The organism is Poriferisphaera corsica (assembly GCF_007747445.1).
Lineage (GTDB): Bacteria > Planctomycetota > Phycisphaerae > Phycisphaerales > Phycisphaeraceae > Poriferisphaera > Poriferisphaera corsica.
Map to the genome: position 1 here is coordinate 2998093 of NZ_CP036425.1, position 57671 is coordinate 3055763.

Genomic DNA, 57671 nt, shown 5'->3' on the forward strand with positions numbered 1-57671 from the left:
TTGGATCTGTTTGTGCTAACTGCGCTACGATAGCGTCTGATGCCATTGTTCCTTCATCAGGCAATTGATCATCTTTATCTTCTGCATCAACATCATAGCTCGGAACAAATGACTTAATTTTTGCTTGTAACTCACGTAACTCATCTTTGATCGTTTGAATGTTCTTTCTTAAGTTGTCATGTTCGACGATAAGAGTCGTTTCAGTTCCGTACTCACTGATCAGGAAACTTTTTTCCTGTTGTAATCGTGAAATACGATTTTGCTGAGTTTGACGAATATTACGGATTTGGCTGATCTTATCTGAATCTCGTCGTTCATCTCTTCTCTGTGTATATGCTAAATATGCATCAAGAACTGATTGAACACCTGCTTGCGCTTTTTCTGGCGTACCGGCAACAAAACTAAAGTTGATCACTTCCTGCTTGCGTGGATGCAGAACCAAAAGGTCTTTATCAAAAACTTGCAGTGCCTGCTGTCGCGGGAGTTTGCCAAATTGTCGTTCGAATCTAGGATCGACTAATGCCTCATTCAAAACCTGTGGAGATTGGATGAGCTGCACTTGAGCTTCCATGTAAGCATCGAATGTACTGATTTGAAATGGTGTATCTACGTCGTTATATAGTAAAACATCTCGTGATTGAGGAATCTGAATCTGTGCACGTGATTGAAATTCATGCCCCTTACGAAAATATCCTGCCATACCGCCAGCTATACCGAAAATCGCAGCCAATACGATAGCCCAATGATATCTCCCTCGTAATAACATGAATATACGGTTGGTTTGCCGAGGCTCATCTTTCGCATCCATACCGTCCCATGCGGTCATTCCAAATTGTGCTAAATCATCATTCTTTTGAACCATGGTGATCTTTCAATTGATCAAAAAACGTTCAGAAATTTCGTATGGATCAAGGCATTCAAATCGGATGGTATCTATTGTCTAAATTGCTATACATCAATTTAACGCACGTAGATGACATCTGGCCCATCTCATATGATAGTATTGTCACTTACACGTTATCCCATTTTATAGAAATATTAGTAAATACATTTATAATGGGAAGCACACATACCTATCCCTCTAATCTATTTATCGTCCATATTCACCCCTATGCTTGCTCGTATACATTGAAACACCCGAACATATAAAAAGTTCTGATATTATAGTGTAAATTGATCGTATCTATTTGTTTTGTACATGCTTAAGAAGATGCATACTATAGGGTTTATACTGATTTCCGCTAATCGTTTGTCACTCAAATAATCAGTCGATCTAAGTATCTTTTGGTATGGAAAAGCGATTTAAGGGTATCGATGTCCAAAGAAGCAATCTAATTACCATATATAAAACTAATACAGTTAAAATCAATGTGCCCCATGCTATATATGCCATGAAATGATAAACACTAATTGGATCGTATACGTTATACATCCATGTCGTCGCTAGAGACCTAATGATATTAACAAATAAAGCGATGAACGGACTGCTTCCAATGACTATTAGCCTAACAATTGGCCGAAGCGGCATTCCAAAAGCAAAGGCATATGACATCAAAAGAAAAGTCATAAAGAGAGCAACAACTCTGCCAGTATGAGCGATAGAAATTGGAATTCCATCATCATTGAAAAGAAGCATACCCTCTCGTTGTATCTCTACACCCATGAGGCCATAAATGACTTGAGTAACATCTGTCGTAGCAATTTGAACCGGAAGCGATACAACAGAGGCAACTGGAGTAGGTACTGGGATGAGAAAAACCAATACTACAAAAGCTGGCACAAATTTTGAAAGTACATCTGTACCTACAACTGACACCCCACATCCAAATACAATTAGAAGCGCTCCTATCATCCAAATCGTTGCAACATTCAAATTTTGCCCATATGCATAGATAAACCAACCGGCCAAAACTATTAATGGACCAACCCATGTTGAAACGGGTGCACAAAATCTCATTCGATGCCTTCGAACATAAAACAACCAAATTGAGATGAAAGGAATTAAGATTACATACAATGCGTGTTGATAATAAACCGCGGTCAACCAAATTGTCTGCCATGCAAGTCTTGTAAAAAAGCATCCTATCACAAGCATAATCACAAGAAAAGCTAGGTGCATCATTGTCCATCCATTACGTGACAGTACCCTTGGAACAATGTATATTTTCTGACTCATACCTTACATACTCTTCACACAATGATCGTATCAACAACAGATTGTTTAGGCTTCACGATCCCAGTTGAGGTAATTAGTGAGCGAACAATAACTGCATGCTCGCTTACATTTGCACCCCGCAAAATAACCGAATCATGAATTTGTGCAGTCGAATGAACATTCGCACCTGACTCTATAATAGAAAATAGCGGCATCCAATCTTCATCATTTAGTTTCGTTCCTGTAACAATATGACCATTTAATAATTTAATGGCGTCAATATAGTTATTTAGTGTGCGTACTGGATACGTACGTAAACAATCCGACCGATGTACTTTAACATCACGTTTTAAAACAATTTTCGGTAAAGCTTGTTCCTTGAAATCTACAAAACCAACTTTATTAATATCCTTAAGAACCTTTGCACGTATAAGTATTACATCCAAAGGAGTATCATCTTTTTGAGAAGCAATAACAACATCGGAATTGGCTACAATCATTTCCGAAATCAGATCTTTAACAGATCCAACCATGATTTGTGATGCATTCATTATCAGCAACAAATCTTCGTCATCGTATTCTTCTGAAATATCTCTCAATATTCCACCAGTACCACGAAACTCATTTGGATCAAAATCAAATTGAATCGCAAAATTTGCCACACTAGTCAAATCCGATTTAATTCTAGGCGATCCTCTATCTAATATAAATCGAAGTATAGCATCCGGCTGACCTAAACTATCAAACGCATTACTTAACATTAACACAAATCGAGTAATAATTGTCTCATCTTCTGAAACAGGTAAATCTAAAAAATTCTTAGTTGTTTTTTTACGTAAATCTGTCGCACGTACAGAACCAGCCAAAACAATGGCCGCTTTTATACATTCATTTTTGGAGGTACATTTACTCATACTAATAATCACGATCGCTGAGTACCAGAATATCGTTTTAACAATGACGCTCCCAAAAGACTCATGCCGAAAGGTATCCCACGAATTAGATATCTACCGGCTAAACGTCTAGGTTCCTGGACAAACCGGTGTATCCACTCTAAACCAATTTTCTGAATCCATGACGGAGCTCTCTTGACATCACCAGCAATAAACGAGAATGAAATTCCAACTCCAATAAACCAAACAGATGGGAAACGTACTCTTAGCTTTGCAATTAACCTTTCCTGCTTAGGCGACCCCAAAGCAACATACACAATATCTGGCTTTGCAACATCTAATTGCTGAACAATCATTTGAAGAACGTTATCACTCAAATTATTGACAATAATAGGTGAAAACACACCAACTATTTCAATATGATCTATTGTACGTTGAAGATTAGCCGCTGCCTTTTCAGCGGTATTATTTGCGCCACCTAATAGGAAAATTTTTTTGTTTCTGATTGCGGCATTACTTGATAAACTAATCGTTAGTGTTGACCCAGCAATTCGTTCCGGTAATGGTGTTCTTTGCAATCTACTTGCCCAAACTAATGGCATACCATCTGCCACAGTAAGATCTGCATTAGCACATAAATTAAAAAAATCTTGATCATGAACGAGTCGATACAGATGATCTAAATTCGGCGTTACTATCCACCCGCCTCTGTTATCATCCAGTGAGTTCAAGACGTAATTAATACAATCCTTCTCCGAGATTGCGTGAATAGTAATGCCATAAAGCCTAATGGTTGGCAAATCACTATCTCTCCCATTGAATTGTTTCTGTGTAATATAATTCATAAATACTATCTACGACGTTCGTTTTGTTTTATTCCATCCTGAATAATTACCCAGCATTGCACGCAAGTATATTGGTACTTTGCGTATCATATACTTTGGTAGACGCCACCATAGACTCTTTAACACTCTGTCCTGATCATGCCACCAGATTGCATAGAAGAATATAATGACAAAAATTATATTAGTAACAAAAAGCAATAATACTGGAAGATAATAGTCAAATACTATCGATAGTATGATCGTAATAAATTCTATTACGAACAAAAGCATAAAATAAAGTGCTAATGGAGGGAATACTAAATCAATACAAAATAGTAGCAAAGACAGTTTGGGGGACTTATACATTTTTTTAATAAATTGAGGAACAAATTCGGCAATAATTTGGATATGCCCATGCTCCCAACGTTGTCTCTGAAGATGAATATCTACATCATTGCGAGGCAAATCCGAATTTATAAAACTACAATCAAGAATAGGTGCTTTATCAATTAACATAAAGTCAATACCCATCTTCATGTCTTCAACAATATGTCCATGATCAAAATTATAATCTAGAAAAAGATTGTTAGGCAAAGCAAATCCAGATCCTGTAACATTAGCCATTCCAGTTATATTATATAGTCCTATAGCCCGCATTTTATTTTTAATATAAAAAGCCAAAGCCGACATACTGGCATAATCTGAATCAATGTTAGGAAAATTCAATGTATATATTGATTGAACAGGTCGTTGCTGCTGCACTGCTTTAGTCGTAACTTGTTTGATTAAGCCGGAGGATATTTCACAATCTGCATCAATGATAACAACTGCATCAAATGTTTTATCCTTCAAGTAATTTTGAGCAGCGGCAATAGCATAACTTTTACCTATTTGGGAAGAATCATCTACAGTAATAATTTCATCGGTATAAACGCTTGAGAGTTCCACAGTATGATCATTACAATTGTGAGCTACCACAACAAGAATGTCATTTTCGTCAATTTGATTGCATATATTCTTCAACGTCCTTGAAATACAGGCTTCTTCATTATGCGCAGGTACAACGACAGCAATTTGATTTCTCAAATCTAATTTTGAGTCATCACAATTCAAAGATACTACTGAATTATTGATATTCTTTAATGATAGTAATAGCTCTAAAATTAGAAACCATAACGAACCAGCTGTAAGTACAACTGCAAACCAAATTATGACGTATGCAATATCCAAACTCATGACTTTCTAGTGCTTTTATAGTCAATAATTTCATTATTCTTATACTTGTATAAGTAAAATTTCAACTGACCCAACATTGCTGGCAATTTGCCTATTGTGAGATAGAAAGCATTAATTATACGTAGTTTTTTCGAGTATTTTCCGCCACTTTCAATACGATATAGTTTTATAAAATGCCAAACATAAATAATTAGAATAATCAAACTATAAGGCAGATATACAAACGATATAATGGGTATCAGCAAGCCGTATATCCATATATTAAGTGTTTCTCGAACCCAATGCCTTTCGGGTTTGTTCCCATGCATCGCTGCGCCCTGCGCAAAACCCCAGCCAGATCGAACTGTACGCATCCACCATTGCGAAAAACTGTGTATATCAGCATCATGAAATGTCATATCAGCATCAATTCGGTATATTTTCCAGCCATTCTTACGAATACGAATACACATCTCCGGCTCTTCACCACAAATCATTGTCGTATTAAATCCACCTACCTGAAATAGAGCATCTAACCTGCAAAAAGCATCTCCGTGGCAATATTTAGCCTCGCCAACAGGGGTATCCCATTCAAGATCAATCATTTGGTTGTATATTGAAGCTTTCGGATACTTTTCATTTCTTCGACCACTAACAATTGCTACTTCTGTGTGATTCTCCATATAATGATATGCCTTATCTAACCAACCATCATGCAACTCACAATCACCATCGATGAACTGTATATACTTAATATTAGAGTAATTTTCTTTCAAGTAGGTAAAACCGGCGTTACGTCCCCTAGCCATATTCATTGGCTGACTTTCATCTAAAACAACAACATCAACATTATGCTGCCTGGCATATTCGCAACTACCATCTGTTGAACAGGAATCGACGTAAACAATATAGTTTGCTTGATTCAAAACTGATTCAATCGATTTTTTTAAACGTTCGCCTTCATTCCTGCCAATAATGACCACACCAATATGGTCACTTGCTGACGCGTACTCAACACACATTAATTTATGATTCGTCCATGTAAAATGTCTTAACTTCTTACTTTCATCTGAAAAATTGCAACAATTTAATTCTAGATCGAACCATTTATTAATTAATTCCAGATCATTATTAAATATAAGTTCTAACCTATCTAAGCGATCTGGTGAAATTTCCGGCCGGCCTTTCATCTGCCAAAATTGTTTGATTTTATTTCGGTATGATGCTGAAATGTAATGATGCCTTATATACGTAAACAACTTAGAATATACAATTAAATCACGAAATGATGAAACACGTTCTCTTTTCTTCGAAACATTACTATGAGCATTTTGATAAGCTATTGCCTTATCATGATATCCTATAAAATCACACACATCATGAAGTACGTTCTCTTGGTTACGAATGAAATACTCAAATGATAGTAACTGTATATTGCTAGTACCAAATAGTTCAATATATGGCGTAAGCTGATATGCAAATCTAGAATACGATATCAATCTTGGATATCTATCGATTGCGGTATTGATATCTTCTTTTATCGTTTTCTCAGTCCATTCATGAATGTACTGAGAAATTAGTCGCTCTATCGGGTGCCTAATAATGTAAATAATTTTCACATCGTTCTTATAATCGAATAACCTTTTTGTTGTTATTGGATAGGTTGGTAATTTTGTATAATGTGTACTTGACTCACCTGTTAAATCATAAGGATTTGCATTCTCATAAAGAGATTCATACCAATCTACACCATTAATATAAACATCATCATCACTGAAATAATTAGGTTCTTTTGGCTCAGTCATGAAAACACCATTTTGTAGTGCAAGCAAATCATGCAAAGATGTTGTTGCACACTTCATAGCGCCAATGATTATGAAATCCGGGTACTTATTCATTTACCGGGAACACCTGATGTTTTAGAAATTCGTAAAGGATGAGACCAATTCGTCCAAATATCTTTAGCTTGTTCATCACAGATATGCGGAGTTTTATGGCCAAATATTTCCCTAATCAATGAAAGAATACGCCCAATTGACCATAGTATGTTCGTCAGCCACAGCCCTGGTACTGAGTAAAATTTTGCAAAGTACCTTGCTCGTGAAGCATAGAAATAAGATGGTCTTTTCTTCAGTTCCTTCGTCAAAGTTTTAACGGGATTACTTTGCCCACGCAAATGAATCACCCGAGCTGCAGGCCAATTTAAAACTGACCAACCATGCTGGCGTGCGCGGCGGCAAAAATCGGGGTCATCAAAATATAAAAAATATCCCGGATCTAGTAAGCCGATCTCTTGAAAAACTGAGCACTTTATTAGCGCACAAGCGAAAGTTGTCCATTCCGGTTCAGTTGGAGAATCCGAGATTTCAACCGGAACATCATACGATTTAAGTATTCTAGTAATGAATCCAGTATGTGCTGCATCAATAAATTCACTTAATGGATTAATGAAATTAAAACAACTAATTTGCGGTGTTTCATCAGGCCATTCAAGACGTGGACTAACAATACCAGCTTTTGGATTAGATTCTACAGCCGCCATTAATTCTCGAATTGCATCGACACGCAAAATAGTATCCGCATTTAGAAGCAAAAAATTCTCTGGCGGCTTATCCCATTTCAATGCATCCTGTAAAATGACATTATTTCCACCTGAAAAGCCCCGATTTGGCATGACCGCTTTTAACCAGCACCAACTGTTCCATCGATTCTCTTCAATAAATTGATTGATCCTGCATGCATCAGTTTCACTTGTACCATTCTCACATATAGCAACACGTACGCCTGACACATCATCGATTTGAGTACTAATAGACTTAAGGCAATTTAATGTAAGATCTGTGGCTCTATAATTAACTATTACAATTAATAATTTTATTGTCTCTGACATGTTCCGAACTCCACATCAGTTATTGCTAAGCTGATATTTATAATCGTAGTAGTTAGCTAATTCATCCCATGCATCAGATTCATTCCAAGATGGAACGTATGACATTGCAGGCGATGTATTAAATCTTAACCTTGGTTCGCCAAAGACATCTTGAAATGCAAATCGACATTGTAGATGTACGTCTAATCTACGACCAATCTCATATGCAAATCGCGTTGCGAAAGCTCCTTGCGTTTCAACATATCCGCTCGGATTTATATTTATGCACCGCCCGGAAGATGATGCAAACTCAACTGATTTTACGTACGCATTCGCCAACAATGATATGTGAATATTATCTCTAACGTAATCAGGCGTATTAATTATAGGTACCGTATTTTCTGCCCATGATTTACAAAGATAATTTGTAAAGCGAGGTTCTTCAAGCATACCAAAAGGATTTGGAATAACGAACTTACTCACATTTATGTTCAACATATTCCCTAAATATTCTGCAATCTGAAATGACATTCCTTTTGAAAATCCATATGGATTAAATGCCTCTAATACAGAATCTCCCATACCTTCGTTTTGTTCAAAAACACTTCCTGTCATAACTAAATGATTGCACGACTTCGACTTTAATTCTGACATAACCGTGTACATGTTATAGCAATTATGATGAACTGCGGAAGCGATATCAAACGACAATGTTTTGTAACCCTCCACATCTGCCGCATGATGACATAGCACGTCCCAATATTGTGATTTCTGTATCAATTTTATGAATCGTTCATTGCCGAAGGAAGTATTAAAAACACATTCGACTTTATTCTCAAATACATCTATACGTTTTTTTCTAAGATCAATATAATCTGACTCTGATTGCCGAAATATAGCTGTAACCTCATGACCTTGCTCCACAAGTTGCTTTACAAACCAGCAGCCAGTAAATGAGCTTGCTCCAGTAAACAGAATTTTCATTTTAAATTCTCCTGTTCATACCGAATGGTGGAGCGTTCTATCAAAATCCGGATGATTTAAATCTTTCTCTGAAAGAACAGTAGGTTGTATTGGCCACTTAATATCGAATTCCGAATCGTTATATCGAATCCCTCTTTCATGTTCAGGGGCATAAAATTCATCAACAAAGTAAAATGCCTCAGTATCATTTTCGAGAGTAATGAACCCGTGCGCGAAACCTTTAGGTACGTACATCATTTTTCTGTTGTTGGCTGATAGTTCCTGCCCAAAGCTTTTGCCAAACGTTGGAGAATCTGTACGTAAATCTAGAATCACATCATAAAGCGAGCCTCGAATTGTTCGAACAATTTTCGTTTCAGCATATGGCGCAAGTTGATAGTGCATCCCCCGAAGTGTTCCTACTTCTGCACTTAATGAATTATTAATTTGAACAAAGCCAGTTACTAAACCATGCTCTTCAAATTCACGCTGGCAAAAAGCGCGAGCAAAAAAGCCTCGTTCATCACCGCGTTTCTCTAGCTCAATGATATATGCACCAGATAATGGTGTTTCTGTAAAAATCATATTACAAACCTTATCTAATTTGAAAAGCATCAAGCTTATTCAATCGCTTTTGTAATGTTCGAAGACGTACAAACTGACTTCCATTAAAATCATGCTCATTAAAACCATGATCAATCATTGCTTTATGCAATTCATCCATTCCTAACTTCAAATCATATTCCAATTTAAATTCCGGCAATACATCATTTAGCTTATCAAACTTAACGCGATAATTTCTTGGATCGTGCCCGACTTCACCTGTAAAAACAATATCTGCATTAGGCATAAGATGCTCAACGTAATCAGCAACATCTTTCACCTGATAATTTTCTGAGTTGCCACCGATGTTAATCGCCTGATTATGGATTACCTCTTTTGGTGCATGCAAAAAAGCATAAAACGCGTTTGCAATATCTTTGCAATGAATAAGTGGCCTCCAGGGTGAGCCGTCACTTTGAATTCTGATTTGATTAAAAGCTATCGCTGAACCTAATAAACTATTTACCACTAAATCAATACGCAGCATTGGAGAGTAGCCATATGCCGTTGCATTCCTCAGAAAGGAAGGAGTGAAACCATCATCAGCCAACTTGGATACTTCTAGTTCTGTATCAATCTTTGATTTTGCATAAGCAGTCAACGGATTGAGTGGGTCGGTCTCTTCTAGATCTAGCTTTTCACCCTGCCCATATACAGAACATGAACCTGAAAAAAGGTATCGTCCCACGCCTGCAGTCTTTGCTAGCTGCGCAATGCGAATAGACGCGTCGCGATTTATACTGTGTGTAATCTCCGGGTTAATATCGCCCATTGGATCATTTGATATGGCTGCTAAGTGCATAACACAGTCATGCGTTTCGAGATCTTTTGCCGTAATTGCTCTAACGTCTTTGACCAAATCAACGTCAGGCATCACGCATTGATCCCACTCGCATCCTTCATATAAACCAATGTCACAACCAGTAACATGGTGTCCAGCTTGTTTGAGAATGTCCACCAAATGAGCACCGATATACCCTTTATGTCCCGTTACAAATACTCTCATACTCTATTACCTTACGTTGAGCTTATAATTAAACATTCCAGGGTGCTTTTCCCTGCTCCCACATCCGATTGAGTGCATCACGATCTCTTTGCGTATCCATACATTGCCAGAATCCATGGTGTTTTTGTATTGCCAATTCACCATCGCTAGCTAATTGAATAAGCGGTTGTTTTTCGAGCACAAGATCCTCTGCATGATCCAGATACTTTAAGAATTTCCGTTGAAAGAAAAAATAGCCGCCGTTAATCCAGTTTTCTGAAAACTCCGGCTTTTCTTCGAAATTTTTCACAATGTGTCCATCCAGTTGAAGCTCACCAAAACGAGATGGCGGGTTCACCCCTAAGACCGTACCGATGCACCCATGTTTTTTGTGAAACCTCAACTCTTCTGCTAGATCAATATCACATACACCATCGCCATATGTCACAGCAAAATCTTCTGCCTCACCCAAATACTTACTCGCCGCACGTGACAATCTCCCACCAGTCATCGTTAATTCACCAGTATCCGCTAGCGTCACATCCCAATCTTGATCATGATCCACAGAATGAACTGTGACATTATTTGATTGTAATTCCACTGTAAAATCACTATTCATAGATGTATAGTTTAGAAAGTATGACTTTATCACATCAGCTTTATAGCCCAAACACAGAACAAACTTCTTAAAGCCATAATGCGAATAAGATCGCATGATGTGCCACAGTATCGGGTGTGACCCAATCGGAACCATCGGCTTTGGAATACGTATCGTCTCTTCTCTAAGTCTTGTGCCTAAACCGCCACACAAAACGAAAACGGGCGTATCCTCGGGTTTCGACATAACAAACAGCCTTTTTGTTAAGTTATTAACTAATTAACTAAGGGTTATCTTGTAGTTCCGCAGATACAAAGCGATCTTTTTGCTTTTGGGCCATCATGCTTTGCATCCTAATCATTGCGAAAATTTGCCGCCATGGCATGACCGTTAAACCTCCAGCGATCATCAAAGGTATCGGGTTGATCTGCGCGTTGAGTAAACGGTCAATCATAAAAATGCCAAGAATCATTGCAAGGGCAATCGAAGCTGCGAATGCGGGATGCCTCCAGAATAGTGGTGGCACACGGTATGCAAGCCGAACGAGCGGCAACATCAATATCGCAAAAAAGCTCAACAGCCCGAACATGCCAAACTGACCCAATACAATAATCCATGCTGAATCGGTTGTAGATATATCTTGCCCTTCATCATTGTACAAACGTGATCGACCGAACCCACCCCATCCAAACAATGGACGTTCCATCGCCTTATCACGAAGTAAATTTTCGTTATAAATACGGTATTCAAGTGATCCAACTCGATCTGATGGAAAAACAGATTTTGCTGCCTCAATGACGGGTGCAGCATCCCAGTCAAACACTACACGAGATGCAAGATAAATTGGCAGTGCGATTAAAACCAAGCTGATGAGAATTCTCGATTTTACATAAAATGTACTGAAATACATACCAATCCCAGCCACACCCAACACCAATGCGCCCGATGATCGACTAAACACTAAAGTTAAAAACTGTATCGCAACAAGCCACGCGATCGGCATGCCCCACATTGTTTTTAACTGTTTTGATTGCCACAAAATGACACCGCATATCGACGCTCCAGCCATCCATAACGCAAGCGTCAAGCCATTCTTCATAAACACGCGTGGCCTATACCCGCCATCACGGATCGAATGAATAAATTGATGTGCATGCTGACCGTACAATTTTAAATGTAATTGCGGGCTAATCAGCATCTCCAGCCAAATTAATGGCAAGTACAACACTGTTGCAGTAAAAATAATCACAGCCATGTCTTTGGCTTGGACTGGATTCGTCAGATACAATCGTCCTATCAAATATGGCACACCCCAAGGCAATACCGCATTCAACATACTCGACAAACCGTCGTAAACACCATCACCATTTACAATCGAACTGATAAATGGCGCTATGCACCATAGAATGATGGGCAGGTCCCACAGGCGAAGACGCAATGCAAATAGCCGCTGCTGATCATAAAAAAGAACACCTAGCATGATCGCAATGGCTGAAGCCGAAACCTTTGTATAGTCCGGCAAACCGCTCAGCCCAATCCCCAACTCCGGCAAATACATCCAACCCAACACAAAGCTCCACATCGCGGCACGATGTGGCTTCATCACTGCGAACATCACAATGACGGTTGGAATCCAAAGGACTAATGTTACCGGCACCAATATATACATTCGTCAAGCGTCCAAACGCGATACCGTCACAATCCTCACAGCATCAAACCTTTTATTGGGTATCCGAACTTCTTATTCAAAACATCTACGACATCACGACTGAAAAATCATGCTCCCCCAAAAAATCACCACACCTGAAAGTCCAAGTGCGCCAAAATCTAATACAGGTAACCAAACTTTATGTGGCCTGATCGCCCATGCAATGACCGGATATTCACTTAGCGAAGCGACTATCGCCCCAACAAGCAACCCATACAGCCCGCCGTACCATGCTCCAATCAATATCGCGACTAAAAATATCACTGCACGAATCCCCTGCATCACCATATAACGCTTAGAGTTTCGAATTGCTAGCAATATCCCCGTCGATGTCTGGTTAATAATCGTCGCGATAGAGGCCACAGCCATCAACCGCAACATCCAGCCACCTGCGTAGTACTCAGGCCTATATAACAATTCAATAATCTTATCGCCGAATATGGCAATCGCCCATATCCCCGGCAAAGCTAGCGCTAATAGCCCTGCCCGAATTCGAAACGTATTCTTACGCAAATGGTCTGACCCCTGCTCTGCCAACCTTGAATACACCGGAAACAGCGTATTGTTTGCCAAATGATTAATTGCTAGCACAATCATCGAAGCGAGCGCAAAAGCAATACTATAAATACCCAATTCTTCTTTTGTTGTAATACGACCTAATATTACCTTATCCGAATATCTCAGAACAAACATTGTTCCTGTACTAATAAAGATCGGCCACCCATAATGCAATATATCACGCACACCCTCACGCTCTAAGGTAAACCAACAACGATGCCCAGGAAGCAATAGATAAGACAGCACAACTTTTATAGACGCCTGGATCAAACTCGCAATCACCAACACCCAAACAGATCGCCAATAAAATGCGAGCCACACCAACAGCACCGTCGATATGATCTGCGTTAAGACATTCCAAATCTCAACTCTTAAATTTTTTACTTCGCGGCAGAGCAACCACATCCCCGTCGATTCAAACGACATGATCACATACGAAAAACCGACAACAATAATCATCGGCGCCATCTCCGGTGCCTTCCAGAACACCGCCATCGGATACGCAAGTACTGCAATGATCAACCACAGAATAAAGCCACGAATAATACCTGTCGTCCACACAGTATTCATGAACGACTGCTCAGCACCTCGCTTATGATTAATGATGTTCTGACCAATCCCCATATCACTGAATAGATTCGCAGCCACCACGACCGTTTGCACCAACAACATAATCCCAAATACTTCTCGCGCTAGTAAACGAGTCAGAATGAGATTACTGGCCAAACGAATCATCTGCGCCATTCCAAAACTCATCGTTACGATCGCTGTACTCTGAATCGCACGCTGTTTTAAGGAAATGCGTTGCCGCCCACTCGAAGCACCTTCTGAGCGATCGTCCCGTTCTTCATTAGCAGTTGCCTCGTCGCTCATAAGCTCAAAATACTATCCGCCCCTACCCTGTAATCCATGACTTGTAGTCAACTTCTTGCTGAACGTAACTATCTTAGTATCAATCACATCAATCGCAAAGGATTACATTATCTCTTTCCAAATCATGCCACCTCTGATCAATCGAACATCGCCAGTTCCAATCTCGCTGTTGAGGTCAGGTAATCAATCAAAGCACGATACTTGATCGCATGCTCAATCGGCTGATCTTGGTACTCCAGATGACCCCATGACCCCCATTTACTTGGCCTTCTCACATATTGATACGCCATATACATCGAGCCTCCGGATTTCTCGAAACTCTTCATATTTTCAATCATCGCCTGATACATCTCGACAGATGACTGTGCAGCAATCAACGCGCCCGTCATCGTATCATCACTGGAAACCAAATGCTGACCAGCTTCATACGAAATATAATCGATTGGCCTCCCCAATTTCTGTGACCACGCCTGTGCAAGCTGATGATGCTGCGATCGTTTATTGGTACGATTTTGAATATCCATCACCGCATGCGCCATAATCTCACCCACAGATAGAGTTGAGCCAGGATGTGCGCCAAAGTAAGCCGTCGATGCGATTGCATCAAAGCCACCATCCATCTGACTAAGTACCATCTCTGCAATCCACGGATTGGTCTCCTGCCCCGCATATACACGCACCAAACGGTTCATCTGACCGTTAAACACATCCGACCAGATATCCAAATCACGTCTTGCTTCAATACCCCACTGAGCCAGCCATCGGTGTCCAGCATTCATACTCGACAATGCAGGATTCGTCTTACCTTTATCAGTAATCCAATGGAATTGCTTAAATGCAGGATTCCAAACCTCATTTGAATACTCCACATATACCTTCAAATTCGGATCTAATTTCTCGCGAACCATTTCCGCAAACTGTCTCACATATTCATCATCAGCCTTATGTGGCATGCAAAACCATGGATTAAACTTCAGTTTATTCGCCAGTTCAATCATCAACTCAATCGCAATCGGCTTATCACACTGCGTCGCCTCAATCGGCAACGTTCGGTTATCCCATTTCACCCGCTCACTATTATTCGTCAGCTGCCAATCCATGTACCGCACCGTCCCAAACGGCTTCAGCCGCTCTAGAAACATCGGATGGAATTTATAGCCAGCCCATTTCTCACCCGGCCCACAATCTGGTGCCCAGACGCGAATATTCTTCGCATCACCCTTCACCCGAATCTGAATCCCACTATCCCTAACGATACATTCAACTTCACCATCCCCATCAAACTCAACCGTATACTCACCGTCCGGCATCTTCCCACTTATCCCCTGCATCGCTTCATATATCTTCCAGCCATTTTCTTCACGGCGATAGGTCGACTGCATAAACACATTCGTCCAAACCCATGAATCAGACCAGAATGTAACCGCTCCAAGATTCATCCCAAGGAAACCGTTTCGAATCGGCAATCGCGCATTATCCCAATCTCTAATACTCCCATCAAACGGATCATCGACGCCTCCATTATTCGTCCCGCTACCACCGCCCGTATTTCCTCCACCATTTGATCCATTACCTGTCCCACCATTACTGCTTCCACCGCCCGAATTCGTGCCATCCCCAGATCCATTACCACTACCACTTCCATTACTATTGCCACCATCTGTTCCACCACCCGTACTTCCGCTCCCTGATCCACTACCATTCGACCCTTGCGATGAACCGTCACCTGTCCCGCCACTCGCCACATCCTTCACCTCAACCCATTGCTGCAAGTATTTCGTACCCAGATCCGGTGCGCTGTAATACACAATCAGTTTATTACGGCCGCTCGGCAAACCTTCAAGCAAATCACCTGTAATCACCCAAGGTTCAGCAATATCCTGCTTTCCCCAATCCGGCACACTCTTACCCAAGCTCTCCGCCCACGCCCAATACCCAAGCTCAAACCCAGTTGGCAAATTCCCTTCAACCTTCAACTTCAAATCACCAATCGCCCCTTTCGTCAAACTCATCAACTGCCCATCCTCAAAACTCACTATGGGCATTTCCACCACACCAGGCCCATTCGGATCAACTGGATCTGCCTCTCCTTTCTTAACCGTCACCCATTTTTCAGTATATGCCGTTGTTAAATCTTTCGCCGACATATAAAAGATGATTTTATTTCGTCCTTCAGGCAGCTCTGCTATTTCCTCAGCGGTCACCCCCCAAGAGCCTCCATCTTTTACTTCACCCCAATTCGAAACAGTCTTACCCAACTCGTTCGACCACGCCCAATACCCAAGTTTAAACTCGCTCGGCAAATCTCCATTGACTTCAATATCCAAACCCTTCCCATCCCCCTTCACATACTCAACACCATTTGCCAAACTCAACTGAGGCATCGCCACAGGCTCAAGCTCAACTACAACCACATCCCCACCACCAATGCTCGAGCCCACAACCTCATTCACCGTCATCCAACAAGAGATATACTTGGTCTTATCAACCGACGACGACATATACGCCATCACCTTATACTGGCCTGGCTCAAGCAAATTCAAATCTTCACGTTTAACCACAAAGTTCCCACCAACCATCTCCTTACCCCATCCCGCCACATTCCCATTCAAAGCCTGCGACCACGCCCAATACCCAAACTTCGTATCCTTTGGCAAACCACCCTTTATCATCAACATCAAATCAATCGCATCACCTTTATCAATTTCATATCGCTGCTGTGCAAATCGAAATTCGGGTAACTTCGTAACCGCAATCTTGCCGTCTTCATCCTCAGATGCAACACCCCCCTCAATCTTTGTTTCCTTCACCAACACCCACTGCGATAAATACTTTGTCCCAAGACCATCCGCACGATAAGCCACCTGTACCTTATTACGACCCAGTGGCAATTTCGCTAATTCCCTACCATCTATCTTCCAATTAGGCGGATCAATCGTCTGATCCCAATCTGAGACAGTCCCCTTCTCCACCTCCGACCACGCCCATGCGCTGGCTTTAAATCCGCGAGGTAATGCCCCACTCACATCCAACCGCACTTCACTTGCCGCACCACGATCAATCGTCACCGTCCCTGAATGCGCAAATCTAACCACAGGCATGACCGATGTCACAACCTCAGATTTTACAGTCTCAAACTGCTCTGCAACCTCAACAATTACCGATTGCTTCTTTTTACCGAATACCCTAACCCACTTTGACCCATATTGTGTTCGTTTGCCCGGTACACTCGCATAGATCACGATCTTATAATCGCCATCCGCCAACTCACTCAACTTCTCTCCATGAATCACCCACGGCTTCTTCTGCAGCTCTTCTCCCCACCCCTTCACATTCCCCCGCTCTTTCAATGACCACGCCCAATATCCAACTTTCATCCCATCCATCTCACCACCATAAAACGAGAGCGGCAAATCGTTTTCGATTCCGCGATCAAACCCACGCCCCACATGCATGCCAACATATGGACGCGGCAGCACACTTTCCGTTGCTCCCACTTCATCAGCTATAAACAACAAACACACAGCCATACAAATCACTGCGCTGATAGCTCGAGCAACCCGCCCTCTCATTTGGCTCATCATGCTTTAACCCTACTCAACGCAACAAAACACAGTTTATGAATCACGACCCAACCACTTAACTATCCATATTAGATTATCGCCAACCAATTAGACCCAGTTCGGTGCTTTTCTCTCTTCTCTAATTCCCATAAAACTTCCCGCCACAATAATTATCACAACCCATACAACCCAACCCAACCCCGTCAGATAACCGATACCACCCCCATTCTAACATGACAAATACGCGCATATAAAAAGCCGGTAAGCAGATCTACAATTTCCTGCTGCTCACCGGCCCCTGCAGTGGTCGATAAAGATCAATCCAAATTAAACTAGATCTAGTTACCCCAATATTGATGCACTATCTAAAATCTATAAACAAAAGTTGACTTTTTATAGACAGCATTTACATCACAGCAAACTATTAGGGTACATAACAGATCTTGAACAAAATGCTCTAAAACTTCCCGCTCCGAACCTCATACTTCGTTGGCTTACCCAACAGTTCTTGCTCACCCTTCACCCAATCCGCCACATGAATCATCAACTCATCTATCCCCATCGTTGGATATCCATATCGCCGATGCCCCATCTGCCCATTGCTTAAAATCGCCTCGGCTCCTTCTTCACCACCAAACTTTACTTCTTCCCCCATTAACTCGCCCAATCGTTGTGCCGCACGTCTCACCGATAACTGTTCCGGTCCCGCAATATTCAACGCATACGGCGGCGTCCCCGCATCCTGCAAACTCAACAGCGCCATCGCATTCGCATCACGTTGCCAGATCACATTCGCCATCGGCATCCCCAGATCAATCACTTCACCCTCACGAATCCGTGTTGCGAGATCGACCAATACCCCATACCTTAATTCGCATGCATAGTTCAGCCGCAAAATCGACATTTTAGTCTTGTTCACTTGACTAAAATGCTCAAACATCCTCTCACGCCCCAAGCAGCTCATCGCATACTCGCCACACGGATTCAGTACATCACTTTCTATCGCTCCCCCTGAATGTACCGGCACCAAGCCATACACATTCCCCGTTGAAAAAGCCGCAATCGTGCTATTCTTATATTTCTTACAAACTCGTGCCGGCAAATGCGTATTCATCGCCCACGTTAAACTCTCTTGCCCTGTCGCCCCAAACTTCATCCCCGACATATACACCACATACTTCGCACGTGGCAAACCATCCACAAACTTGTCATCCAACAAATCTCCAGCAATCGTTTCAATACCCCAACTGTTCAATTTTTCCTGCATCCCACCATCACTAAACCGCGACACCCCATAAACCTTCCCACCTCTTGCCGTCTGCTCCATCGCACGCTTTGCCATCCGTCCAAGCGTCGGCCCCATCTTCCCGCCAATCCCCAAAATCATCACATCACCCTCCATCCCCATAAACATCTCCAGTACCTTACCCGTTGGCTCGGATAAGACTTCTTCCAGCCGAACCACATCATTTATTTTTCGTTTAATTTCACTCATATTTTTATCCATTCTTACTTCCCCTTCCCTACCAATGTCCTAATTAGCCACCCACCCATTCAAACCGTTCACTCACGACACTCCGCCGGAACGCATCCACTACCTCTATCGCCGCCACCATATCCTCCACTCCGACAAGCGGCCCACCTCCCTCACTCACTGCACTCGCAAACCCCTCTAACCAACGCTTAGCCATCTCACCGCAATACCCATCCACCAACTCACTCTTAACCACAACTTTCTCCGCACCACTTTCCTTCACCACCAACACCTCATCCTCCACACCCTCCCACGCAGGTGTCCACTGTATCGCCCCTTCCGTCCCCCTAATCGAAACATAGATATCCCGAACACCCGGATGCTCTTTAATCAGCCCATAGCTGATATCCAGCAGCCCCACGCAACCCCCTTCAAAACGCAGCAGTGCCTGCGCCTGATCTTCAATACTCCGAACCGGCTCCCCCACAGCCTCACCCACCTGACCACACACCTGCAGCACTTCCTTATCTAAAACCCACCTAAAAAAATCGATCCAATGCACCCCTAAATTCCACATCGGCCCTCCACCTTCCCCCTCACCCAACATCCAAGGCGAATGATCCCGTACATATCGCCATGCTCCTCCCGCATTCAATCGGCCCTCTACCGCAACCACCTCGCCAATCTCACCACTCTCAACCACCTTCTTGATCAATTCACCACACCGATGCGTCCGCCAACAATACGGCGAACTAATCTTCACACCCGGATATCGTTTCGCCGCCGCCTCAATCGCCCTAACCCCCTCAACATTGGCTGCGCACGGCTTCTCCACAATCACATGCTTCCCACAACGCGCAGCCGCTTCCACCAATCGAGGCATCTCCGTGTGCTTCTCCCACAACATCACAACATCCACCCCACCTTGTTCAATCAACTCATCCGCATTATCAAACGCCTTTAACCCGTACACCTTATTTTCTTCAGCTAAAAAATCTGCATCCCCATCACACACTGCAACCGGTTTATACATCGGCAACACATTCCATAGCGGCCAATACCACCTCGGATGCTGGTGATGCAACCCAATAAAACCGATCTTCAAAGCCCCATTCTTCATCTCATTAACCTCTATATTTACCACGACTTTCGTCACAACAACTATTTATTAATACCTTATCGCCCCATATATTTATTCAAACTGTCAACTGTCTAAATTCATTTTTTACGCAATCCATTCAGCAACAGATCCACCACATGCCGTACTCTTGCTTTTTGCCCCACCTTTGTCATCGCTTTCGCGCCAAGCAATTCTCCCATCGTGTGCTGATTCGAAAAGTAGAAAAAACACAACGCAAAAATACTCACCAGCAGCTCCGCAGCATCGATCTCTGCTCGAAACTCTCCCGCATCCTGCCCCTTATCCAACGCCAATCTCAACGCTTCAATAACCTGCGCCTTTTTGCCCTTTACCCTCAATCCCTTGATCACACGCCCATCATTCAAGTTCTCGTAACTAATCAGCCTCACAAATGCCGGATTCTCACCCAAAAACTTGTAATAGCGGCTCACCAAAACCTCCAGCAACTCATCCGCCGGAAGTAACATCGCACTCAAATCCACCTCAACTGCATAAAACCCATCGTACACCCGACCTAATGCCGCCCCATACAACCCATCTTTATCACCAAAATAGTGATACACCATCCGCTTATTCACACCCGCCAACTGACAAATTTCATCAACCCTCGCCCCTCGCGGCCCATCCGCGCTAAAGACCTCCACTGCAGCATCCAACAACTTCTCTCGTGTTGCCACCGCATCCCGCTTCACTTGTTTGCTTGCCTCTTGCTTCATAACAGCCATTATCCTCACCCCGCCATCACTCACAACCATCCCTCCAACAAACTAACCAACCCACTCACTAGTCATCTCCGCCCATCTCAACACAAACATACTATATTTCCAAAGTAACCAATTAGTTACTTGATGTCAACAATCATTTATTTTACGATACACACTAACGATCAAGAAACAATAACCCCAACCCCGGATCCCCGGCTCACCGGAGCAGCATCATGGCCAAAATCGCTCGTATCCTCCACAACAACCAACCCACACACGCACTCGTTGAATCAGAAGGCTTCCGCCTCATCGAAGGCGACATCTTTTCCTCATACAAACCCACCGACACCATCATCCCAACTAATAACGCGAAGCTCCTCGCACCGGTCGACCCACCCCAGGTCATCTGCATCGGCGCCAATTACCGCAAGCACTGCATCGAATGCAACGCTCCCATACCCGAACTCCCTCTCGTTTTCTTCAAACTCGCCAACGCCGTTGCTGGCCCCAACGACCCCATCATCATTCCCAAAATCGCGCCCGACAACGTCGACTGGGAAGCCGAACTTGTCATCGTCATAGGCAAGAAATGCAAAAACATCTCCGAAGACCAAGTTGATGCCCACATCCTCGGCTACACCTGCGGCAACGACATCTCCGCCCGTGACGTACAACTAAAAATTGACAAACTCTGGGGCCGCGGCAAAAGCATGGACAACTTCGCACCCATCGGCCCATGGATCGCCACCGACCTTGACGGCGACAACCTCGATATCTCACTCACACTCAACGGCGAAACTCGACAAAACTCCAACTCATCCGATCTCATCTTCTCTTGCCGGCATATCGCCTCCTACCTCTCCCACTCCATGACACTCCTCCCAGGCACCATCATCATGACCGGTACGCCCTCCGGCGTCGGCATGTCTGCCAACCCACAACGATTCCTCAAAGAAGGCGACAAACTCACTGTCTCCATCCAAGGCATCGGCGAACTCCACAACCACGTCATCAACGAATAAAAAGCCTAAAGGCACTCACACAAACACAAAAAAGCAACGCATTTTGCGTTGCTTTTTACTTTCTATTATTTTTACAACCATTCAACTCAGTGGCCGCTCCCCAAGCATATCCAAAATCACCTCGCACAAATCTTCCCCTCGATGATTATGCCGATACTCACTTTCTTTCAAACACAAGTAAAACGAATCATCCCTAACCCCCCTTAATCGCGCAAACCTTGCCCTCGCTCGGTCCCAGAAACTCTCCAAACTATTCGCATCTCTCAAACGATAGATCGCATCACCCACACCATTCACACCACCCCCTGCCGGGTACACACGTCGGTAGACATCATACCATTCCCCATCCACATCACTTTCCGCAATCTCGCGCAATCGCTCCCGAATATCATCACCCTGTTCACCAAACCATCCGCACAAGTCTCCACCTTCATCAAATACATCACCCAACTCAAACACCCGTGTATACACACATGCCTCCACCCGCCCAACCACAAATGGTATCAGCCAATCACTCAACATATTTCGCCCTACCCCATCACTCTCAACAACACACGCACGCCTTTTCACCATCACCCACATCCGATCAAAACCTTGAATCCCCACTTCTCGTGGTTCTTCAAGAACAGCCACACCACTCTTTACCCCCAACACTTCCCCGCTAACATTCACAACCATCGCACCACCCATCACACGCCCAACACCCACCCGATCTGCATGAACTTCACACGCTTCTGCAATACGCAACCGTAATTTATGCAGCACCCGATTGACTGAATTACGATTCACGCCAACACACCGCGCAATCTCCTTCGCATGATGCTCTTCGACAAATAGTTGCACCAACAACCGAAACTGCGTTTCACTCATCCGAGATCTTTTAAAATAACTGTTCGCCATACGCCAAATCGCCTGTCAGAGATTGCTATTCACCCTACATCGCATTAACCAAGATCATATTAACATGATAATCTATATATACAAGCTGTATCATATGCACTCCTAAAAAATGCGTTATACGCCCATTAAAGAGCAATTAAACCCGACCAAACACAGTTAAACAGTATTTTCAATCATAAATGTATAAATAAGGCTAGACAGGACTCACAATTTATATACCATACGTATATACAAGATTAACAAACTGTAGAAACACACCTCCTCAGTAACGCAAACCACGCAAACCAATACCCATGCACACTTGACCGCAAAACCTCATTCTCAAACTAGGCATGAGTACCAAAACACCGCTAAAAACCAGTTGTATACAGCCATCTGAGATGTATGTTTTGATATCACAAATACAAGAATCATGACGGGCACCATTCCGCCCATTCGTTTTTTTCTTATTAATCATATTTTTCGAACAACATTGCAATTCAAAGTATGCAAAAGGAGAACTGGAGATGCACGCATTCAAAGCACTTATCTGTACTGCGACAATGATCGCTACAACGGCCACACTCGGTGCAGCCGAAATCACACTACAGAACGGACTTGACGGCTACAACGGTATGACCGACTCTTGGCTTACCGGCGGAAATGCCACATGGGAAAACACGACCTACGGCACATCTGGTGGAGCCTACGGCAACATCCTCGGCGGCGCTGGCGGCGCAGCTCGTCGTGTCGTCCAACAATGGGACCTCAGCTCACTCAAGGGCAAAGTCGCTAAAATCAACAGCGCACGTATCTACACCATGGCAACAGGTGGCAACCAAACCAACATCAACATCTATAAAATCGCATCCACCAACGCCTCCTGGACCGATGCCCAAACCGGCACCGATTATACCGGCTGGGATCGCACCGAAGTTTGCTGGCGTGCACGCAAAGCCGGTGACGGCGACTCACACTGGCTTAACGAAGCCGGCGAAGTCCAATACGGCATCATCTCTGATTCATCCAAACTCATCGGCCAAAACACCGCAATCGCCGGTACCATCGCCAGCAACGTCAATATCTTCTTTGACATCGACGTCGACACCATCAAAGAATGGATCGACTCTCCTGAACTCAACGCAGGTATGGTCTACAACACTGACAACGAATTTACATCCGGCAAATTCTTCGTCATCGGCTCACAAATCTTCGGTTCACCCGGAACCCCTCCTGTCGAAGATGACGGCTACGGCAACACAATCGCTTACTACCCACGCCTCGTCATCGACTACACCGAAGTCCCTGAGCCAGCATCACTCGCGCTCATCGGCCTCGGCGGTCTCGCATTCCTCTCTCGCCGCAAGTAAGCAATAATCCAAACGTTTTACCAACCCACGCAGCCCTGCAATTTCCGCCGGGCTGCGTTTTTATTATCATCTATAAATCATGACATCCACAACACATACAGCATCAATTCCATCCCTAAATCAAACCGCCTCATCACCTCGCATCATCTCTATCGACATCCTACGCGGTTTCATCATGCTCACCATGCTCTTCGTCAACGACGTTGCCGAAACACCAAAGCTCTGGTGGTGGTCAAAACACTTCTACCCATACAACGAATCCGGCATGACCTACGTCGACGTCGTCTTCCCCGCATTCCTCTTTATAGTTGGCCTATCCGTCCCCTTCGCCCTCTCAAAACAACTACAAACCAAACCACTCCACAAAGTCTTACTCCACGTCCTCACACGCTCAGCCTCACTCCTCTTACTCGGCTTCTTCACCGTCAACGGCCCTGACTTCGAAAAAATGGGTTGGCACAATGCCGTTTGGCACATCCTCGTCTACTCGTCTTGCATCGCTTTATTTCTCCAATTCCCCAAACCTAATCCCGAACAACGATCTAACCGTAAGATAGTTCTTTTAAAATACACAAGCATCACAATCAAGGCTCTCGCCACTATCGGCCTCTTCATCGCTTGGTATTACTTCCAAGACAAGAACGGCAACCCAATGCAACGACATTGGTGGGGCATCCTAGGCCTCATCGGATGGACTTACCTCTGCACCTCACTCATCTACATTGTCTTCCGAAAAAACATCTTCGCCCTCGCAATCGTCATGGCCATACTCATCGCCATGTACCTCGGCCATCAACCAATCCAACCCGCCACATGGCAGCTCCCTGCAAACAATGCCTTCAATTCCATCCCTCATCACAACTTCATCTTTAAACTCAAATACATCCCAATGTCCACCACCATACTCACCGCCATCTCTCTCGCCGGCGCACTCCTCGGCTCCACCATCAAAAACGGCTCCCCTAACACTAACGGATCTCTCACAAACACAAACGCAGCAAAACTCAAATTCGCACTCCTTTTTGCCGCCGCACTCGCGCTCGCAGGCTACTGCATGCAATACCCACATGGCATCCTCAAGAACAGTTCCTCACCAGCATGGGCTCTCTACTCCGCAGCCATCACCGCCGCACTCTGGGCAATCTTCTTCCTCCTCTTCGACATGCTCAATTTCAGGAAAATCGGCTCCGCCCTCGCCTACGCAGGCCAAAACGCATTGCTCGCATATCTCATCGCCCCACTCTTCCTCTTCTCACAAATCTTCATCAACACCTACACCTGCATCAACCCCAAACTCACACTCGAACAACAATTCTGGATCACCCCACTCGCCTTCACATACGACAAAATCAATATGTTCGGCCACACCATTACCTTCCTACAACCCTTCACAGGCATCGCAAAATCCATACTCCTCGCCATCCTTATCCTCGTTTTCACCGCATTCCTCGCCCGCAAAAAAATCTTCCTCAAACTCTAATCACCATCCGCGAAACTACACAAACTGTCATGACATGCCCTCACGCCCCCACATTCCACCCCTACCAGAATCCCTCCTAATTTAACGAATGTAACACCCTTTACATCATTGAATTATGAATTTGCCACTTTCTCTCCCCCCAATATTGTTTTTCTGACAAAGATCAATAATAATGACAGGTGGACGCTCTAATTTCGCCTCCATGACGACTTAACTGACCACCGAGAGATCAACATTGGCCACACAATCCACCAAATCCAAACCCGTCTCAAATGCCGCAAAGCACGTCCAAATCAGCGATTATCTCCGCAAACTCATCCGCTCTAAAAAACTCCCACCCCGCCACATGCTCGAATCCGAAGCCGAACTCTGTGAGCGATTCAACGTCTCACGCGGCCCCGTACGCCAAGCACTCGCTGCTCTCGAACAAGACGGGCTCATCTACCGCATCTCCGGCAGAGGCTCATTCGTAGCACCTCGCAATAAATCCGCCGCAACACCGAACACCACATCCCCCATTCCCACACCACAAACTGAAACCCCCACCATCTGGCTACTCCCTGTTGGGGGCGAAGACATCCACAACCTGATCTTCGCAGGCCTACTCTCAGGCCTCGAAAAAGGCGCAGCACAACACAACGCTTCCATTCTCGTCAGCTCACTCGACAACAACCAACACACCATTAATCAGCACAACCAAAACATCAAAGGCATCTTCACCTCATACGCGTCAACCGAAATCCTCTCCGCTGATTTCGCCAAAGACCTACCCAAAGTTTGGCTCATGTCCCGACGAATCGAATGCCCTCACCACATCGACGCCGTTTCGCCCGACAACAACACCATCGGCCAAATCGCCGCCAACTACCTCATCGAGCAAGGCCATAAACACCTCGCCTTCTTCTCAACCATGTCCGGCGATCCCTCTTGCAACCAACGACTTCCCGGCTTCCTCACCGCCGCCGGCAGCGCAGGCGTCAAAACCACCGTCATTGACGATACACTCCTACCCGATCATCCCCCCATCAGCTCTTTCTCCGAAGTCGACCAAACACTGATCAATAAACTCGTCGACATTTACCTCAAACTCACACCCCGCCCCACCGGTATGTTCATCATCGGCGACCACCACACCGCATTAGCTCAACCTGTTTTGCAGAAAAAAGGCTTAAAAATAGGCAAAGATCTCCAAATCATTTCCTGCAACAACAACAAAAACATCCTCAACATGATCAACCCTCGCCCCGTTACAATCGACATGAATCTCGAAGACATGGGCGTAGCCGCCGCCCACATCATGGCCTACAGAACCGCAAACCCCAACTCTTCTCTCCCCCCAATGAACATCACACCAAACCCAACACTCATCCTCCCATAAAAACGCCTACCTATTTAAATACCAAAGCCGACCTAATCGCCCATTAGATCGGCTTCTTTTTTATACACTCTCCCTCCCCATTCAATAAGACCTCTCATCACGCCTTCACATTCACCTCCCATACCCCATTCTTAACCGCCTCATCAACATATGCACGAAAATCTTTCGCATCCCTCCCTAAAACCCGCTTCACATCATCCGTCACATATGCATTCCGACCATCCATCAGTTCACCAAACAAATACCGCAGCATCCCCACATAATCTTCCGGCATGCCCTGCCCCAACAACCCAGCAACAAACGCATCCATCTCAATCGCCTCATACACCACACGCCGACCACTCCTACTCGATATCTCAACAGCAACTTCATCAAAATCCATCAACCGCGGCCCCGTCAGTTCATATACCTCACCACCATGCCCATCACCCATCAACACCGCCACCACAACATCCGCAATATCCTCCACATCAATAAACGGCTCCTTCACATCACCTGCAGGCAGCACGATCAAACCACCCATCACCAACTCATAAAACTCCCCCTCATCAAAGTTCTGATTAAACCATGCCGGCCTCACCACCGTCACATCAACCCCCTCTTTACCTAAGACCGCTTCTTCCGCCGCCAATGCTTTCGCCTCACCTCGCCCTGACAGCAGCACCAATTTCTTCACACCCATTCCAATCGCCAGATCCGCAAACGCTCCCACCGTCTCCCGCGCCCCCGGCACAGACAAATCCGGAACATACGCCATATACACCGCATCTACTCTCTCTAATGCACCCGCCCAACTCGTACGATCACCCCAATCAAAGACCACATCACCCGACCGTGACCCACGCCTCACCTCAACATCCTTCCCCATCAATTTCATCGCGACGCGACGCCCCGTCTTACCATTCCCCGGCACGACCAATACCCTCATCTTTTTACCTGTTCTCGCTTGCATGACGTATCTCCAATCATCAACGTTTATCTCCAAGATCAACCAACACGATCGATCACTGCGAGTACAGTATCGTCTCAATATTAAAGACGTTCTATGACGTATGATCCATATTTACATACTATTCGTCCGTTTTAACTCGTTTTAACATCCACCCTCTGTTATCATCAATCCTATGCCTGAGAACAAGTCAACCTGCAACCCCAGCTGTATCCCCCTTTCCACCGATCCCCTCGGACAGACCCTGCACTCCTTCCGAATGAGCGGCCTCGTCTACGCAAAATCATCACTCTCCGCGCCTTGGGGCGCCGCCATGCCCCCCATGCCCGGCTGCCTCCTCTTCCACGTTGTCACTGCCGGCCAATGCCTCATCCAGCTCCCAGACCAACCCATCATCTCCCTCACACCCGGCCAATTCGCCCTCATCCCCCACGGCCTCGGGCACAACATCCTCTCAGACCCCGACACACCCCCCATCCCCTTCTTCGATCTCCCCGTCCAACAAATCACACCACACTACGAAATCCTCAACTACGGCGGTGGCGGCGAACACACCTCCCTCATCTGCGGCGCCGTCCGCTTCGACAATCCCGCCGCAACCGATCTCGTCAAACAACTACCCAACATCATCCACCTTGAGACATGGGGCACAACCGACGCCGAAGCCATGCATGCAACACTCCGACTCATCGCCGCCGAAGCCGAAGCACAACAACCCGGCGGCGACACCATCATCACACGCCTCGCCGACATCCTCGTCATCCAAGCCATCCGGCGCTGGCTCGACCAAAGCCCCGAAGCACAATCAGGCTGGCTCGGCGCACTCAAAGACGAACGCATCGGCCCCGCCATCCTCAACATCCACAACAACCCCGCTCAAAACTGGACCGTTGAATCGCTCGCAAAATCCGCTCACATGTCTCGTTCCGCCTTCGCCGCTCGATTCATGCAAACCGTTGGCGAATCCCCACTCAAATACCTCACCCGATACCGTATGCACACCGCCGCAACTTGGCTCCGCGATTCCGACATCTCACTCATCGACTGCGCCCTCAAACTCGGCTACACCTCCGAAGCCGCCTTCAGCCGCGCGTTCAAACGCACCCTCAACCAATCCCCCGGCTTATACCGCAGCAATCAACCTATCTAACTCTCGAATAGACTCAATCAAACTGTGCCAACTTATCCGGGTTCCGCATCACAAACACAGATCGCACGCGCCACTCCTCATCAAACGCAAAGCGAACACAACTCACAACCACACCCTCATGCCGGTATATCAACGCCACTTCACCATTCATTAAAACCTTCATCTGCCCCCCGTCGTGCCAATTCGGATGCAACACATCCTTCACAAAAGCCATCACCTCCATCGGCCCATGCAACAACCGGTCCACTGCCACAGCCTTACCACCATGATCCGCGATCAACTCAACATCTTTCACCAGCATCGCCTCTAACGGCTTCATTTCCCCTGTCTTAATCGCCTCAACAAAATGTCCCAACATCACGCTCGCATGGGCCGCATCATATTGATGCCCAACGCCATCACGCTCCAGCCGCTGTTTTGCACGCGAAAATAGCTTGCGCCCTCCCGCCTCCGACACACCCATAATCTCACTGATATCCGTATACGGATAATCAAATATTTCACGCAGAATAAAGACAAGCCGTTCACGCGCTGAAAGTTTGTCCATCATCAACATAAACGCGGTCGATAACGTTTCATCGTATTCAAACGACTCCCCAAACCTACTCACCCGCCCATCACCAATCGGCTCCGGTAGCCATGGCCCAACGTATCGTTCACGCTCTCTTTTTAAAACCTTGAGCCGATCCAAGCTAACCCGCGAACAAACCGTCATCAGCCAACCACCAGCATTCTCAATCACATCACGATTCGCCAACCATTTCACATACGTATCCTGCACCGCATCCTCAGCATCAGCATGACTGCCAAGCATACGATAAGCCAAGCCCATCAACCGTGGCTTCACTTCCAAAAACACCCGAGTTCTACGATCCGCGTCAATCATCTAATACGTCGATATTTGCAGCCGATTCCAAATATTGATCATACCAATAATGCTCGTCAAGCCAGCAACTTCCTTAGCATTAAAATGCATCAACAATACACCACGAATTCTGCTGTGTTCATCTGTCCGATCTAAACGAGTCAGCGCTTCTGTATATTCCAGTGCAGCCTTTTCTCCCTCAGTAAACAGATCAACATGCTGCCAAGCCGAAAGCAAATCCAATTTTTCCTGCGATTCACCTTCTTGCCGCGCATCCTTTAAGTGGTACGCGATACAAAACGCACATCCATTAATCTGCGAAGCCCGCAACATCACCATATGACACAAACGGGAATCAATACCCGTCTTCGCAATCTCTTCATGGACCTCATGCAATAGCTCAAAAACCCTCGGCAATTCCTGCTCCAAATCCACCTGATTTTCTGTCTTCATGTCCATCACAAACTCCTAAGCTAACCTGTTAAAACACAAAACTATTGAACCACCAAAAGTAAGACGATTCACCCTACCACACTGTGACACGTTCTGTAAAATAAACATCAATTTCTTTATTCCCATCACTACCACTCCACTTCAAACCACCAATTCCCCCCATCTAAACCAACACCCTCGCCAAAACATTCCAGCCCTTTCTCCCCCACATCACCGGCAACCCCCTCTCTACATCTGCATACAACAACCCATACGGCTTCACCGGCCGACGTTACGATTCAAAATCCAAACTGTATCACGACCGTCGCCGCGCCTACAGCCCTGAGTTAGGTCGTTTCCTCCAACGCGACCCCGCCGGCTACGTCGATGGCTACAACCTCTATGCATATGTTAGAAACACCCCACCACGATTCATTGACCCATCTAGCAAGGCAATCGTTGAAATGATGAATCAAATGATGTAATGACATGTACTTGGAATCACTGATTTGGCGCCAATTAGCACGTATTTCCAAGAGAGTAGTGATACATAGACAGGCTATTCGATACAAATTTGCAGCAGCTACTGGAGCTGCTGAGGAAAAGATGATGCTCAGCCGGATGGATGATGTCGCTAGAGTTGCAACGACAACAAGGTCCGCAACAGCATATGACAATCTGAATTAAACTGGAAATATTCACAAATATCCAAATGATGTTTCTAAGGTTAATATTAATTGGTTAAATCCAAAACCAGCAGAAAAGGACTGCCCCGATCATGCTGGCTTTATAGCATCACTCTATAAAGATATCCTACAGCCTAGTTACAGAGTAGACAGATATGGGTATAGAGAGGGCAAATTTGTTTCACCGCTGGAAACTCCATTTGAATATCGAGCGTTACCACACTATAAAATCAATGATCCATATGAATTTTCGAGTTTATTAAACCATATGAAGTGGATTCAGGACTGATCGCACCTTGGTTTGAGCAACCGAGAATGGGTGTTCAACATCATTTACCTAAATCTCTTGAAGAATTGCTAGATGATGAGATTATTAAGGAAATAAACGAATGAATATATCTAAACTTAAACGGTTATTGAAGCAACATTGTATAAGTCCCAAAGCATATGCTCTAGAAAAACCGGACGTTTGGTTTGAAGGTTATTATCTTGAAGAAAATACCGATTGCTGGATCATTTATTACATTGAAAGAGGTGAAAAAGATCAACGCAATTCATTTGATCAAGAATGTGATGCATGTGAATGTTTTCTTGAAGAACTGTTAAGTGATCCAACAACACGGATAAAAACAGCAAGAAAAAGGGGTGTAGAGGAGAAATAGAAAATGTAAAAAATACACTGTAAAATACCTTCTTTTGTGTAGATGAATACGGGATTATGAATGAGTACTGCAATCATCGCTAGCACGGTTAATGCCGTGTTAAGCTTTGTTTTAATATGCTCATCACGGTTCGATCTGCCATCGCTGGCCATAGATTTGATCATAAAATGCAGTTGTCATCAGAAAACGGTGTCTGCCAGCTAGGGTCACAAAAGATGATCGGGATCTTTAATTTGATGTTTTCTACCCCGTTATAAAGACAAATATTTAGAACTCTATTCAAGCATTAAATTATTTTAGGTGTTTCACGTTGGACGAATTAATCTAATCAATGGTTATGCCGCCAAGTTTTAGCAAGTATATTTCAAGCCTCGCATCAAGTCATACCTTTTTACAGCATCCAAGAACGCTTCGTTATCGCAATCATATCGAGCACAACCGCCCCCTTTCCTCCCCTCAATCTCTGTCTTTTTCCACGCATCGACTCTCTAAAATCTCGCACCCCAAATAGCTCATTTATCTCCGAGTGGATATCAACTCAATCCATTCTTCAGCACGTCCTGGCAAACAGCAAATAGCGCCATAAATCCATCCAAAGACCACCACCCAATCATCAAGTTGCAACATAAACATGAGCACACGACGCACGCGTAAAGTCCACGAGCAGCCTCCCATCTTGAAACTGAAAATCTTTTTAAAAGCGCACAAACGCGCCTTTGCCGCTATTCGCACTCGTGTGGCAAATTCAGTTAGCGCGCGGTTATCACCCAAAGTTTGCTATTCTTTAGCCATTTCTCACCAAAGCCAGCCCATTTTGACTACGGGTAAGTCACTGATTTGGAGATTTCGTGCGCACAAACCCGCCGCGACCAAAGAAAAAACGCGCGTTTGTGCGCGCGTTTTTATCTATTTAACACTGTTAAATAGCGCCATTCTAGCGCACATAACCAACATATACCTAACCATCTATTAGACGCATCCCCCTCTCCTCTTCTCAGCATCTCCCCACCATCACCATGCAATCCCAATCTTCCCAAAAGCGCGACAATCCCCCTCCCCCCCTTTTTTTCACTCATCCGGCCCCCTCTTTGATGATCATCTACACAGATAATCTTTCCTCAGTCAATCTACTTTGTGTTTATGAGCAGATCAATCAAGACCTTCAATTTGAATATCGCCATCGTTAACATCAATGCGAGCCGTTACTTCACGGCCATCGACTCTAGCCTTGATCACAAATATTTCGCCTATCTTATTAATAGACAATGGACGTGTTTTCCATCGCTTGCCATTCACAAACCCGTCAACCACTGAAAGCATCACCATTTTCTCAGCTTTTTTATCGATTTTAATTGTCAGATGTGACTGCTTAAATCCGTCCATTCCTGAAGGAGCCGGGCTGAACTTATCCGTCTGCGACATCGCAACCCCTTGCGGCCAAAGGTATTGCACTTCACAACTCATATCGCCCTTAACTACTTTCACCTTCTTCAACTCGCTCCCATCATCCATCACTTCAAACGGATTAATTGCATGCAGCAGATATTGATACGTGACTGGTTTGGTTGCATCCAGCACATCAACAATCACAACACCCTGCTTACCTAAGCGCAACACTTTACGGTCAAAGCGTTTAACAAGGCCTTCATAATTGTTCTCAACGCGGCCAACCGCATACGCAACACCATTCTTACTCCACCACTCAACAATATCCCCAACACTATCCCGATGATGACGCATCTGCGATTTACCATCAACCATGATGTTATTTGTGCTGCGTGTATGCCACATCCAATCACGATGATGAGGTGAACCATAACCATCACGCCGACCAGTCTTTACAAGCAGATCTTCACCGCCAAGCGAAAGGTTAAACGAGTTGTTTGATTCATACCCATGCGATTGCATACCGAATGGTGACGATTTGAATAGCACCTGCATATTGTCTTTTGCCAAAAGCAGGTTGGTATTCATCACCGATAAACCGATGCCTTTGAAAAGTTTATCATTGGGCATCTCGGCGAGTGATTTCGTATTTGTCTTTGCGCCTGCGTAGTAACGACGCATGATGTCAACGTAAAAATTGAAGTCGTAACCCTTTGCATACGGATCATCGATCTTCAGATTGTCGACGCGGCGGACATAGTCAGCCCAGTATGGGTTGCCGGAATTCTTGGCCATCGTATCGATGAGCGGGCTGATACGCGCGGAGTTGATATGGCGGGTCAGATCGCCAAAGCCGGCTGAATGATCACCGGGCGGTAAGATGTAAATCGGGTACCAACCTAGATTTGTGAGGGTTGATTTATCGAATGCATTCACATCAAATGCGGTCCGCATGACATCGGCCCACCACATGAACATGCTGAGGTATGAGCGGTAGTAGGCAGTGCCTTCGTGCCATCCACCGTCTTCATCTGACCAGACTGGATAGGAGCTGCCAAAAATCTGCATAGCATAGTAGGCCCATTCTTCGGCTTCGGGGATATCGCCATAGAAAGCAACACCGGCTTCACCGAGCATATGCCAACCACGGTTATTGTGGCTGTTGTAAGGCTTCCACATGTGCTGATGTTTTTTATACAGCCATTGATAGGCATCGTTGCCGCGAGCGGTCATCATGGTGATGGCTTTTTGACGCTGCTCATCGGTAAGTTCATGCCTAACTAATGAATAGATACGTGAATACAGATATAGGATTGGCATTGCGGCTTCATCGTTATAAACCCAGCCGGTTGAGCCTTTGGTATCCCATTCGGTAATGTCCATCAAAACGCGGATCACTTCATCACGATACTTGGGATTCGGTTTGATCGTGTGGGCGAGCGCAAGGTTGAGGGATGCGACGAGCATGTCGTTGACTCTTGTACGATTTCCCCACCATATTTTTCGCCATTGCTCTGCGTTTTTCTGTTGTGTTACACCTTCGGGATAGGTGGGTGGGTCGGTGGTATCGAAGCCTTCTTTTAAACGTTTTTCACATATTGTGATGAGGTTTTTATATTGGCTACGCAGGTGGCCTGCGAGCATTTGCTTGCGCAAATCGGGGAGATCTTCTGGTCGAATGAAGAGACGTGGGTGAGCTTGGGGCAAGCGTTTAAAGAGTTCTTCGCGAGTCGGCATTGTAAAAGGACGAGCATTGCCAGTCACTTTGAAGCTGCGTGTACGGCTCCAGCCAGAAGCGTTATTTTGATCGTTGTAGAAACGGAAACGCCAAAAGAATTGCCCTGTACCGATTTGTTGAGATGGGACGTGTCCTGAGTAGCGAGGAACTTTGACTTGATAGACGATGTCGCGGAATCTGCTATCGCGTGCGATTTGCAAAACGTAACCTGTGGCGTTGGCTTGTGGCCTCCATGAGAAGAAGGGTGCATCCTGAGCAACTGTTGAGTTGTCGTCGGGCTTGAAACCCCACTCACCAACGGCGCCTTCACGATCATCAAGCTTGAGTTGAGCTTGGGTAGGCGAGGTACATGCTGCAAATGTGATGAATAGCATGAGGATAATCAATGAAAGACGGTAAAACATGGCCACTTCCTGTATATACATGTAAGGTCAAATTCCCACTGACCTGTACAGTATAATCTACAGAAATATATGGGGCGATCAACCGAGAAATCGCAGAAATGAGATAATAACTCACGTGTGGTGTTCTTGTGTTATGAAAAGCTGGCCTGACGCGATTGATTCACATGGCTATTGAGTGACGATAAAATAGATTAGTATAGCTGTGATCCATCCAGGGTGCGGGCCTGCGAATGAATTATGAAGTATTTTTCCCTTATTTAATGTATGTTTTGAACAAAATATACTTGGACTATGAAGAACGGGCATCACATTTTGATCTTAAGAACGTGCTTGCACACGGCATTGAATTATCCAAATTACTAATATTCTCTGTGCTATATCATTGCGATTGCGGGTCAAACAGGGTGCTAACAAAGGGTATGATCGGAACACTAGCCGCTAAGGAGACCAAGAAGAATACTTGACAACTTGTATATACACTCTAAACTTAAAATGTGGGTCGAGAATCAGATAACACTTATGGAGTGAGAAAAGTGAATTGCGCTTCAAATCATGATTATGATCGGCCGATCCGGGTAGGTATTGCAGGACTTGGACGGAGCGGATGGCACATCCACGCAATGGCGATGGATGCGGTCGGGCAAGAAAAGTACGAAATCTGCGCGGTATTCGATTTGGACACTGCGAGAAGTCAGGAGGCGGTTGATAAATTCAGTGCGGTTGCATGCGAAAGCTACGAAGAACTGGCAAGATTCGAGGGGATTGACCTGATCGTCGTCGCAACGCCGAACCATTTGCATGCTGAACATGCGATGAAGGCATTGCAGCATGGTAAGCATGTGGTGATTGAGAAACCATTAGGCTGCAGTGTCGCTGAAGTATTACCTGTTATTGCGTATGCCAACAAAAAGGGGCTGATTTGCGCCCCGTACCAGAACAGGCGATACGATCCACATTTTCTGAAAGTAATGGAAATCGTCAAGAGCGGCGTGCTTGGACGCGTCTTCCAGATCAATATGACAGTCCATGCTTTTACGCGACGATGGGACTGGCAAACACTGAAGGAATTTGGCGGTGGGATGTTGAACAATACGGGAGCCCATTTTGCAGACCAAGCCATTCAGTTTATCGACGGCGATAACCTTGATGTTTTCTGCCATTTTGATCGGGCTTTATCGATGGGTGACGCAGACGATCATGCGATGATTATGATGCGAAGCCCGGGCAACCCATTTGTTATGCTGGAACTTTCCAGCGCATGTGCCAAGGCATCGGATTTATGGCTGGTGATGGGCGATCGCGGCACACTGTGGGGAAATATGAACGAATTGCACTGGAAAACAACGAATTTCGACGAGCTCCCAGAGCATGAAGTACTAAGAACACCCACAGAGAATCGTTGGTATCAATTCGAGGAAGTGCCTTGGGAAGAACACCACTGGAAGCTTGAGGGTGATGAGGCGAAGCCAACGTGGACGCTTGAAAAATATTACGTTGATCTCTATGCAACGATTAGACAGGGAAGCCAACTATACGTTTCACCTGAAAGCGTCATCAGGCAGATGCGCGTTCTCGAGCAAGCAAGGGATTCTGCGGAAGCATTTTGGAGTAAGGCAAACCTCAAGCCAGTTCAACTCAACGCATAACACAAATCAGTGCTATCTAGTGGATTAATCACAAAAAGTGAGTCAGCATGAAGAAGATCGGAATGATCGGCCTGGACACTTCGCATGTCACTATTTTTGCGGAATTACTGTCAAATCAAGACCATGAGCATTATATAGGCGGCGGTGAAGTTATCGCTGGATGGCCGGGCGGATCAAAAGATTTCGCGATGAGTCACTCACGAGTCGATGAGTATACAAATGCGTTACGCGATCAATATGGAGCCACAATATTTGAGACTCCTGAAGAGGTAGCGGAAGTGAGTGATGCGATATTCATTCATGCGGTGGATGGGGCAACACATTTAGAGCTTTTCAAACAAGTGGTGAGCTATGGCAAACCTGTGTTTATTGATAAGCCGCTAGCTTGTTCAGTGCATGACGCAAAAGCGATCATTGAATTGGCAGAAGAACGCGAGGTTCTGATTGGCAGCGCATCATCACTAAGGTACTGGGATGAATTGGTGATAGCGATTGCTGACAAGGAAATGGGGGAGATTGAATCGATGGAGGCATGGGGCCCGCTGAGTTTCCAGGAAGGCATGCCTTGGTATTTTTGGTACGGGGTGCATAGCGTGGAGATGCTGGTCGCGGGGTTAGGTCCTGGATGCGAAGAGATGTCTTTACACATGAATGATAAAAGTGAAATCTTGAATATGCGATGGGCTGATGGGCGAAGTGGGATTTACCATGGGATCAAGGAAGGCCATGGTGGATTTGGGGCTGTGATTCATCGATCAGAGGGAGTGCAGGTATTAGACTGTGCGAAGTCGAGTCGGCCATACTATGTGAGCCTAGTCGAAAGACTGATGGATACGCTAGTACAGGGCAAGGAAATGGTCGCGTATGACGAAATGCTGGAAACGGTAAAGATATTGGAGTGGGGCTGCCGAATGAAGGACGAAAAAAACAGCCGCCTGACTGTGTGAATCATCGACAAAGATCACACGATCAGACGGCTGCATTTGTTGAATCTTAAACTAAACTAACCGATGATTAGTCGATATCATTCTTTTGAATCACGTCACGATACCAGTACGCTGACTGTTTAAGCGTTCGTTTTTGTGTTTCGTAGTCGACATGAACTAGGCCAAATCGCTGCGTATAGCCGTATGTCCATTCAAAATTGTCCAAAAGCGACCATTGAAAGTAGCCTCGCACATCAGCCCCATCAGCGACTGCTTTCTTAAGCTCTAAGAGATAGCGGCGAAGATAGTCGATTCGCTGGGTGTCTTGTACTTTGCCCTCACAATCAATCCAATCATGCGAAGACATGCCGTTTTCGGTGACATACATGGGGAGGCCGTATCGATCGTGAAGAAACTTTACGCCCCACCTAAGAGCCGGTGGCGTGATATCCCAGTTAAAAGCGGTACGGGGTGCGCCTTGAGGTTGATCGAGAAGCTTAGGGGTATCGTTTTCATCTAACGTGATCGCTTGCCCGTTATAGATGTTCACGCCATAAAAATCGATCGGCTGATTGATTTCTGCCATATCGCAAGGGTCATACCAATCCATATGTTGACAATAGGCTTGCATGCCATCTTCGGGGTATTGGCCGAGAATGACAGGATCGCTATACCACGTATTGGTCCAGAATGGGTTTTCCTTGAAGACGCCGCTCATTGTGAGGGCCCGTGCCGCTTCAATATGTTTTGGCTCTTCGCAAAGTGGATATTTGATAACACCTACGGGGGCCCAACCAATGAATGGCTTATTTTTTGCAGAATTGCGGATCACCTGAACGGATTTCCCATGCGAACGCAGGGCATTGTGACAAGCAAGGAGTCCCTCACTTAGAGGCAATTTCAGGCAAGGAGCATCGCTACCGAGGTAATGGCCGCTGCCTATAAAGCACTGCGGCTCGTTCAGGGTCATCCAATGCGACACGCGATCAGACAGCTTATCGACTATGACCTGTGTGTATTCGGCGAACCAGTCAGCGGAATCACGATTGAGCCACCCTCCTTTACGGAAAAGGGCAAGCGGATAATCCCAATGAAAGAGTGTCGCCCAAGGCGCAATATTACGGCTGAGAAGTTGGTCGACAAGTTTGTCATAGAAATCAAGACCTTGTGCGTTAACTTTGCCAATTCCATTAGGAATAACTCGCGGCCAACTGATTGAGAATCGATATGCACTAGCACCGATCTGGCTAATAATATCAGTATCATTTTGATAGAAATTATAATGATTACATGCGATATCACCGGTATGCATATTGACCACTTTGCCGGGCCAACGACAAGCCATATCCCACACACTTTGGCCTTTGCCATCTTGATCCCAAGCACCCTCTATTTGGTAGGCACTCGTCGCGACACCCCAGGTAAAATCTTTTGGAAAAGTCATCGTATCACCTTCACTCATTAAAAAGCTAAAGCCTCTGCTCTATAATTTTGGTTATTCAAACGCAACGATCACCCGATGCGTCATTTGATGTCTATTGGTTAGATTGATTACTCAAAGATCAGACTAATTCTTTAACACCGCCACATGTTTGCCTGATGATCAGCTCGGTTTTAACTAAATACTCCTTTTGCGTATGACCATCCGCTTCATTAATCGCGTTTACAGCGGCATCAACCGCAAGAGAACCGAGTTTGTCAAATGGTACGGCTACACTAGAAAGATTGAGATGTTTAGCGAGCGAAACATCATCAAAACCGATGACTGCAATATCGTCTGGAACACGCAAATCTGCTCCGCGCAGCCCATCCAAAATACCGATGGCCATTGGGTCATTTAATGCAAATATCGCATCAGGCAATCTATTCCCTGACTCTATCTGCGATCGCATCAATCGGTAACCACTGTCCTCTGTAAAATCCCCATCCCATATGAATATATTTCGTTTGGGAAGGTCGAGTTCTTGCGCAATTTGCTTGCATGCTTGCAGCCGAACTTGCGAATCGTATGTATCAGCGGGCCCTGTAGCGATTGCAATACGCTTATAGCCATGTGTCTTAATCAGATGTTCCATTGCTTGACGTGCGCCGTACTCATTATCGATGCACACCGATATTGCGTTCATACCATATTCAGGCCTATCGAGTAGAACCAGGGGTACTTTACTTTCATTCAAACTGCGGATGAAGCGTGCGGGTAGATCAAGATTCATGATAATGAGTGAATCAACACGCTTTTGCTGTACGTACTTGCGCACTAAACGCATCTCGCCTTCGGGATCATATCCAAAGGCAACCATGAGATCGTACCCGTTGTGAGCCGCACGCTTGTTGATTGCTTTAAGGACTTCAGTGTAGAAGCCAAAATCTAGATCAGGGAAAATGACACCGATGGTATCGGTTGCTTCACGCCGAAGCATTCTTGCGGCGAAACTGGGTTGATAGTTCAACTCACGAATAGCTCGCTCAACTGTCTTTTTCGTTTTTGGGCTGACCTTGGATGAACCATTGATCACACGGGAAACCGTTGCCGTGGAACATCCGGCCAGTTTACTAACATCCTCTAACGTCATCGTATTCTCCTAAGCTGCATTACTGGCCAAGCACGGATAATCAGGCCAATAACCGCCTTAAACACGTAGAGATGCCAAAATAATACTCATTACGTCAATTCATCTAAATCTGTCAGAAATAAACGCCATGACACCCATGTAAACAATTACATCACAAAACATTGCTTAATGCAAATTATATCTGTGATGTAACTTGCAGTTTTTATCATCCTAAGATCATTTTATTGATATATTTACATATTTTTACGAATTCATACACTTTTCGAATATAACTCTGATTCAGGCAATTGAGAATTCTATCGACCTTGTTTTGTAATCGTTTTCAATTTATAAGCAATCATATACTCTACGGATCGCCTCATTCATGCCGCGTATCAGTGATACTTTGAACATGCTCAGTTGAAAATATGCCAAGTTTGTCAATACGAGCATTTATTTGATTCGTGATTCGATCAAATCGATGAAATAGATCTAAAAAGTTAATTTCACATTGGAAATGCGATACAACGACACCACTCACCTTCGTGGAAGGTGTAATGGCAACCTAAATACTAAAGTCGATTTTGCTCACAACAACAGACAAGTACATACCAATGCAGTCAAGTACTAACAGGCCGCCTGATTACTTTCCAATAACAGCGCGCTGCTCACGAGCCCAAGCAACCCACTCATTACGATCATCTCGCAGAACAATCTCTTCAAGTAAATCGCGGAGTTGATCATTTCTTAACCCTTGGCGAACATGATTGCGAGCAAAATTGGCGATGACTTGAACGTTTTCGGAATCTGCTTGATAGGCCTGTTTGTAGTAATCATGCGCTTTTTTATATTGACCAACAGCCTCATAAACCATGCCCAGATTATTCAGGGGCTCTGCAGCATTATCCATTAGCTTCGCGGCATACTCGAACTCCCAGGCCGCAGTGTAGTATTGATGAAGGCGATAATAGACTAGGCCGAGGTTGTTATGCGCGGGAGCGTAGGTCATATCCTCCGTAAGCGCTTCTTTGAGTAGTTGTTCTGCACGGTTAAGGTTGTTTTGCTCGATATAATTTACAGCTGAAGAATTTAGATCTGCGGCTTTTTGCGCTTGATCAGCCTTTGCTTTCACGGGAGATTGATATGTTTTTACATCAGTATCGTGCAAACCAACACAGCCAACAAATACGGTTATTAAGGCCGTGAGAATAATGATGGGTATCGTATGTTTCATCTGATTGCTTTCGTTGGAAGGCTTAGTCCTTTGGAGAATAAATCAAATTAGTAACCGCCAGATCACCCTTCCAGCTTTCAGTATTACCCAAATTTCTATTTTCTGCACTGAGGCGCAAGTTTGAAATGTTGAGTGAGGGGTTTTCAGCCTCGACAAACCAAAGGAATTCAAGCATCTGACGCATCGTTGAATGATCAATGGTGACGCGCGTTTTTTGGATAAGATAAGGCGTTTGATCAAGTCGTCGCGTATTTTCTGACCAAACACTACTAAGTGATGAAAGACTCGCTTTTTGAGCTGCTTTTTCAAGACGGATACGCAAATCACTGATCGCAACATCTCGCGCCTCTGCGAGTTTAGGCTGATCACGATGAGATACGATCTGATCGATCATGTCACGCGCCTTGATGAAGTCATTCTGTGCTTGGAGAGCCTCACGTTTTGTAACATAAAGATGCCATACTGATGCGACACAACTGAAGATTAGGATGCACACACATAAAAACAACAGAGTTAATCCTGGATGTTGTCTCATCTATGGCTCCTATCGGCATAGGCTGGTTGAGTGACCTTCTCGCCTACAATACTGAAACTTACGGAACGGTCGGTCTGGTTCTCAGTTCGGAGTAGTTCAAAGGTGTATCCCGCAACTGCTTTTCCATTACCAAGTGCTCCGACTATCTTGTTGGCATTAACGTGAGATCGAGCCGAACCATACAAGCGAATTTGATTAGGTTCGATTTGCAACTCGGTGAGCTTAAAACGGATATCGTCAGGAATCTGATTCAGAATCTGAGCAAGTGCATCGAGTGCGGAGCGCGGCTTAGGAGCCACATTGCCCTGCCGACTGATCCCTTTGACTTTACGATATTCGCTCTCTAGTCGTCCCATGACACCGAGCGGAACGGATTTGCCAGGGAAAGATTGTTGATAGAGATTGGTGAGAGCTTCATGCGACGTACTGATACGTTGACTATATTGGTTCGATCGTAGGTTTAGAACCATTACCATACTCATAAGTAATAAGATTAGACTAACCAGAAAATAGGCAATTGGAAAACAATAACGTTGAAGTGACGACCGAGGGGCGAGTTCACCGCGAAGCAGGTTAAATATTGGCAGTGACTCATCTTGCTGCAATGCAAGTGCCCCCTCTGCAACTAGTGACTGAACATCCTTTGCAACAATATTAATCTTCAGATTATCTTTTGATTTGAGATCGTCAAGAATACGATCCGGGAGTTCTACTGAAAGGATATTTACTGGTGCCCCGCTCTTTATTGATTCGGCGGAAAAGTATTCATTTTCAGATAGATCACTCACATCTAATAATCGCCAATGTAGAATCTTACGATTTTTGATTTCAACAACACTTACCGCGTCATTGGGTTCGGCTATTAATAGCCACCGACACTCAGGCTGCAAAACTTTCTGCTTGAGTAGGGCATGATACACCAACATAATTGTGGGGCAGATACAGCCAACGGCAATGCCTTTCGATTCAAGCTTCGTGAGTATTTGAACAATTGGTTTCGTTTCTACGGCACAGCCGATCGAGGATCGCTGTTGAATGTCTGTTTCGAATGATGCTGTCAACATCTCTGCATCCATTGGCAGAAATTCTTCGAATTGATACAGCATTGTTTCATAACGCGGACGTTTGTTGGTGACATCCTGCCTGACCGTTGCGGTATAACACCATGCAGAAGGTAGGCTCAAAATAGGGTTGCCGATAATACAATTTCCAGTTGCTGATTCAAATCCCACCAATTCAAAATCATTCCTATCTTCTGAATTGGAATCTGGATTTAATATAAGCGTACGTAGCTTATTTCCACGGCTCACGACAAGCGAACAAGTAGATTCACCAATAAGAATTGCATGGAGTAGATCTTTCATGTGCTATCGTGATTCCATCGTCAAGGTTTGCTGTTGTTCGTCATATTCCAACACGATACGATCCTCTTCGATGATAGTAATTGTTACTCCGTCCACAATATCTCCGAGATCAACAAACACTGTTTCGCCATTTTTGTTGACAACAAAAGCTTGCTTGCTGTCACCATTGATACTGGTGCCAACCAGCTTGAGTTTTGGCGGTTGCCGCACCTTGGAGGATGGGTCGTAAAGCGGACGCTGAAGAGGCCTTTGTCCAAGCGAAGATATGTCATCAATGGTTAATAAACGTTCACGATCCGATTGATTACTTGATCTGGCAACAGCTACAAACGTACGACTTTCGGGCTTTTGCAGTGGCAATAGCACACCTACAGCCGATACGGTTATAGCTCCCAATATGCACATGCCTGTCAGCGTATGCAAACCTCGTCTAATCTGTCTTGGCATCAATCTCATGACGACTCAACTCCGTTACCAAATAAAACGCAAGGTATTAACGTGTTTGTCTTTACCCTCGTTAGTATCTTGCTGGCTACTCTTATCAATATTCTGTTGGACCATCCATGCAACATGAGTACGCTTACCGTCATCTAACAGCACGAGCATACCAAACGCATTAGGAGAACCAACACCCAAGACGCTTTCTACATACTCACGCTGCTCTCGTCCTATGTCTAGTGCACCGAACATACGAGTTAATTCAAGATTCGGCTCTTCATCACGTAACTCCACCAGCTTCCGAACGCGATCCTCACCAATTTCATGCGCTAACATTGCCATCAAAACACCCTTGGGTGCTATACGGTAATCGACCGGGCCGCCAGACCAGCACGTTAACAAAGGAGATTGCATGAGAGATAAGGGTTCAAAATCTTGAAAAATCTGCTCATAGCTAGCAACCGACACGGCAACGTTAGAAACATCCGTCTTCGTTAATACGAGATTCTTTCTGATGTAATCATTCGTATGCGCCGTTTGCGATTTTGTTAGCGGGCGTAATTGAACATCACCATGCTTATTGTTTGATTTTCTACTTAATGTCTTTCTAAGATAAAATTCTACTTTTTCAGTTGGATATTGCCTCAAAAGCTCGTTAACATCAGCCCGCGCATTCTCATTGCTCAAAATGATGAGCAATCGCTTGTCATTCAACTCTAATTCTATTTTGTGATTAGCTTTAGGTAGGCTGGTCTCCTCAGCATCATTGATCTTTTTTTCGAATTGCGATGGATCAAGCACAAACGCTGCTTGTGGGAGCATGTATCGCTCACTACTTTTGAGCAACCATTGACGTTGTAATCGCTGTTCTGCAGCGGCAACTTGAAGTAGCATACCGTGCGATCGCCGTGCCATCATTGCCAACGAGACGCCAGCAAGTGCCAATAGCATCAGAACGAGTATCAATACAAAACCTGTTCTAAAGGATCGTCTATTCACCACTTACACCCCCTTGATTTTTCATCGGAAAAACACATGGAACCAACAACACTTCCTCTTCTTGGGCTAACTTTAATTCGACGACAAAGCGTTCTCGTGTCATGTCATCATCTAAACTAACTGGCTTAACAATAAATTCTTCTATGCTGAGAGCCATAATTTGTTTCAACTTCTGTTTCGATTCACTGTCCAGTAGCAACTGCTGCTCTCTGATAAAAACACCTATATCATTTACAAACTCTGCATAATAAGTAACACGAGTCGGTAGATATTTCCATTTCATAGTTTCAGGATTGTAGCAACCGAGTGTTTCAAGGATTAGCTTATCCTGAACGTGTTGTATTGATGTTACATGCTGCAGATCTCGTTTGATCTGATCAACTAATCGTTCTCGCCAAGATTCGTATGTATAGTCAAGACGTTCTTCAATCAACCGGGAAGTACGCCCTAGCGTACCGATGACTTGCATTACACTTGCCATCAAAAGACCCGCAATCACAACTGTAACCAGCAACTCAATTAGCGTGAATCCATTACGCATCGTCACCTCCCCGCTCTACCTCATTCTCTACACTATCTTCCGATGTTTCGATATCTTCACTCTTTTGTGCTTTCTCTAGCTTCGCTTTCATTTCAAGGTCACTTACTAGTAAATCCACTGACAAAACGACTTCCCCATCTTGCTTATTAGCCATTTTGTCAACCACTTCCAAACGCACCACTTCGATCGCCAAAAATGCGGGGAGATTCGGGATATTTTTCACAGGTACGATTTGCCAAATTAGTTGTATCGTAGCATCATCGATGAGTTGCCCCTGCTGCCCCGCCTTGATCCTATACGTCTCATCCATCCACCATGACGCTAGTAAATCATCAACCTTATCGATCGCCAATAGCCGAGATCTTGCTCTGGCAGATTGCCGTAAATATCTACTACGAGCGCCCACAACCCCCACGAATAGCAGGCTTAAAAGTACAAGTGCAGCGAGCACTTCAACGAGTGTGAATCCCGCGAAATATTGGCTAGCATTATTTTGTGGCTTGAAGTATCGCATCGACTTCCTCCTGGTGGTCAGTCTGATGCACTTGCCCAGTACTACCCACAAAAATCAACCATCGGTTGTAGGAGCTCCTGTCTACTTCATCATTTGAAATGTCCTGAGTCTGTTTCACTTCACCTTTAAGTTTAATAGCATAACTCAACGTCATGCCATTCGGCCCTACTGGCAGTGCGACTTGTGTTTTGCTGACCTCTCCACCAGCGATTCGTATCTGTTCGATACGAAACGGAGAAGGAATTTCCCATACACGTTTTTTTGTCTCAAAGCGGCTGAGATTAACATCTGAGGGAATATCTACATGCGTTGATGGTATATAAACAATTTCACTGACATCGCTTAGCAAATTCAGCCGCAACTGACCACCCAACCCATGTAATTGCGAGAATAAGCGTACCTGTTCATCTATTCGCACAATGTAATCTACGGTATCTTTCCATTTCACACGTCTTCCTGCGCCACGCAACGACAGCATAATTGCCCCCGCCAACAAACCGATGATAATCATACACACCATCAGTTCAATGATTGTGAATCCGTGACGATTCAAGCAGCCACTCCTAATTCTTGATCAGACTATCTTCTATCTACCTTTTAGATTCCAATTGCCTATATCAGCGTTCGAACCTTCTCCACCCTCGCGACCATCCGCACCTAGACTGTAGACGTCATAAGCACCTTCTCGTCCAGGAGAGTTGTACTGATATGGCTTACCCCAAGGATCAATTAGTTTTTGCATAAGAATGGCCTGATCCTCCCCCTCCTGTGCCACAGTCAGCACATCCAAACCTTCATCACTACTCGGGAAACGATCATACAGGGTATAGAACGTTTCAAGGCCACTACAAATCGTTTTTATCTCCATACGTGAGGCGCTGACCTTTGCCTTACTCATATACATTCTTGTGCTTACTGTCACCACACCTGCAAGTAGACCAAGAATCACCAATACTACCATTAGTTCAACTAATGAGAATCCACATACCTGTCGTCGAATATCTAAAGCTTGATCGACGGCCTGCTTATATTTTTTCATATTGCACATGCCTATCATCTATCCTCGTATTAGAGTGTATTTCCCATCTCCATGATTGGTAGGATCGTCGCAAATGCAATCATGCCAATCATTACTGCCAGCAGCACGATCATTACCGGTTCTAGGACTGTCGTAAAACGCGCAGCAGCAGTTGCCACTTGACGGTCATAGTCACGACCAAGCCTCGTGAGCATTTGCTCCATCTTGCCACTTTGTTGCCCCAATGCAAAAACCTGTACTACTGTTGCTCCGAAAACACCTGTTTTTTCCAATGCTTCTGCAATATCACAACCCTCACGCACTGCGGCCTCGGTTTCCTCCAACGCATCGCGCAACAACATGTTGCGCATTGAACTTCGTGCAAGGCTAATCGCCTGCTCAAAGTGAATGCCGCTCCTCATCAGTGTTGCAATTACAAAGGACAGCTGCACCACCGCTTGCTTACAGATCAGATCGCCAAGTATCGGGATACGAAGCACCATCTGATGCACCCAGTACCGTCCTCGTGGCATGCGCATCAATGCCATCACAGCAGCAACAATTACGGCCAACACACCTAAGATGAGCCACCATTTATATACGAGGAAATCACTCACTGCCTTAACCACCTGAGTAACAGCAGGCAATTCTTGGCCTGCCTCATCCAATGCTTCAATCAACCCTGGCACCACGTAGGTCATCAGAAAGACACTAACCAAAATTCCAATACTGAACACGATCATTGGATACAGTAAAGCTGAGAGCACACGGTTTTTTAGTGCCGCAGAATGTTCTTTAAAGTTTGCTAACTCGTCCAATACTTCATCTAGATTCCCCGCGTCCTCTCCCACAGCAACCATGCTTATGGTAATTGAGTCGATTCCACGATTACCGCAATCTTTCGCTTCACGTAATGCCTCACTTAAGGATATACCAGAGGCAACTCGCTCACGTATCTGTAACAACATCAAATGTACGGCTCCACGCTGTTGCTTAATAACCGTATCAAGCGCCTCCAATAGCGGCGTCCCTACGCCAAGCAACGTTGAAAGTTCACGGACAAACTCGACCATCTGCATCGACCGGACACCACGTTTCATTCTCAGCCATACGAATCGCCCATTAGTTGACCCGCTGTTGGATGTAATTTCATGAACCCGTAAGCCGCGTTCACGCAACTGATCTCGCGCTGCACGTACGCTATCGGCGACTACCGACCCTTCCAGTAGTTTAGCGCCACCGTCACTCGCGATATAACCAAATACCGCCATTACACATTACCCCCACTGATCTCTCGCATCGTCACCCGTAGTATTTCATCTACCGTTGTTACGCCACTTAAGACCTTTTCGATACCTGATTCACGCAACGGTCGCATTCCCAGACTTTGAATTGCAGCCTGTTTGATTTGCGCTGCTGTTGACCTTGTCTGTACTAACTCTCGGATAGGCTCATTCACTGTCAGCAACTCATACAATCCCACACGGCCGCGATACCCCGTCTCACGACAGGTTTCGCATCCACTGCCAACACGCATCCGACCCACATCAACCAACTTTTCATCTAGATTCAGTCGGTGCAGCGGTGCGACTGCAGTATCATCAAATTGCCCACATTCTGTACAGACACGTCTAACTAGCCGTTGAGCCATCACCCCAACTAATGAACTTGCAACCAAATATGGTTCGATACCTAGATCAAGTAGTCTCGTTATGGCACTGGCAGCATCGTTTGTATGCAGCGTGGAAAATACCAAGTGTCCCGTTAATGCGGCTTGGATTGCTAATACCGCCGTTTCATGATCACGGATTTCACCAACCATCACGATATCCGGATCTTGCCGCAACACGCTTCTGAGCCCACTTGCGAACGTCATCCCTTTCTTCTCGCTTACTTGAATCTGACTAATCCCGTCAAGCTGATACTCAATCGGATCCTCAAGTGTCAGTATATTTGAGCGTTTGCTATTGATTTCACTAAGCGACGCATAGAGTGTTGTTGATTTTCCTGATCCAGTTGGGCCAGTCACAAGAATCAGCCCATGCTCAACACCGATCAGTGACCGATACTCTTCATAGGTCTGTCCCCTCATACCTAGCTCACTTAAAGTGTGTAGCCGGGCCCCCTTATCTAGTAGACGAATTACGATCCGCTCACCGTGACTACTCGGTACACTGGATATTCGCAGATCAACCACTCTATCACCCACTTGCACCGTCGCCCGGCCATCTTGGGGAAGACGCTTCTCTGCAATGTTCATTTTTCCCATCACCTTCACCCTACTGACCATCTCCTCTAATACCCCACGCGGCAGCGTGTAAGCATCAAATAACACCCCATCGATCCGTAGCCGCACCACCAATCGATCTTCATATGGCTGTATATGTACGTCCGATGCCTCCGCCTTCACAGCCTCAAACAGTATTAGGTTCACCAACTTGATCACTGGGGCCCGCGACCCTATATCCAATAGGTCCTCTCGTCCGCCACTTGTCGTATTCAGCAGTTGTCCTAAATCGTTGTCCTTATTTACTTCCAATCTATCAATCACAGCATCTGCTTGCCCAGTCTGCTGTTGATAGGCTTGATTGATTTTCGCGAGCACATCAGCGTGGTCAAATGCCATCACCCGAACGTTTGTAACACCCAAAAGACGTCGAAGAACATCAACCACGTCTTCATCACAGTGCTCACCAACTGCAAGAATCATTTTATCCTGATCTCTGACATCTACAGCGTCGCCATCACGAAGTAATACACCCATCACGCCATGTCTTCGCGCATAGCTGATTGATATGCGTTCAACAAACTTTACCGACGCATGACACATTTCCAGTGGAATTTTCGAACTCTTCTCTTCGGCTTCGGCGCATACAAAATCGATCTCGCTGCGTTCATCGCATATGTTTCCCGAAACTTCATCAGCTAGTTGACTCATCTCAAGCTTTCCAGTTCATCTCTTCCCTTTTAAACACATCGATTTACCACATTAGCAATGGCTCACTCGATGGATACCCAACATCCATCTCAGCACGCTTCATGCTCCGGTTAGAAAAGAACTTCAGATCCGAAAAATCATCATCACGCAATATGATTGGCCGAATAAAAACATACATAACGGATTCGGAATTCTTACTTTCACCACTTCCAAACAGATATTCTAGAATCGGTAGCTCTCCAAGAATTGGAACACTGCTGTTGCCTTCTGAACGATCAGCACGCTTCACACCACCAACCACAATCGTATAACCATCCGGTACTGTCACTTCACTCTTTACCTTGTTTGTTTGACGAGGAGGTGGATTTCCATTAGCTGCCTCACCTGTAAAACTATTCAAAGTAATATCGTATTCTAATCGCAAATGATCACCTTCAGCGATATGTGGCGTAATTTTGATTTGTGTACCTGCCTCCTCATACCCACCAAAACCTTGATTGGATACACCACTATCAGAATTTATGGTTGATGTCGGTGCTTCATTTACACTATCTATTGACCCAGTCGCATTATCATTCACGAGCAGTCGTGGCATTGCCAGAATACGACTTTTCCCCTTCTTTGCTAGAGCTTTTACAAGCACATCCACCACATCAGTCTTGATAAGAGTTCCGTTAAAACCAGCACCCGCACTAATTGTCCGTTCCCCAGTGGTCGCATTAATTTCGCTTAATCCGAAGCTTGTAAACAACTTCGTCGCTATGTTGTCCCCAAAATTGATATCACCACCCAACTCAACCCCCAACGATTGGCTATCACTTTCATCCAAAGTCACAATCGTACACTCAACGAGTACCTGCGGCCTACGCTTATCCAGAAGCTTAATGAGTTGCTCATATACAAGATGAACTTGCAACGGAGCCATTACTAGAATACTGTTCGTGTTCTTATCTGCCGTAACATTAACTTTACTATCACCGCCAATACTTCGGATTTCTGACTTGCCGAATTTCGCCATCTTCAATGTTTCGCCGTCAAGGTTAACTACACCCCCTTCAACAAAACCTTGCCCTTCTAACTCCTGCATCGTTTTCAGTACTTCCCCAGCATCGGCATGATTGAGCTTATAAGCACGAATTGGCCGCGGATCAACATTTGCTTCAATATCAAATTTTGAAATTAGGTTCTCGATTTTCTTGTGCAGGTCATCCGTTGCAATTACGACCAAGGATAAAGAATCATCATCTGGAACAACATTTAGACGTTTATGCTGTGCATCTGCCTTAAGTACCTTCGTTATTAGTTGCTCCATATGCTTAGGAAGCACAAACCGCAAACGATAAACATTTAAACTCTGAGATAGCTCTTGATCTAGCGCAGAGACCATGCGATCTATCTCTTGAACCCAATCAACTTCAGCTACCACCAACAGACGGTTTAAACGGTTGTCATGGGTCAGGTAAAACGGTTTTAATTGATTATTATTGACGCTACCATTGCGCGCCTTATATTCTAGAAGCTGGTTAATCTGCTGAGCCAACACCTGCGTCTCTGCATGCTGAATTTCAATCGCCTTCCAGATCACTTCGCGTCCCGGCCTATCAAACAAAACCAACATATCTTGAATCTGCTTAACGCGCCCAGCATAATCTGTAATTACAATTGCATTGAGATTTGGTACCAAACTAACGTTGCCCCCTGGCGTCGAAAGGATCGGTCTCACAAAGGCTAACACATTACTAGGCTGAGCATGCTCTAGTTCATAAAACCAAGTGATTATCTCATAGGCAGGTCTAGTATTCGCATCATCATCACTTTCAATCAGATCTGTGATCTCACCAAACTGCCTAATCTGTACAATCCTCTTCCAACCATTCTCATCATCTACGAGCGCAAGACCTTTCATCTGAAGCGAACTTTGCAAAATCTGCAACAGATTACTCTTGTATAGTTTACCCTGCGTTTTTAATGTGATACGTTTATTATTAAGTATCTCATCATAGATAATATTGAGACCTAACTGCTGCGATATGACATCCACTACTAGTCGTAACTCAGCATTGGCAGACAAGTTAAGTTGAATTTCTTCTTCTAACTGTTGTGGCTCAGCATGAACACATAGGCTACACGAAAGTATAAGTGCAAATACAGATACCAAAATCTGGTAAAACCAGAATCTTGTAATTCCTAACTTCATGCTACCCCTTACGTAAGTTATCTATCAAAACATAAGGCCAAACAACATCTGTATTGGCTATATACACAAACTAGTAACATACATCATTACTTACATAAACGACATGTCTGTTCTCACTTCCAGCATAACTGAAACGCCACTCTGTTGTAACAATTTACTGTTTTTTATTGAAGAATCACGCTTTTAATTTTACTTTCATACGTCATATAAGCACAGAATAGCAAAATATAAATCACTATAAAACAAGAAACCAACACATCAATATGCGTATGTAATTCATTTAAATGACTGCCGATATGCTTTAGTTTCCCCAGAACATTTTGCATTCGCATACAAGATGTAAATAAATTCCATAAATTCATTACCATCACTTTATCTTTATACATGTAGGATAACGGCAGATCCCTCCATATCACGACTATATTAATACAGGCTCACACTGATGCTGAGTTGAAATTCTACACCAAGTTTGATGCGCCATATAACTTCTTCCACGACAGTGGTTTTATGCTCGCCGCAAAGCTTCTCGTAGGAAATGCGAATCTTTTCGCATATGCTCGATATATGAAGGAAGCGTCAACAAATCCTGACTTCACAAATACACAGCGACAATGCAGGTGAAAACAACCATAAATGCAGCTACTTAGCTTGACGGCGAAAACTATGTCTCAATATCGATTGTTAAAATTACACCTGCATGCAGTACACAGAGACTTAGAGAAAACTAATACATTTAACACACTTTCTAGAAACCGCTATTGATTTCCCACGCCATCACGATCTCACAGATAGCACCATGCTGAATTACTAGGAAAATCTCATAACTAAGTTAGGCCCCAGTTCGATTAAGAAACTCTCAATATCCACAGATATAGATATCAATGCGAACTGTAGCAATTCTCTGAACCATTGGGATACAGATCAGCCTCACTCATATTTGCGACATTACCGCAGAAGGATAATTGCTCTAGCTGAAAATAGCTCCACCTCATGTAGCATAAATACCAATGCCAAAATTCGCCGTACATCTATATCGCACCATACTCGAGAAAAATCTTTCCCCGCTGTCAATATAAGGGGAGAACTTGATACACCATTAGGACACTTTTTAGGACACGAAACTGTTCGAAGTGATTCGCAATACCCCGTACAACCACAAAAAAAACCCCGCTTTTGCGGGGCATTTCGAAGATCTGCGACCTAATTCTGAAGGTCAAATGGGCCTGGCAGGATTCGAACCTGCGACCTCACCCTTATCAGGGGTGCGCTCTAACCAGCTGAGCTACAAGCCCATCAGCCGGAATTTTCCGGCAGGCTGCGTAATTTAGGCGATAAGAACGTGTCAGTCAAGCGAGATTGACTGTATCTCCACCCCCAGTGGAAAACCCCCATACATCATTTTGCTTTAAGCTTGACCATTGCCTAAGTTGCGTCTTAATATCGCTTTTGCTTGTAGGCTACTATCATTGAGTATTTTTGTTCGTATGCAGGATTTGTACCATGGCCAGCTCTCCATTCAATTTAAAAGCTTTACTAGACGATCAAGCGGGCCATCCCCCATTAAATCTGATTGAGAAGCATATCAACCCTGCATATGCAAAAGTCTTAAAAGTACTGGGTTACGATATCCGGTACACAAAAGGCCAAGGCCCCTATCTATGGGATGAGCAGGGGAATAAATATCTAGACTGCTTGTCGGGATTCGGCGTTTTTGGTGTTGGGCGTAATCACCCAGACGTCCGTGACGCAATTAAGCAGGCCATGGACATGGACTTGCCCAATTTGCCAAAATTCGGCCCCTCGATGACCTCGGGGTTATTAGCAGAAAAGCTTATCGAGATCGCCCCAGACGGCCTTGATACGGTGTACTTCTGTAATTCCGGTGCAGAAGGGTGCGAGACCGCGATTAAGTACGCAAGGGCCGCTACAGGCAAAAACAGGATCATCTACTGCCAGAAGGCCTATCACGGCTTAACAATGGGCGCCTTATCAATCAATGGTGGCTTGGAGTTTCGAGATGGATTTGGAGCTTTACTTAACGAAACCACCCCAATCCCCTTCAATGACATTGAGGCCCTTGAGCAAGAAATTCTCTTAGGCGACGTCGCCGGCTTCATATTCGAGCCAATACAAGGCAAAGGCGTTCGAATCGCCAGCGAAGCATTTGTCACTGCAGCAGCTGAGCTATGCCGTAAGCACAATGTGGTCTTTATCGCAGATGAAGTTCAGACCGGCTACGGACGTACCGGCAGAATGTTTGCATGCGAGCACTTCAACATCCATCCAGACATCCTTGTCACCGCAAAAGCAATCTCAGGTGGATACGTGCCATTAGCTGCAGTATTGTCGAGACGATCAATCCATAATAAGGTTTTCTCCACGCTCGACCGATGCGTTGTCCACTCCACAACATTTGGACAGAACGATTTATCAATGGTAGCGGGATTAGCAACCTTGCATGTCTTAGAACAAGAGAAAGTTGTTGAAAATGCGGATCGAATGGGACAAAAAATCATCGCTGGCCTAACCGCACTCGTCCCCAAATATGATCTACTAAAAGAGGTTCGCGGCAAAGGCTTGATGATCGCCGTTGAGTTTGGAACCCCTAAATCACTCTCACTCAAAGTCGGTTGGCAATTGCTACATAAAGTTGATGGAGGATTATTCCCCCAAGCAATCCTGATCCCTCTACTTAAAGATCACCACATCCTCGCCCAGGTTGCCGGGCACAACATGGATATTATCAAACTCCTTCCATCACTAACGATCACCGAACAAGATGCTGACCATCTGATTAAAGCATTCGACGAGGTCATCGCTGCCTGCCATAGGTTCCCAGGGCCCGCGTGGGAAGTAGGCAAACGCCTCACGAAACAAGTTTTCAAACGCTCTAACAATGAGCAGCCACTAGCCCCAACAAAATAAAAAATAAGACACTCAATTGAGTGTCTTATTAATAACGACAATTTGTATTCAGTTATTAGTTCACAGTCCAAGCACCCGCTGAGGCAACGGCCGTGTGCATCTGAGGTATATAACTCAACCGCACTTCAGGCTTCACTTCCAACTCATCAATCATATCACTATGACCCAAGATAATATCCTCAACACGTTGCTGCACCTCACGGAATCGACGAGCAACACCCGCAATTCGAATTTGAATCTGTTCAAGACCCTGCGGACGATTTCGTTTATGCCACATTGCCGTAAACGCTGCATCCCACCGCTCTATCGCCTTAATAACGATTGCTGATTCAACGATCACTTCACGTAAAAGCGTGTCATCTCGCTCCTCATACGCCTTAACAAGCTTTTGCCTTAATCCGATTTTTTTAACAATTGCATCCGCAAGCAAACCCGCAACCTTAAGATCCCCTGCCCCATCACGAGCATCATCAAGCGAATTTAACCTCGAAGACAACCGACCATATTTACGCCTGATTTCTTCCCAAACATCTGGCCCGTTCACCAATTCGATCTGACGCCAATAAACACCCTGAAGCGGATCATCCCACAAAACCATATTCCCAAGCACAACCGATTCAACGCGCTTCGCCAATTCTTCTGCTGATGCAGCTTCCTCATCGGAATCAATATCTTGAAGATAAAATGCGCCAAGAATGCTCGCTTCTCTGGAAAGATTGTAATCCCCTTTGCATACCTTGCTAAACCGTTTAGCGAGCACCTCTTCATCCCCACCATCAGAATATATACTCTCTGCAACCGTTGCTAACCCTTCGAATGCAGAATCAATATCACACAGCGCACCGTCATCACCCCACATCGTGAAGGTAATTTCCTTCACGTTCTTCTCTTTACATGCTTTCACACATGGCAGCGCATTCTTATCTGTATTCGCATGACAATGCCACAACATCGGCCACGTCCATACGCCTGAAGCCATAATCGGCTCTTTACCGAGTTCACGATGCCGATCAATCCATTCAGCATAAAAATCCGCATCATCGTGATAATAATCCCAATAAACCAGCTCAGCTTCGACTGGAATCTTTTCTTTCACTTCATCAGGGATAATTGCTTCACGATCGTAATAATCCTGCTTTTTGCTTCCCAACCTGAAATACATATCCGACCATATCATTGGCTTCAGAGATTTCTCATTACATATCTGTACCACTCTATCCAAGTGATAGTTAAACAAGTCAAAACGATTCTCAAATCCATTTTGGTCAAGAAAACGCCCCAGACCAAGGTCATGAGTCTCATCCATACCAATATGAATACGTTTTGAACGAACGTTCTCCGACCACAAACTGATCATTTTTTCAATGATCTCGTATGTCCGATCATTGCGCACCATCATCACCGCATTCGTATCCTTCATATCCCAATATTTACTCCACTTCAGCATCTGGTGCAGATGGCCAAGCGTTTGAATACAAGGAACCAACTCAATCCCTAACGAGTAAGCGTAATCATCTAAATCACGAATATCCTCTGCGGTATAACCACCTCGCTGATATCCAAAATATGGCTCACCTTCCAACTCGTATGTGTCTTCCGTATAAAGCATCAACTGGTTATAACCCAACAACGCTAACTTACGCATCCACATCTCAATGTGCGATCGCTTGGGCACTGCATTTCGAGAACAATCAAGCATGATCCCAACAGATTCAAAACAAGTATCCTCAGCCTGCTCATCTGCTTTATCTTTAAAGCTAATGACAGAACCAAGTCCACGAAGTGCGCCTGTCATGCCGCCGTAGGAAAGCACAAGCTTCTTTTCTTCCTTAGAAATTGCGTATCCAAGTGGACCGAGTGATCCATCCTGTTTGAGTACCAACCCAAGTTTATTTTCATCGTCATGACTAACTAATGAATAGTCATCCGCCAACACCTTTAAAGCCCCGGCAAGACGATCATTCTGACCTTCTAAGTGATACACAATTGGCATGGAATCCCTTTCGATCCATAAAATCAGCGTACTTCATCAACACACGTTCCACTGCAATCAAGCTGCTACAAACTGTCTCGCAACAATCAAACATTCAAAACGCTCTAGCATACTTGACCGCGCATTGTATCAATGTTACTGACAATCTTCATCTTAGATCACGGCATGAGCAAACAATAAAGGCCGCATTTCGCGGCCTTCTATTTCGTATCTATTCAGTTCCCAATCAATCCACACCCAAGGTACCCATACCACCTGCGGAATAGTTGGGCGATTCACGAGTAATCGCAATGTCATGCGGATGGCTCTCAACCATGCCCGCAG

The 57671-nt window shown here is 44.8% G+C and carries 51 protein-coding genes and 1 tRNA gene (2 of these 52 only partly in view); 13 read left to right on the forward strand and 39 right to left on the reverse strand.

What is annotated here, in order from left to right; genetic code table 11:
• The 17 genes from KS4_RS12325 to KS4_RS12405 all read right to left on the reverse strand — a co-directional run.
• On the reverse strand, positions 1-862 hold the 5' portion of the coding sequence (locus KS4_RS12325) for a nucleotide-binding protein (RefSeq protein WP_145078498.1). Its footprint begins 1565 nt before the window's first position; the window shows 862 of its 2427 coding nt (coding positions 1-862); the start codon lies at positions 860-862; its stop codon lies beyond the left edge, outside the window.
• A gap of 411 nt (positions 863-1273) precedes the next feature.
• Entirely contained in the window at positions 1274-2176 is a 903-nt protein-coding gene (locus KS4_RS12330; RefSeq protein WP_145078501.1) for an exosortase/archaeosortase family protein, read from the reverse strand.
• 14 nt (positions 2177-2190) lie between these two features.
• Positions 2191-3069 carry a GlgC family sugar phosphate nucleotidyltransferase gene (locus KS4_RS12335; RefSeq protein WP_145078504.1) on the reverse strand — a complete coding sequence of 293 codons (879 nt, stop codon included), beginning with the start codon at positions 3067-3069 and terminating at the stop codon, positions 2191-2193.
• Positions 3070-3077: 8 nt separating this feature from the next.
• A complete protein-coding gene (locus KS4_RS12340; RefSeq protein WP_145078507.1) occupies positions 3078-3893 on the reverse strand; it encodes a WecB/TagA/CpsF family glycosyltransferase in 816 nt (271 codons plus the stop codon).
• A 9-nt stretch (positions 3894-3902) separates the two neighbouring features.
• Complete coding sequence (locus KS4_RS12345; RefSeq protein WP_145078510.1) at positions 3903-5108, reverse strand: glycosyltransferase; 1206 nt, start codon at positions 5106-5108, stop codon at positions 3903-3905.
• Positions 5105-6985, reverse strand: a complete 1881-nt coding sequence (locus KS4_RS12350; RefSeq protein WP_145078513.1) for a glycosyltransferase — start codon at positions 6983-6985, stop codon at positions 5105-5107. Before KS4_RS12350 ends, KS4_RS12345 begins: the two co-directional genes overlap by 4 nt.
• On the reverse strand, positions 6982-7977 hold the full coding sequence (locus KS4_RS12355; RefSeq protein WP_200761220.1) for a glycosyltransferase family 2 protein: 996 nt from the start codon (positions 7975-7977) through the stop codon (positions 6982-6984). Before KS4_RS12355 ends, KS4_RS12350 begins: the two co-directional genes overlap by 4 nt.
• A gap of 15 nt (positions 7978-7992) precedes the next feature.
• A complete protein-coding gene (locus tag KS4_RS12360; protein ID WP_145078516.1) occupies positions 7993-8940 on the reverse strand; it encodes an NAD-dependent epimerase/dehydratase family protein in 948 nt (315 codons plus the stop codon).
• A 15-nt stretch (positions 8941-8955) separates the two neighbouring features.
• On the reverse strand, positions 8956-9504 hold the full coding sequence (gene rfbC, locus KS4_RS12365; protein ID WP_145081636.1) for a dTDP-4-dehydrorhamnose 3,5-epimerase: 549 nt from the start codon (positions 9502-9504) through the stop codon (positions 8956-8958).
• 10 nt (positions 9505-9514) lie between these two features.
• Positions 9515-10528, reverse strand: coding sequence for an NAD-dependent epimerase/dehydratase family protein (locus KS4_RS12370; RefSeq protein WP_145078519.1), 1014 nt, complete (start codon positions 10526-10528; stop codon positions 9515-9517).
• A gap of 28 nt (positions 10529-10556) precedes the next feature.
• Positions 10557-11351, reverse strand: a complete 795-nt coding sequence (rfbF, locus tag KS4_RS12375) for a glucose-1-phosphate cytidylyltransferase (protein ID WP_145078522.1) — start codon at positions 11349-11351, stop codon at positions 10557-10559.
• A gap of 37 nt (positions 11352-11388) precedes the next feature.
• Positions 11389-12762 carry an O-antigen ligase family protein gene (locus KS4_RS12380; protein ID WP_145078525.1) on the reverse strand — a complete coding sequence of 458 codons (1374 nt, stop codon included), beginning with the start codon at positions 12760-12762 and terminating at the stop codon, positions 11389-11391.
• Positions 12763-12867: 105 nt separating this feature from the next.
• A complete protein-coding gene (locus KS4_RS12385) occupies positions 12868-14244 on the reverse strand; it encodes an oligosaccharide flippase family protein (RefSeq protein ID WP_145078527.1) in 1377 nt (458 codons plus the stop codon).
• Between the two features lie 137 nt (positions 14245-14381).
• A complete protein-coding gene (locus KS4_RS12390; protein WP_145078530.1) occupies positions 14382-17828 on the reverse strand; it encodes a hypothetical protein in 3447 nt (1148 codons plus the stop codon).
• A gap of 436 nt (positions 17829-18264) precedes the next feature.
• Positions 18265-19302, reverse strand: coding sequence for an NAD-dependent epimerase/dehydratase family protein (locus KS4_RS12395; protein WP_145078533.1), 1038 nt, complete (start codon positions 19300-19302; stop codon positions 18265-18267).
• Between the two features lie 43 nt (positions 19303-19345).
• A complete protein-coding gene (locus KS4_RS12400; protein ID WP_145078536.1) occupies positions 19346-20401 on the reverse strand; it encodes a Gfo/Idh/MocA family protein in 1056 nt (351 codons plus the stop codon).
• A 98-nt stretch (positions 20402-20499) separates the two neighbouring features.
• Positions 20500-21138, reverse strand: coding sequence for a TetR/AcrR family transcriptional regulator (locus tag KS4_RS12405; protein WP_200761221.1), 639 nt, complete (start codon positions 21136-21138; stop codon positions 20500-20502).
• Positions 21139-21359: 221 nt separating this feature from the next.
• Here KS4_RS12405 and KS4_RS12410 point away from each other — a divergent pair, with 221 nt between their 5' ends.
• A complete protein-coding gene (locus tag KS4_RS12410) occupies positions 21360-22148 on the forward strand; it encodes a fumarylacetoacetate hydrolase family protein (protein WP_145078542.1) in 789 nt (262 codons plus the stop codon).
• Between the two features lie 81 nt (positions 22149-22229).
• Here the strand turns inward: KS4_RS12410 and KS4_RS12415 are convergent, their stop codons facing one another.
• The gene (locus KS4_RS12415) at positions 22230-23018 is read right to left on the reverse strand and encodes a helix-turn-helix domain-containing protein (protein WP_145078545.1); all 789 of its coding nucleotides are present in this window, start codon (positions 23016-23018) and stop codon (positions 22230-22232) included.
• 536 nt (positions 23019-23554) lie between these two features.
• On the opposite strand from KS4_RS12415, the gene KS4_RS12420 reads away from it, so the two are divergent.
• The 3 genes from KS4_RS12420 (at position 23555) to KS4_RS12430 (ending at position 27255) form a co-directional block, all read left to right on the forward strand.
• Positions 23555-24397, forward strand: a complete 843-nt coding sequence (locus KS4_RS12420; RefSeq protein ID WP_145078548.1) for a PEP-CTERM sorting domain-containing protein — start codon at positions 23555-23557, stop codon at positions 24395-24397.
• A gap of 79 nt (positions 24398-24476) precedes the next feature.
• Positions 24477-25877 (forward strand): DUF5009 domain-containing protein, encoded by a 1401-nt coding sequence (locus KS4_RS12425; protein ID WP_145078551.1) that lies wholly within the window; start codon positions 24477-24479, stop codon positions 25875-25877.
• A 235-nt stretch (positions 25878-26112) separates the two neighbouring features.
• Positions 26113-27255: a GntR family transcriptional regulator gene (locus KS4_RS12430; protein WP_145078554.1), complete on the forward strand. Its 1143-nt coding sequence runs from the start codon at positions 26113-26115 to the stop codon at positions 27253-27255.
• A 97-nt stretch (positions 27256-27352) separates the two neighbouring features.
• Here the strand turns inward: KS4_RS12430 and KS4_RS12435 are convergent, their stop codons facing one another.
• A complete protein-coding gene (locus KS4_RS12435) occupies positions 27353-28207 on the reverse strand; it encodes an NAD(P)H-binding protein (protein WP_145078557.1) in 855 nt (284 codons plus the stop codon).
• Between the two features lie 172 nt (positions 28208-28379).
• Here KS4_RS12435 and KS4_RS12440 point away from each other — a divergent pair, with 172 nt between their 5' ends.
• Positions 28380-29354, forward strand: coding sequence for an AraC family transcriptional regulator (locus KS4_RS12440; RefSeq protein ID WP_145078560.1), 975 nt, complete (start codon positions 28380-28382; stop codon positions 29352-29354).
• Positions 29355-29367: 13 nt separating this feature from the next.
• On the opposite strand, the gene KS4_RS12445 is transcribed toward KS4_RS12440, so the two are convergent.
• Together KS4_RS12445 and KS4_RS12450 are read right to left on the reverse strand one after the other, a co-directional pair.
• Entirely contained in the window at positions 29368-30240 is an 873-nt protein-coding gene (locus KS4_RS12445) for a sigma-70 family RNA polymerase sigma factor (protein WP_145078563.1), read from the reverse strand.
• The gene (locus tag KS4_RS12450; RefSeq protein ID WP_145078566.1) at positions 30241-30678 is read right to left on the reverse strand and encodes a carboxymuconolactone decarboxylase family protein; all 438 of its coding nucleotides are present in this window, start codon (positions 30676-30678) and stop codon (positions 30241-30243) included.
• Positions 30679-30881: 203 nt separating this feature from the next.
• Between KS4_RS12450 and KS4_RS18165 the strand changes: the two genes are divergently transcribed.
• From KS4_RS18165 to KS4_RS12470, 4 genes are all read left to right on the forward strand, one after another.
• Positions 30882-31136 (forward strand): RHS repeat-associated core domain-containing protein, encoded by a 255-nt coding sequence (locus KS4_RS18165; RefSeq protein ID WP_145081639.1) that lies wholly within the window; start codon positions 30882-30884, stop codon positions 31134-31136.
• A 325-nt stretch (positions 31137-31461) separates the two neighbouring features.
• A complete protein-coding gene (locus tag KS4_RS18170) occupies positions 31462-31626 on the forward strand; it encodes a glycohydrolase toxin TNT-related protein (RefSeq protein WP_390620478.1) in 165 nt (54 codons plus the stop codon).
• Positions 31596-31730, forward strand: coding sequence for a glycohydrolase toxin TNT-related protein (locus KS4_RS18175; protein ID WP_390620479.1), 135 nt, complete (start codon positions 31596-31598; stop codon positions 31728-31730). Before KS4_RS18170 ends, KS4_RS18175 begins: the two co-directional genes overlap by 31 nt.
• Positions 31727-31999 carry a hypothetical protein gene (locus tag KS4_RS12470; protein ID WP_145078569.1) on the forward strand — a complete coding sequence of 91 codons (273 nt, stop codon included), beginning with the start codon at positions 31727-31729 and terminating at the stop codon, positions 31997-31999. The genes KS4_RS18175 and KS4_RS12470 overlap by 4 nt, the downstream gene beginning before the upstream one ends.
• 1149 nt (positions 32000-33148) lie before the next feature.
• Here KS4_RS12470 and KS4_RS12475 read toward each other — a convergent pair.
• Positions 33149-35527 carry a DUF4962 domain-containing protein gene (locus KS4_RS12475; RefSeq protein WP_200761223.1) on the reverse strand — a complete coding sequence of 793 codons (2379 nt, stop codon included), beginning with the start codon at positions 35525-35527 and terminating at the stop codon, positions 33149-33151.
• Positions 35528-36060: 533 nt separating this feature from the next.
• On the opposite strand from KS4_RS12475, the gene KS4_RS12480 reads away from it, so the two are divergent.
• Both KS4_RS12480 and KS4_RS12485 read left to right on the forward strand, forming a co-directional pair.
• The gene (locus KS4_RS12480) at positions 36061-37173 is read left to right on the forward strand and encodes a Gfo/Idh/MocA family protein (RefSeq protein ID WP_200761224.1); all 1113 of its coding nucleotides are present in this window, start codon (positions 36061-36063) and stop codon (positions 37171-37173) included.
• A 47-nt stretch (positions 37174-37220) separates the two neighbouring features.
• Positions 37221-38120 (forward strand): Gfo/Idh/MocA family protein, encoded by a 900-nt coding sequence (locus KS4_RS12485; protein ID WP_145078576.1) that lies wholly within the window; start codon positions 37221-37223, stop codon positions 38118-38120.
• A 67-nt stretch (positions 38121-38187) separates the two neighbouring features.
• On the opposite strand, the gene KS4_RS12490 is transcribed toward KS4_RS12485, so the two are convergent.
• The 14 genes from KS4_RS12490 to KS4_RS12555 form a co-directional block, all read right to left on the reverse strand.
• The gene (locus tag KS4_RS12490; RefSeq protein WP_145078579.1) at positions 38188-39543 is read right to left on the reverse strand and encodes a GH1 family beta-glucosidase; all 1356 of its coding nucleotides are present in this window, start codon (positions 39541-39543) and stop codon (positions 38188-38190) included.
• Positions 39544-39661: 118 nt separating this feature from the next.
• Complete coding sequence (locus KS4_RS12495) at positions 39662-40672, reverse strand: LacI family DNA-binding transcriptional regulator (RefSeq protein WP_145078584.1); 1011 nt, start codon at positions 40670-40672, stop codon at positions 39662-39664.
• Between the two features lie 622 nt (positions 40673-41294).
• Entirely contained in the window at positions 41295-41885 is a 591-nt protein-coding gene (locus tag KS4_RS12500; RefSeq protein ID WP_145078587.1) for a tetratricopeptide repeat protein, read from the reverse strand.
• Positions 41886-41907: 22 nt separating this feature from the next.
• Positions 41908-42420 (reverse strand): hypothetical protein, encoded by a 513-nt coding sequence (locus KS4_RS12505; RefSeq protein WP_145078590.1) that lies wholly within the window; start codon positions 42418-42420, stop codon positions 41908-41910.
• Entirely contained in the window at positions 42417-43784 is a 1368-nt protein-coding gene (locus tag KS4_RS12510) for a type II secretion system protein L (protein ID WP_145078593.1), read from the reverse strand. The genes KS4_RS12505 and KS4_RS12510 overlap by 4 nt, the downstream gene beginning before the upstream one ends.
• 3 nt (positions 43785-43787) lie before the next feature.
• A complete protein-coding gene (locus KS4_RS12515) occupies positions 43788-44240 on the reverse strand; it encodes a hypothetical protein (RefSeq protein ID WP_145078598.1) in 453 nt (150 codons plus the stop codon).
• Positions 44241-44255: 15 nt separating this feature from the next.
• Entirely contained in the window at positions 44256-45221 is a 966-nt protein-coding gene (locus tag KS4_RS12520; protein ID WP_145078601.1) for a hypothetical protein, read from the reverse strand.
• Positions 45214-45762 (reverse strand): type II secretion system protein, encoded by a 549-nt coding sequence (locus tag KS4_RS12525; RefSeq protein WP_145078604.1) that lies wholly within the window; start codon positions 45760-45762, stop codon positions 45214-45216. The genes KS4_RS12520 and KS4_RS12525 overlap by 8 nt, the downstream gene beginning before the upstream one ends.
• Positions 45755-46276 carry a prepilin-type N-terminal cleavage/methylation domain-containing protein gene (locus tag KS4_RS12530; protein ID WP_145078607.1) on the reverse strand — a complete coding sequence of 174 codons (522 nt, stop codon included), beginning with the start codon at positions 46274-46276 and terminating at the stop codon, positions 45755-45757. The genes KS4_RS12525 and KS4_RS12530 overlap by 8 nt, the downstream gene beginning before the upstream one ends.
• Complete coding sequence (locus tag KS4_RS12535; protein WP_200761225.1) at positions 46251-46829, reverse strand: type II secretion system protein; 579 nt, start codon at positions 46827-46829, stop codon at positions 46251-46253. Before KS4_RS12535 ends, KS4_RS12530 begins: the two co-directional genes overlap by 26 nt.
• A 33-nt stretch (positions 46830-46862) precedes the next feature.
• Positions 46863-47324 carry a type II secretion system major pseudopilin GspG gene (gspG, locus tag KS4_RS12540; protein ID WP_200761226.1) on the reverse strand — a complete coding sequence of 154 codons (462 nt, stop codon included), beginning with the start codon at positions 47322-47324 and terminating at the stop codon, positions 46863-46865.
• 20 nt (positions 47325-47344) lie between these two features.
• Entirely contained in the window at positions 47345-48565 is a 1221-nt protein-coding gene (locus KS4_RS12545) for a type II secretion system F family protein (RefSeq protein WP_145078613.1), read from the reverse strand.
• Positions 48565-50232 (reverse strand): GspE/PulE family protein, encoded by a 1668-nt coding sequence (locus KS4_RS12550; RefSeq protein WP_145078616.1) that lies wholly within the window; start codon positions 50230-50232, stop codon positions 48565-48567. Before KS4_RS12550 ends, KS4_RS12545 begins: the two co-directional genes overlap by 1 nt.
• A gap of 43 nt (positions 50233-50275) precedes the next feature.
• Positions 50276-52429 (reverse strand): secretin N-terminal domain-containing protein, encoded by a 2154-nt coding sequence (locus KS4_RS12555; protein WP_145078619.1) that lies wholly within the window; start codon positions 52427-52429, stop codon positions 50276-50278.
• A gap of 450 nt (positions 52430-52879) precedes the next feature.
• Here KS4_RS12555 and KS4_RS17660 point away from each other — a divergent pair, with 450 nt between their 5' ends.
• Positions 52880-53050 carry a hypothetical protein gene (locus KS4_RS17660; protein ID WP_200761227.1) on the forward strand — a complete coding sequence of 57 codons (171 nt, stop codon included), beginning with the start codon at positions 52880-52882 and terminating at the stop codon, positions 53048-53050.
• A gap of 597 nt (positions 53051-53647) precedes the next feature.
• Here the strand turns inward: KS4_RS17660 and KS4_RS12560 are convergent.
• Positions 53648-53721: transfer RNA gene (locus KS4_RS12560), tRNA-Ile, on the reverse strand.
• 208 nt (positions 53722-53929) lie between these two features.
• Between KS4_RS12560 and KS4_RS12565 the strand changes: the two genes are divergently transcribed.
• Entirely contained in the window at positions 53930-55354 is a 1425-nt protein-coding gene (locus tag KS4_RS12565; protein WP_145078622.1) for an aspartate aminotransferase family protein, read from the forward strand.
• 55 nt (positions 55355-55409) lie between these two features.
• Here KS4_RS12565 and KS4_RS12570 read toward each other — a convergent pair whose 3' ends face one another.
• Both KS4_RS12570 and guaB read right to left on the reverse strand, forming a co-directional pair.
• Positions 55410-57347, reverse strand: coding sequence for a beta-N-acetylhexosaminidase (locus KS4_RS12570; RefSeq protein ID WP_145078624.1), 1938 nt, complete (start codon positions 57345-57347; stop codon positions 55410-55412).
• A 226-nt stretch (positions 57348-57573) separates the two neighbouring features.
• Positions 57574-57671, reverse strand: the final stretch of a protein-coding gene (gene guaB / locus KS4_RS12575) for an IMP dehydrogenase (RefSeq protein WP_145078627.1). 1393 nt of this gene lie beyond the right edge of the window; 98 of the gene's 1491 nt are visible here — the last part of the coding sequence; the start codon falls outside the window, past its right edge; it ends in the stop codon at positions 57574-57576.

What these genes read in the sequence shown, in the direction of transcription:
- KS4_RS12330 (WP_145078501.1), bottom strand. Translation starts at nt 2,176, where the DNA reads ATGAGTCAGAAAATATACATTGTTCCAAGGGTACTGTCACGTAATGGA.
- KS4_RS12335 (WP_145078504.1), bottom strand. Translation starts at nt 3,069, where the DNA reads ATGAGTAAATGTACCTCCAAAAATGAATGTATAAAAGCGGCCATTGTT.
- KS4_RS12340 (WP_145078507.1), bottom strand. Translation starts at nt 3,893, where the DNA reads ATGAATTATATTACACAGAAACAATTCAATGGGAGAGATAGTGATTTG.
- KS4_RS12345 (WP_145078510.1), bottom strand. Translation starts at nt 5,108, where the DNA reads ATGAGTTTGGATATTGCATACGTCATAATTTGGTTTGCAGTTGTACTT.
- KS4_RS12350 (WP_145078513.1), bottom strand. Translation starts at nt 6,985, where the DNA reads ATGAATAAGTACCCGGATTTCATAATCATTGGCGCTATGAAGTGTGCA.
- KS4_RS12355 (WP_200761220.1), bottom strand. Translation starts at nt 7,977, where the DNA reads ATGTCAGAGACAATAAAATTATTAATTGTAATAGTTAATTATAGAGCC.
- KS4_RS12360 (WP_145078516.1), bottom strand. Translation starts at nt 8,940, where the DNA reads ATGAAAATTCTGTTTACTGGAGCAAGCTCATTTACTGGCTGCTGGTTT.
- rfbC (WP_145081636.1), bottom strand. Translation starts at nt 9,504, where the DNA reads ATGATTTTTACAGAAACACCATTATCTGGTGCATATATCATTGAGCTA.
- KS4_RS12370 (WP_145078519.1), bottom strand. Translation starts at nt 10,528, where the DNA reads ATGAGAGTATTTGTAACGGGACATAAAGGGTATATCGGTGCTCATTTG.
- rfbF (WP_145078522.1), bottom strand. Translation starts at nt 11,351, where the DNA reads ATGTCGAAACCCGAGGATACGCCCGTTTTCGTTTTGTGTGGCGGTTTA.
- KS4_RS12385 (WP_145078527.1), bottom strand. Translation starts at nt 14,244, where the DNA reads ATGAGCGACGAGGCAACTGCTAATGAAGAACGGGACGATCGCTCAGAA.
- KS4_RS12390 (WP_145078530.1), bottom strand. Translation starts at nt 17,828, where the DNA reads ATGATGAGCCAAATGAGAGGGCGGGTTGCTCGAGCTATCAGCGCAGTG.
- KS4_RS12395 (WP_145078533.1), bottom strand. Translation starts at nt 19,302, where the DNA reads ATGAGTGAAATTAAACGAAAAATAAATGATGTGGTTCGGCTGGAAGAA.
- KS4_RS12400 (WP_145078536.1), bottom strand. Translation starts at nt 20,401, where the DNA reads ATGAAGAATGGGGCTTTGAAGATCGGTTTTATTGGGTTGCATCACCAG.
- KS4_RS12405 (WP_200761221.1), bottom strand. Translation starts at nt 21,138, where the DNA reads ATGAAGCAAGAGGCAAGCAAACAAGTGAAGCGGGATGCGGTGGCAACA.
- KS4_RS12410 (WP_145078542.1), top strand. Translation starts at nt 21,360, where the DNA reads ATGGCCAAAATCGCTCGTATCCTCCACAACAACCAACCCACACACGCA.
- KS4_RS12415 (WP_145078545.1), bottom strand. Translation starts at nt 23,018, where the DNA reads ATGAGTGAAACGCAGTTTCGGTTGTTGGTGCAACTATTTGTCGAAGAG.
- KS4_RS12420 (WP_145078548.1), top strand. Translation starts at nt 23,555, where the DNA reads ATGCACGCATTCAAAGCACTTATCTGTACTGCGACAATGATCGCTACA.
- KS4_RS12425 (WP_145078551.1), top strand. Translation starts at nt 24,477, where the DNA reads ATGACATCCACAACACATACAGCATCAATTCCATCCCTAAATCAAACC.
- KS4_RS12435 (WP_145078557.1), bottom strand. Translation starts at nt 28,207, where the DNA reads ATGCAAGCGAGAACAGGTAAAAAGATGAGGGTATTGGTCGTGCCGGGG.
- KS4_RS12440 (WP_145078560.1), top strand. Translation starts at nt 28,380, where the DNA reads ATGCCTGAGAACAAGTCAACCTGCAACCCCAGCTGTATCCCCCTTTCC.
- KS4_RS12445 (WP_145078563.1), bottom strand. Translation starts at nt 30,240, where the DNA reads ATGATTGACGCGGATCGTAGAACTCGGGTGTTTTTGGAAGTGAAGCCA.
- KS4_RS12450 (WP_145078566.1), bottom strand. Translation starts at nt 30,678, where the DNA reads ATGGACATGAAGACAGAAAATCAGGTGGATTTGGAGCAGGAATTGCCG.
- KS4_RS12470 (WP_145078569.1), top strand. Translation starts at nt 31,727, where the DNA reads ATGAATATATCTAAACTTAAACGGTTATTGAAGCAACATTGTATAAGT.
- KS4_RS12475 (WP_200761223.1), bottom strand. Translation starts at nt 35,527, where the DNA reads ATGTTTTACCGTCTTTCATTGATTATCCTCATGCTATTCATCACATTT.
- KS4_RS12485 (WP_145078576.1), top strand. Translation starts at nt 37,221, where the DNA reads ATGAAGAAGATCGGAATGATCGGCCTGGACACTTCGCATGTCACTATT.
- KS4_RS12490 (WP_145078579.1), bottom strand. Translation starts at nt 39,543, where the DNA reads ATGACTTTTCCAAAAGATTTTACCTGGGGTGTCGCGACGAGTGCCTAC.
- KS4_RS12495 (WP_145078584.1), bottom strand. Translation starts at nt 40,672, where the DNA reads ATGACGTTAGAGGATGTTAGTAAACTGGCCGGATGTTCCACGGCAACG.
- KS4_RS12500 (WP_145078587.1), bottom strand. Translation starts at nt 41,885, where the DNA reads ATGAAACATACGATACCCATCATTATTCTCACGGCCTTAATAACCGTA.
- KS4_RS12505 (WP_145078590.1), bottom strand. Translation starts at nt 42,420, where the DNA reads ATGAGACAACATCCAGGATTAACTCTGTTGTTTTTATGTGTGTGCATC.
- KS4_RS12510 (WP_145078593.1), bottom strand. Translation starts at nt 43,784, where the DNA reads ATGAAAGATCTACTCCATGCAATTCTTATTGGTGAATCTACTTGTTCG.
- KS4_RS12515 (WP_145078598.1), bottom strand. Translation starts at nt 44,240, where the DNA reads ATGAGATTGATGCCAAGACAGATTAGACGAGGTTTGCATACGCTGACA.
- KS4_RS12525 (WP_145078604.1), bottom strand. Translation starts at nt 45,762, where the DNA reads ATGCGTAATGGATTCACGCTAATTGAGTTGCTGGTTACAGTTGTGATT.
- KS4_RS12530 (WP_145078607.1), bottom strand. Translation starts at nt 46,276, where the DNA reads ATGCGATACTTCAAGCCACAAAATAATGCTAGCCAATATTTCGCGGGA.
- gspG (WP_200761226.1), bottom strand. Translation starts at nt 47,324, where the DNA reads ATGTGCAATATGAAAAAATATAAGCAGGCCGTCGATCAAGCTTTAGAT.
- KS4_RS12545 (WP_145078613.1), bottom strand. Translation starts at nt 48,565, where the DNA reads ATGGCGGTATTTGGTTATATCGCGAGTGACGGTGGCGCTAAACTACTG.
- KS4_RS12550 (WP_145078616.1), bottom strand. Translation starts at nt 50,232, where the DNA reads ATGAGTCAACTAGCTGATGAAGTTTCGGGAAACATATGCGATGAACGC.
- KS4_RS12555 (WP_145078619.1), bottom strand. Translation starts at nt 52,429, where the DNA reads ATGAAGTTAGGAATTACAAGATTCTGGTTTTACCAGATTTTGGTATCT.
- KS4_RS12565 (WP_145078622.1), top strand. Translation starts at nt 53,930, where the DNA reads ATGGCCAGCTCTCCATTCAATTTAAAAGCTTTACTAGACGATCAAGCG.
- KS4_RS12570 (WP_145078624.1), bottom strand. Translation starts at nt 57,347, where the DNA reads ATGCCAATTGTGTATCACTTAGAAGGTCAGAATGATCGTCTTGCCGGG.